At 57.9% G+C, this 56,589-nt stretch carries 54 protein-coding genes (1 of these 54 only partly in view); 36 read left to right on the top strand and 18 right to left on the bottom strand.

What is annotated here, in order from left to right:
* The 5 genes from QMZ18_RS29795 to QMZ18_RS29775 form a co-directional block, all read right to left on the bottom strand.
* A protein-coding gene (locus QMZ18_RS29795) for an L-fucose/L-arabinose isomerase family protein (protein WP_282610054.1) crosses the window boundary here: on the bottom strand, window positions 1–1,008 show its 5' portion. Its footprint begins 351 nt before the window's first position; 1,008 of the gene's 1,359 nt are visible here — the first part of the coding sequence; the start codon lies at window positions 1,006–1,008; its stop codon lies beyond the left edge, outside the window.
* Window positions 1,005–2,051 carry a tagatose 1,6-diphosphate aldolase gene (locus QMZ18_RS29790; RefSeq protein ID WP_282610053.1) on the bottom strand — a complete coding sequence of 349 codons (1,047 nt, stop codon included), beginning with the start codon at window positions 2,049–2,051 and terminating at the stop codon, window positions 1,005–1,007. The genes QMZ18_RS29795 and QMZ18_RS29790 overlap by 4 nt, the downstream gene beginning before the upstream one ends.
* Window positions 2,052–2,407: 356 nt before the next feature.
* Window positions 2,408–3,175 (bottom strand): DeoR/GlpR family DNA-binding transcription regulator, encoded by a 768-nt coding sequence (locus QMZ18_RS29785; RefSeq protein ID WP_282610052.1) that lies wholly within the window; start codon window positions 3,173–3,175, stop codon window positions 2,408–2,410.
* Window positions 3,165–4,106: a sugar kinase gene (locus tag QMZ18_RS29780; protein ID WP_282610051.1), complete on the bottom strand. Its 942-nt coding sequence runs from the start codon at window positions 4,104–4,106 to the stop codon at window positions 3,165–3,167. The genes QMZ18_RS29785 and QMZ18_RS29780 overlap by 11 nt, the downstream gene beginning before the upstream one ends.
* Before the next feature lie 160 nt (window positions 4,107–4,266).
* On the bottom strand, window positions 4,267–5,475 hold the full coding sequence (locus tag QMZ18_RS29775) for a zinc ABC transporter substrate-binding protein (protein ID WP_282610050.1): 1,209 nt from the start codon (window positions 5,473–5,475) through the stop codon (window positions 4,267–4,269).
* A gap of 171 nt (window positions 5,476–5,646) precedes the next feature.
* On the opposite strand from QMZ18_RS29775, the gene QMZ18_RS29770 reads away from it, so the two are divergent.
* From QMZ18_RS29770 to QMZ18_RS29755, 4 genes are read left to right on the top strand one after another with little or no spacing between them, the layout of a single operon-like run.
* Window positions 5,647–6,582: a metal ABC transporter ATP-binding protein gene (locus tag QMZ18_RS29770; RefSeq protein ID WP_282610049.1), complete on the top strand. Its 936-nt coding sequence runs from the start codon at window positions 5,647–5,649 to the stop codon at window positions 6,580–6,582.
* A complete protein-coding gene (locus QMZ18_RS29765) occupies window positions 6,572–7,396 on the top strand; it encodes a metal ABC transporter permease (protein WP_282610048.1) in 825 nt (274 codons plus the stop codon). Before QMZ18_RS29770 ends, QMZ18_RS29765 begins: the two co-directional genes overlap by 11 nt.
* Window positions 7,393–7,788 carry a Fur family transcriptional regulator gene (locus tag QMZ18_RS29760; RefSeq protein WP_282610047.1) on the top strand — a complete coding sequence of 132 codons (396 nt, stop codon included), beginning with the start codon at window positions 7,393–7,395 and terminating at the stop codon, window positions 7,786–7,788. Before QMZ18_RS29765 ends, QMZ18_RS29760 begins: the two co-directional genes overlap by 4 nt.
* Window positions 7,789–7,795: 7 nt before the next feature.
* A complete protein-coding gene (locus QMZ18_RS29755; protein ID WP_282610046.1) occupies window positions 7,796–8,902 on the top strand; it encodes a GTP-binding protein in 1,107 nt (368 codons plus the stop codon).
* Here the strand turns inward: QMZ18_RS29755 and QMZ18_RS29750 are convergent.
* Window positions 8,889–9,197 carry a non-heme iron oxygenase ferredoxin subunit gene (locus tag QMZ18_RS29750; protein ID WP_282610045.1) on the bottom strand — a complete coding sequence of 103 codons (309 nt, stop codon included), beginning with the start codon at window positions 9,195–9,197 and terminating at the stop codon, window positions 8,889–8,891. The genes QMZ18_RS29755 and QMZ18_RS29750 overlap by 14 nt on opposite strands.
* The gene (locus QMZ18_RS29745) at window positions 9,194–10,222 is read right to left on the bottom strand and encodes a fatty acid desaturase (RefSeq protein WP_282610044.1); all 1,029 of its coding nucleotides are present in this window, start codon (window positions 10,220–10,222) and stop codon (window positions 9,194–9,196) included. The genes QMZ18_RS29750 and QMZ18_RS29745 overlap by 4 nt, the downstream gene beginning before the upstream one ends.
* A 121-nt stretch (window positions 10,223–10,343) precedes the next feature.
* Here QMZ18_RS29745 and QMZ18_RS29740 point away from each other — a divergent pair, with 121 nt between their 5' ends.
* The gene (locus QMZ18_RS29740; RefSeq protein ID WP_282610043.1) at window positions 10,344–11,246 is read left to right on the top strand and encodes a LysR family transcriptional regulator; all 903 of its coding nucleotides are present in this window, start codon (window positions 10,344–10,346) and stop codon (window positions 11,244–11,246) included.
* Between the two features lie 55 nt (window positions 11,247–11,301).
* On the opposite strand, the gene QMZ18_RS29735 is transcribed toward QMZ18_RS29740, so the two are convergent.
* Both QMZ18_RS29735 and QMZ18_RS29730 read right to left on the bottom strand, forming a co-directional pair.
* Window positions 11,302–12,822, bottom strand: a complete 1,521-nt coding sequence (locus QMZ18_RS29735) for an aldehyde dehydrogenase (protein WP_282610042.1) — start codon at window positions 12,820–12,822, stop codon at window positions 11,302–11,304.
* Window positions 12,823–12,826: 4 nt separating this feature from the next.
* Window positions 12,827–13,735: a dihydrodipicolinate synthase family protein gene (locus tag QMZ18_RS29730; protein ID WP_282610041.1), complete on the bottom strand. Its 909-nt coding sequence runs from the start codon at window positions 13,733–13,735 to the stop codon at window positions 12,827–12,829.
* Window positions 13,736–13,977: 242 nt separating this feature from the next.
* Between QMZ18_RS29730 and QMZ18_RS29725 the strand changes: the two genes are divergently transcribed.
* Window positions 13,978–14,697 carry a GntR family transcriptional regulator gene (locus tag QMZ18_RS29725; RefSeq protein WP_282610040.1) on the top strand — a complete coding sequence of 240 codons (720 nt, stop codon included), beginning with the start codon at window positions 13,978–13,980 and terminating at the stop codon, window positions 14,695–14,697.
* An 89-nt stretch (window positions 14,698–14,786) separates the two neighbouring features.
* Here QMZ18_RS29725 and QMZ18_RS29720 read toward each other — a convergent pair whose 3' ends face one another.
* The 3 genes from QMZ18_RS29720 to QMZ18_RS29710 form a co-directional block, all read right to left on the bottom strand.
* On the bottom strand, window positions 14,787–15,614 hold the full coding sequence (locus QMZ18_RS29720) for a hypothetical protein (protein ID WP_282610039.1): 828 nt from the start codon (window positions 15,612–15,614) through the stop codon (window positions 14,787–14,789).
* Window positions 15,615–15,815: 201 nt separating this feature from the next.
* A complete protein-coding gene (locus QMZ18_RS29715; RefSeq protein WP_282610038.1) occupies window positions 15,816–17,090 on the bottom strand; it encodes an FAD-binding oxidoreductase in 1,275 nt (424 codons plus the stop codon).
* Between the two features lie 2 nt (window positions 17,091–17,092).
* Window positions 17,093–18,127, bottom strand: coding sequence for a proline racemase family protein (locus tag QMZ18_RS29710; protein ID WP_282610037.1), 1,035 nt, complete (start codon window positions 18,125–18,127; stop codon window positions 17,093–17,095).
* Window positions 18,128–18,292: 165 nt separating this feature from the next.
* Here QMZ18_RS29710 and QMZ18_RS29705 point away from each other — a divergent pair, with 165 nt between their 5' ends.
* The 6 genes from QMZ18_RS29705 (at window position 18,293) to QMZ18_RS29680 (ending at window position 22,936) form a co-directional block, all read left to right on the top strand.
* Entirely contained in the window at window positions 18,293–19,108 is an 816-nt protein-coding gene (locus QMZ18_RS29705) for a transporter substrate-binding domain-containing protein (RefSeq protein ID WP_282610036.1), read from the top strand.
* Window positions 19,109–19,183: 75 nt separating this feature from the next.
* On the top strand, window positions 19,184–19,843 hold the full coding sequence (locus QMZ18_RS29700; protein ID WP_282610035.1) for an amino acid ABC transporter permease: 660 nt from the start codon (window positions 19,184–19,186) through the stop codon (window positions 19,841–19,843).
* A 12-nt stretch (window positions 19,844–19,855) separates the two neighbouring features.
* Window positions 19,856–20,518, top strand: a complete 663-nt coding sequence (locus tag QMZ18_RS29695) for an amino acid ABC transporter permease (protein WP_282610034.1) — start codon at window positions 19,856–19,858, stop codon at window positions 20,516–20,518.
* Entirely contained in the window at window positions 20,515–21,237 is a 723-nt protein-coding gene (locus QMZ18_RS29690; protein ID WP_282610033.1) for an amino acid ABC transporter ATP-binding protein, read from the top strand. The genes QMZ18_RS29695 and QMZ18_RS29690 overlap by 4 nt, the downstream gene beginning before the upstream one ends.
* Window positions 21,238–21,291: 54 nt before the next feature.
* Entirely contained in the window at window positions 21,292–22,032 is a 741-nt protein-coding gene (locus QMZ18_RS29685) for an SDR family oxidoreductase (RefSeq protein WP_282610032.1), read from the top strand.
* A 28-nt stretch (window positions 22,033–22,060) separates the two neighbouring features.
* Window positions 22,061–22,936: an NAD(P)-dependent oxidoreductase gene (locus tag QMZ18_RS29680; RefSeq protein ID WP_282610031.1), complete on the top strand. Its 876-nt coding sequence runs from the start codon at window positions 22,061–22,063 to the stop codon at window positions 22,934–22,936.
* Between the two features lie 21 nt (window positions 22,937–22,957).
* Here QMZ18_RS29680 and QMZ18_RS29675 read toward each other — a convergent pair whose 3' ends face one another.
* From QMZ18_RS29675 to iolD, 4 genes are read right to left on the bottom strand one after another with little or no spacing between them, the layout of a single operon-like run.
* Complete coding sequence (locus tag QMZ18_RS29675; RefSeq protein WP_282610030.1) at window positions 22,958–23,794, bottom strand: class II fructose-bisphosphate aldolase; 837 nt, start codon at window positions 23,792–23,794, stop codon at window positions 22,958–22,960.
* Complete coding sequence (locus QMZ18_RS29670) at window positions 23,791–24,633, bottom strand: 5-deoxy-glucuronate isomerase (RefSeq protein WP_282610029.1); 843 nt, start codon at window positions 24,631–24,633, stop codon at window positions 23,791–23,793. The genes QMZ18_RS29675 and QMZ18_RS29670 overlap by 4 nt, the downstream gene beginning before the upstream one ends.
* The gene (gene iolC / locus QMZ18_RS29665; protein WP_282610028.1) at window positions 24,614–25,654 is read right to left on the bottom strand and encodes a 5-dehydro-2-deoxygluconokinase; all 1,041 of its coding nucleotides are present in this window, start codon (window positions 25,652–25,654) and stop codon (window positions 24,614–24,616) included. Before iolC ends, QMZ18_RS29670 begins: the two co-directional genes overlap by 20 nt.
* A 5-nt stretch (window positions 25,655–25,659) precedes the next feature.
* On the bottom strand, window positions 25,660–27,531 hold the full coding sequence (gene iolD, locus QMZ18_RS29660; RefSeq protein ID WP_282610027.1) for a 3D-(3,5/4)-trihydroxycyclohexane-1,2-dione acylhydrolase (decyclizing): 1,872 nt from the start codon (window positions 27,529–27,531) through the stop codon (window positions 25,660–25,662).
* Window positions 27,532–27,635: 104 nt separating this feature from the next.
* Between iolD and QMZ18_RS29655 the strand changes: the two genes are divergently transcribed.
* Genes QMZ18_RS29655 through QMZ18_RS29645 form a run of 3 tightly spaced genes read left to right on the top strand, consistent with a single transcriptional unit; the run spans window position 27,636 to window position 30,864 of the window.
* Window positions 27,636–28,754: a Gfo/Idh/MocA family protein gene (locus tag QMZ18_RS29655; RefSeq protein ID WP_282610026.1), complete on the top strand. Its 1,119-nt coding sequence runs from the start codon at window positions 27,636–27,638 to the stop codon at window positions 28,752–28,754.
* Between the two features lie 44 nt (window positions 28,755–28,798).
* Window positions 28,799–29,692, top strand: coding sequence for a TIM barrel protein (locus tag QMZ18_RS29650; protein WP_282610025.1), 894 nt, complete (start codon window positions 28,799–28,801; stop codon window positions 29,690–29,692).
* 14 nt (window positions 29,693–29,706) lie between these two features.
* Window positions 29,707–30,864: a Gfo/Idh/MocA family protein gene (locus QMZ18_RS29645; protein ID WP_282610024.1), complete on the top strand. Its 1,158-nt coding sequence runs from the start codon at window positions 29,707–29,709 to the stop codon at window positions 30,862–30,864.
* 8 nt (window positions 30,865–30,872) lie between these two features.
* Here the strand turns inward: QMZ18_RS29645 and QMZ18_RS29640 are convergent, their stop codons facing one another.
* The gene (locus QMZ18_RS29640) at window positions 30,873–31,874 is read right to left on the bottom strand and encodes a LacI family DNA-binding transcriptional regulator (RefSeq protein ID WP_282610023.1); all 1,002 of its coding nucleotides are present in this window, start codon (window positions 31,872–31,874) and stop codon (window positions 30,873–30,875) included.
* Window positions 31,875–32,071: 197 nt separating this feature from the next.
* On the opposite strand from QMZ18_RS29640, the gene QMZ18_RS29635 reads away from it, so the two are divergent.
* The 3 genes from QMZ18_RS29635 to QMZ18_RS29625 all read left to right on the top strand — a co-directional run bounded on the left by QMZ18_RS29635 (window position 32,072) and on the right by QMZ18_RS29625 (window position 35,121).
* Complete coding sequence (locus QMZ18_RS29635) at window positions 32,072–33,013, top strand: sugar ABC transporter substrate-binding protein (RefSeq protein ID WP_282610022.1); 942 nt, start codon at window positions 32,072–32,074, stop codon at window positions 33,011–33,013.
* A gap of 199 nt (window positions 33,014–33,212) precedes the next feature.
* Window positions 33,213–34,340, top strand: coding sequence for an ABC transporter permease (locus QMZ18_RS29630; RefSeq protein ID WP_282610021.1), 1,128 nt, complete (start codon window positions 33,213–33,215; stop codon window positions 34,338–34,340).
* A gap of 1 nt (window position 34,341) precedes the next feature.
* Window positions 34,342–35,121 (top strand): ATP-binding cassette domain-containing protein, encoded by a 780-nt coding sequence (locus tag QMZ18_RS29625; RefSeq protein ID WP_282610020.1) that lies wholly within the window; start codon window positions 34,342–34,344, stop codon window positions 35,119–35,121.
* Window positions 35,122–35,143: 22 nt separating this feature from the next.
* Here QMZ18_RS29625 and QMZ18_RS29620 read toward each other — a convergent pair whose 3' ends face one another.
* Complete coding sequence (locus QMZ18_RS29620) at window positions 35,144–36,133, bottom strand: sugar-binding transcriptional regulator (RefSeq protein ID WP_282610019.1); 990 nt, start codon at window positions 36,131–36,133, stop codon at window positions 35,144–35,146.
* A gap of 374 nt (window positions 36,134–36,507) precedes the next feature.
* On the opposite strand from QMZ18_RS29620, the gene QMZ18_RS29615 reads away from it, so the two are divergent.
* The 18 genes from QMZ18_RS29615 to QMZ18_RS29530 all read left to right on the top strand — a co-directional run bounded on the left by QMZ18_RS29615 (window position 36,508) and on the right by QMZ18_RS29530 (window position 56,394).
* Window positions 36,508–37,398 carry a carbohydrate ABC transporter permease gene (locus QMZ18_RS29615; protein ID WP_282610018.1) on the top strand — a complete coding sequence of 297 codons (891 nt, stop codon included), beginning with the start codon at window positions 36,508–36,510 and terminating at the stop codon, window positions 37,396–37,398.
* A 3-nt stretch (window positions 37,399–37,401) separates the two neighbouring features.
* The gene (locus QMZ18_RS29610) at window positions 37,402–38,277 is read left to right on the top strand and encodes a carbohydrate ABC transporter permease (protein ID WP_282610017.1); all 876 of its coding nucleotides are present in this window, start codon (window positions 37,402–37,404) and stop codon (window positions 38,275–38,277) included.
* A gap of 97 nt (window positions 38,278–38,374) precedes the next feature.
* Window positions 38,375–39,889: an ABC transporter substrate-binding protein gene (locus QMZ18_RS29605; protein WP_282610016.1), complete on the top strand. Its 1,515-nt coding sequence runs from the start codon at window positions 38,375–38,377 to the stop codon at window positions 39,887–39,889.
* 201 nt (window positions 39,890–40,090) lie between these two features.
* Window positions 40,091–40,813 (top strand): SDR family oxidoreductase, encoded by a 723-nt coding sequence (locus QMZ18_RS29600; protein WP_282610015.1) that lies wholly within the window; start codon window positions 40,091–40,093, stop codon window positions 40,811–40,813.
* A gap of 4 nt (window positions 40,814–40,817) precedes the next feature.
* A complete protein-coding gene (locus tag QMZ18_RS29595; protein ID WP_282610014.1) occupies window positions 40,818–42,356 on the top strand; it encodes an FGGY-family carbohydrate kinase in 1,539 nt (512 codons plus the stop codon).
* 17 nt (window positions 42,357–42,373) lie between these two features.
* Window positions 42,374–43,702, top strand: a complete 1,329-nt coding sequence (locus QMZ18_RS29590; RefSeq protein WP_282610013.1) for an iron-containing alcohol dehydrogenase — start codon at window positions 42,374–42,376, stop codon at window positions 43,700–43,702.
* Window positions 43,703–43,743: 41 nt separating this feature from the next.
* Window positions 43,744–44,811 (top strand): ABC transporter ATP-binding protein, encoded by a 1,068-nt coding sequence (locus QMZ18_RS29585; RefSeq protein ID WP_282610012.1) that lies wholly within the window; start codon window positions 43,744–43,746, stop codon window positions 44,809–44,811.
* Window positions 44,811–45,893, top strand: a complete 1,083-nt coding sequence (locus QMZ18_RS29580) for a glycerol-3-phosphate dehydrogenase (protein ID WP_282610011.1) — start codon at window positions 44,811–44,813, stop codon at window positions 45,891–45,893. The genes QMZ18_RS29585 and QMZ18_RS29580 overlap by 1 nt, the downstream gene beginning before the upstream one ends.
* Window positions 45,890–46,357, top strand: a complete 468-nt coding sequence (locus QMZ18_RS29575; protein WP_282610010.1) for an RpiB/LacA/LacB family sugar-phosphate isomerase — start codon at window positions 45,890–45,892, stop codon at window positions 46,355–46,357. The genes QMZ18_RS29580 and QMZ18_RS29575 overlap by 4 nt, the downstream gene beginning before the upstream one ends.
* A gap of 350 nt (window positions 46,358–46,707) precedes the next feature.
* The gene (locus QMZ18_RS29570; protein WP_282610009.1) at window positions 46,708–47,496 is read left to right on the top strand and encodes a ferredoxin--NADP reductase; all 789 of its coding nucleotides are present in this window, start codon (window positions 46,708–46,710) and stop codon (window positions 47,494–47,496) included.
* Window positions 47,497–47,594: 98 nt separating this feature from the next.
* Window positions 47,595–48,203, top strand: coding sequence for a nitroreductase (locus QMZ18_RS29565; RefSeq protein WP_322097412.1), 609 nt, complete (start codon window positions 47,595–47,597; stop codon window positions 48,201–48,203).
* Window positions 48,204–48,566: 363 nt separating this feature from the next.
* Entirely contained in the window at window positions 48,567–49,229 is a 663-nt protein-coding gene (locus QMZ18_RS29560) for a sigma-70 family RNA polymerase sigma factor (protein WP_282610008.1), read from the top strand.
* An 8-nt stretch (window positions 49,230–49,237) separates the two neighbouring features.
* Window positions 49,238–50,191 (top strand): anti-sigma factor, encoded by a 954-nt coding sequence (locus tag QMZ18_RS29555; RefSeq protein ID WP_282610007.1) that lies wholly within the window; start codon window positions 49,238–49,240, stop codon window positions 50,189–50,191.
* Window positions 50,192–50,415: 224 nt separating this feature from the next.
* Window positions 50,416–51,012: an arsenate reductase (azurin) small subunit gene (locus tag QMZ18_RS29550; protein WP_282610006.1), complete on the top strand. Its 597-nt coding sequence runs from the start codon at window positions 50,416–50,418 to the stop codon at window positions 51,010–51,012.
* Window positions 51,013–51,022: 10 nt separating this feature from the next.
* Window positions 51,023–53,650 (top strand): arsenate reductase (azurin) large subunit, encoded by a 2,628-nt coding sequence (locus QMZ18_RS29545; RefSeq protein WP_282610005.1) that lies wholly within the window; start codon window positions 51,023–51,025, stop codon window positions 53,648–53,650.
* A gap of 13 nt (window positions 53,651–53,663) precedes the next feature.
* Window positions 53,664–54,440: a cytochrome c gene (locus QMZ18_RS29540; protein WP_282610004.1), complete on the top strand. Its 777-nt coding sequence runs from the start codon at window positions 53,664–53,666 to the stop codon at window positions 54,438–54,440.
* Window positions 54,437–55,198 carry a carboxypeptidase regulatory-like domain-containing protein gene (locus QMZ18_RS29535; protein WP_282610003.1) on the top strand — a complete coding sequence of 254 codons (762 nt, stop codon included), beginning with the start codon at window positions 54,437–54,439 and terminating at the stop codon, window positions 55,196–55,198. The genes QMZ18_RS29540 and QMZ18_RS29535 overlap by 4 nt, the downstream gene beginning before the upstream one ends.
* An 11-nt stretch (window positions 55,199–55,209) precedes the next feature.
* On the top strand, window positions 55,210–56,394 hold the full coding sequence (locus QMZ18_RS29530; protein ID WP_282610002.1) for a cytochrome-c peroxidase: 1,185 nt from the start codon (window positions 55,210–55,212) through the stop codon (window positions 56,392–56,394).
* Window positions 56,395–56,589: the final 195 nt, after the last annotated feature.

The raw sequence follows: 56,589 nt of genomic DNA, 5'->3' as shown, positions 1-56,589 counted from the left end.
AGGGGCCTGTCCGCAGTGCCAGAAAACAACCGTATCGTCATCGACGTTGACGTCGACCAGGTCGGTGTTGAAAGCGGGTTCCCCGGAGGTCCACTGCAGGACGAGCGAACTCAGCGTGCCGAAGACATCTGCCTCGCAGCCGCAAGGTGTGCCGTCCTGGTTCATGAATGCCATGGGGCCACAGGCGGCGCAGCCGAAATCCGTGAAAAACTCGGGCCAGCAGCGCACTGCCATGGCCTGCAGATTTTCTTCGTCGGCCAGGCGCCGCAGGGCGACATAGACCTTCATGCTCTTGTGGAGAGATTCCTGATCCAGGTCGTCGAGCGATCCCAGATCTCCAACCGCGCGAGCGCGAACGGCCACGGCATCGGCGTCATCGACGGCGGCAGCCGACGCGATGAAGTCGCCGATGGGAAGGGTCTGGATTTCGACACCGAAGCGGGCTTTCAACTCATCGGTATCATAGGAGCAAGTGTCGAAGCCGGCGGGATGTTCGCCAATGACGCCCACATTGGTCTGCGAGAGACGGCGTTTGACATAGCCCGCGCGTGTAAGCGCCATGACCTCGTCCAGCGCATCGGGCGAGCCGGCTTCGCGGTGAATGTATTCAAATGCCTGGCCGGCCTTGCCCAGCGCATGGGCGGCCAGGTTGATACCGCAGAAGCCATTCAGCCGCAGGCGCCCGCCACTGCGTGGTTCGGGGAAGGACCAGAGCGCCAGAGGGGCGTCGACCGACTTTGCCAATTCGACTGTCATGGTGGCGTCGGTAAAGGTCACCTGCAGAATCAGCAGCAGGTCCAAAGGCTGAGATGTCAATGTCGAGAGGTTGCTGCGTACGGTCTCGGCGTCGAACTGCAGTTCCGGCGACCCGACGATCTCTGCGTCCAGGTCGTTCAAGCCTTCTAACGCCGTTGCCAGCAGGGATTCGGCAAAGGGGACGTCGAAAGTCGGTCGCCCAACAGCAACGATACCGATGCGCAACCGGTCCTGAGGCAGCAGAGCCGTCATGCCGCGGTTCCGTCGCCGTAGAACTTTGGAAACTGAGGTCCGGCGCCCGCAATATCATAGCCCGAAGCGAAGGATGGGTGGTCCTGCCAGGCCGTGGCCTGCTCGTCGGTCAAGCGGTTGATCTCCTGCATGTAGGTGGTGCTGTCTCCGGCCAGAGCTGACTCCACGGCGCCCATGTCAGGATAGCGCTGCATGGCCTGCCACCAGATCGCACGGCCGGCGAGAAAACCACTGGCGCCGGCGCGATAGGCATAGCTCAGCACATTTTTGAAGGATGACTGATCCGCACCAGCACTCAGCATAACCCAGGGACGGCCGGCGGCTTCGCCCAATTCGTCAAACCATTTTTGACAGGAGGCGGCTTCAGCCGAATTGGGGTCGGGCACTTCGCTTGCGGGGATCGGGCTCTCCAGCTTGAATATATCGACTCCATATTTGGGGTCGGCAAAGGTGCGAACCGAGTCGATCACGTTCTGCGGACGTTTGACTTTGTGTTCACGGTAGTCCCGGGTCTGGTCGCCTTCACCCGACAAGGGGTAGACGAGCAACTCGAAGAGAAAACAGATGTCGTGACGGGCGCAGGCCTGTCCGATTTCTTCGACATAAGCCTGCTGGTGCGCGCAGATTTCCGGGTCGGCATCGGGCCGGTACCAGGCCAGGACCTTGACTGCGTCAGCGCCCATGCGCTTGATCTTTTCGACGCTCCAGTCCGTGATGCTGGCCGATTTTCGCCCGCCGATTGTCTCTTCGAACCGATGGTCTTCGAGGGTGACGATCAGACCCTGTCCGGGGTGAACATGCCGCACGGCGTCAGAATAGGCCCAGATGGGATCCAGCAACATCGCAGAGGCCTGAGGTGCAAGGCTGCGTGTCAGGGTTTCCTTGATGGCGGAAACGTCCTTGTCAGGCGCGGTTTCCACGCCCTTTTCGGAGGCGATGAGGTTCATAATAGGTGGGCGTTGGTCGACGGCCACCATCTTGAAGCGCCCCTGCGCGTCTGCGAGACGGCGAAGGGACCAGAGCTTTCCTGCGGAGATTTCCATTATTACCTGTCGCGGCTCCCACGGCGCTATCACTGGTTTTCCAGCCTTGATTCACTACGCGCATATCTCCGCCGTTGCCGTTTGATCTGGCGTTGGCGGTTGAGTTTCGAAATATGCTGGTACGTTAGACTATATTGCGCGAATTTTAACAAAGATATCCAGAATAATTTTCATATTTTTACATTTTTGAAAATTCCGCAGCGAATTGAGGCGATTTTGCAACAATCTCCTGACGCGTAGATGCGGGCAGGCAAGGGCCACGCGTTCCAATGATCTGGTGAACGGCAATCGCACCCCAACCATATGATTCGGAGGTCAATTCGCGCATTTCACTCGACAGTTAAAACGATCGGTCTCTAGTGATCTTGGCTCAGCATGATTTCCACACTGCAGTCGGCGAGGACGTTCTGCATTGCGGGCGCAGGCATACTGTCGGTGAAGATGGCGGTTACGTCCGACATGTTGCCGATCTTAACCGAAGCCGTGCGGCCGAACTTGGTATGATCCGCTGCCACGACGACACGGCGCGCGTTGCGCATCATGGTCTGGGCAACCATGGTCTCGTTGTAGTCGTAATCGAGCAGTGTCCCGTCGATGTCGATTGCGCCGACGCCGACAATTGCGAAATCGGCACGGAACTGTTCAACGAAATCGAGCGCTGCCGTTCCTACGATGCCGCCGTTATGGTGACGTATGTTGCCGCCGGCGACCAGCGTGTCGATGTTTGGCCGGGTATGAAGCACGGTTGCTGCGTGGAGATTGTTGGTGATGACGCGCAGGCCGTCGCGGTCGACCAGTTTGCGGGCAACCACCTCCATCGTCGTGCCGATTGTCATGAAGACCGAACTGTTGTCGGGAAGATACTCTGCCACCGCACGTCCGATGGCTTCTTTCTCCTCGAGGTGGGAAATTTTACGTAAAGCGTAGTCGGTGTTGATGACGCTGGATGGCAAGCCGACTCCGCCGTGATGCCGGACCAATAGCTCTGCCTCACAGAGCTCAGCGATATCCCGCCGCACTGTCTGAGTCGAAACATCGAACTCCTTGGCCAGAGTTTCCACGACCCCGACACCGCGCCGGCGCACGTGGTCCAGGATCGCTTCGCGGCGTTCGCTACTTTTCATCGGCCATTCTCGTTGTGTGGTTCATTTTGTGGTTTTTCTGCAGAAAAGCTTCCAGTTCCGTACGTTCCGGCGTGCCGGCGCGGCCACCGAATCTGCCGCATTTGAGTGCCGCTGCCGCTGAAGCGAAGTGCACAGACTCGTGGAAGGGCTGCTGTTCTGCGAGCGCAACCGCCAGCGCGCCATGGAAGACATCGCCCGCCCCCAGAGTATCGATGACATCGACGTGAAAGGCCGGACAGTGTCCGGGTCTGCCGTCTTCGTCGATCCAATGGCATCCTTGTTCGCCCGCGGTGACCGCAACGATGCCGCTGGTGTTGCCGCGCACGGCCAGTAAGGCGTCCAGCAGATCCTCGATGCCGGTAAAAGACCGCAGTCCCTGCGCTGAGAAAGCGACGTGGCTGGCGCTCTCGACGAGAGGCACAAGCGCTTCGGGCTCGGAGGTGAGATCGGCATCAAGCACGGACGGGATGCCATAGCGCCGGGCGGCTTCGAGCAGCGAATAGGCACCCTCGGGCCAGCGTGCATCGGTCAGGACAATCTGTGTCGAAGCGACCTTTTCGATAGGCAGCCAGGTGGGATCCTTCTCCAGCAAGGGGTCGCCAGGTGTCACGATCATGCGCTCGCCCTCGGCGTCCACCAGGACCACGGCCAAGCCTGAGCGCTTTTCCTTGAAACTGCGAACATCTGTCGTATCGACGCCATAGGTCTCAAGGTCGGCAGTGATCCGACGGCCGATGTCGTCGTCACCGACCCGGCTCCAGAGTGCGACTTCGGCGCCAAGACGGGCCGCCGTTGCCGCGGCGGTCGCTGCAGGGCCGCCGCCCACTTCTATGAAAGATTTTGAAAAATTCTTGCCACCGCCCTGCGGCAGACGATCAACCGTAAAGATCTGGTCCCAGACCGCCAGCCCAAGGCAAATTACGTTGGTCATTTGGCCATCTGTCCGGCTCAGCCCTCAGCAGTCGATGCAGAAGCGCCGTTCGGTCGATCCATTCAGTGGCGCTGATACACAGAATTGCCAATTTTGAGCGAATTGCAACAAATGATGTGTAAAAGGCAACAGAATGACGCTGCTGCCGGGCGGACGCCGCTTATGAGTTCCCGGACAGACAATCCTTAATCGAACTCGACATCGTGCGGATAAGCTGGAAATAGTGTCCCGGACCTTCGTCCAGCCCAGTGCCGAGAGGGTCGAGAACGCCTGAGCGGGCGGTCGTTCCTTCGGTCACGACCTGGACGAGCTTGGGCTCGAACTGCGGTTCCGCGAAGACGCAGGTGCCGCCGAGTTCCTTCACTCGCGACTGAATCTCAGCCACCCGCTGCACACCCGGAATCACGTCGGGGTCGACCGTGATGGAGCCGGCGGCGGTGACATCGAAACGCCGCTCAAAGTACTGATAGGCATCGTGAAACACGATGAAGGGCCGGTTGTGGAGCGGCGCCAGTTCGGCCTTAACCTCCTCGATCAGCCCATCCAGCTGCTGAGAGAGGCGTTTCGCGTTGGATTCGTATGTTGCGGCATTTGCGGGATCGACGGCGACCAGAGCTTCCTCGATCTCGTGCAGCATGGCCTTGGCGTTTTGCGGGTCGAGCCATAAGTGCATATCGAATTCGCCATGGGCATGTTCGTCGGCATGTGCTTCTTCGCCGTGACCATGCTCATCCTCATGGCCATGCTCGTCATGATCGTGCTCGTCATGACCATGTTTGGCATGGTCGCTTTCGTCGTGCTTGTCGTGATCGTGATCCTCGTGAGCTTCCGACTCTTTGTGATGCTCAGCTTCTTCGTGATGCCCGTGCTCATCCTTATGGCCATGCTCGTCTTCGTGCGCATGCTCATCTTTGTGGCCGTGCTCGTCGTGATGCCCGTCCTCGTGCCCTTCTTCATCATGGTCGTGTTTTTCGAAAGGACCGCCCTCGCGGAATGGAAGTTTCACCAGGTCATGCGCGTCACTCAGGGTGACAAGCTTGGCGTTCTCGCCCAGGCTTTCCAAAGGCTTTGTAAGGAAGGTTTCGAGACCTTCTCCGATCCAAAAGATTACTTTCGCCTCTTGCAGCTTGCCAGCATCGGAAGGGCGAAGGCTGTAGGTGTGGGGCGAAGCGCTGCCCCGAACGATAAGATGCGGCTTGCCGACGCCCTCCATGACCCCGGAAACCAGGGAATGAACCGGTTTGATGGAGGTGACAACCGTGCCGTCGTCAAGTGCCTGGGCATCTGGCGCGTAAAGCGTGGCACCCGCCGAAGCTGCGGCTCCTGCAAGGGCAAAGAGGGAAACCATCCGTCGGCGCAAGCGCTTCATCTTTTTTCCTCATCGGCTATCCGAACCGCCCCCGCCTCGAAACGTCAAAGATGTGGCGGTCGGTTCTGTGAATTTGATCGTTTACATCGATATGTTATGACATTACGTGTTTGTTGCGCAACGCTATAACCTATGCGATACAGGATCGCAAGAGGCGGAGTAATTGCAGTTATGATAAAGCCTTCGGGCGCAGCGGAAGCCCTTGTGGAAGCAACAGGCGTCGGATTGCGTCGGGCCGGACGCTGGCTGGTCAGCGGGGTGGACCTGACAGTCAATCCCGGCGAGATCGTGACTCTGATCGGACCGAACGGCTCCGGGAAGAGCACAACGGCTAAGATAGCAGTCGGTATTCAAAAACCGGATATCGGCGACGTGCGGCGGAGGCCGGGCCTGCGCATTGGCTACGTTCCGCAAAAGCTGACCATTGATTGGACGTTGCCCTTAACCGTGGAGCGTCTGATGACGCTGACCGGCCGCTACGGCGCCGCCGAAATCACGCGCGCGCTTGAGGAAGTCGGCATCGCGAACTTTGCCAAAGCCGAAGTCCAGCATTTGTCGGGCGGTGAATTCCAGCGCGCGCTTCTCGCGCGGGCCATGATCGGGACACCTGATTTGCTTGTGCTGGATGAACCGGTGCAAGGGGTCGATTTCGCCGGCGAGGTGGCACTCTACAATCTCATCAGGGAGATCCGCGACCGGACCGGCTGCGGTATTCTGCTGATTTCCCACGACCTGCATGTCGTGATGGCTGAGACCGATACGGTGGTCTGTTTGAACGGCCACGTATGCTGTCGAGGCACGCCGGATTCCGTTGTTTCGAGTCCCGAGTATCTGGAGCTCTTCGGCAGCCGCGCCGCGGAAACCCTGGCGATTTACCGCCATAACCATGACCACACTCATCTGCCTGACGGCCGCATTCAGCATCCCGACGGCTCAATCCACGGCGGCGGTCATGTGCATGGCGATCATGCGCATTGCGATCATTCAAGTCCGCAGCACGATGGTGCCGATCCGGGGAATGGCGACATCGTCCAGCTAGCGGATCAAAAGACCCGTCAGACAGGGAATTCGCCTGACAAGGATTCGGAAGCCGCCAATGCTCGATGACTTCTTCGTCAGGGCACTTGTTGCCGGTGTCGGGCTTGCGATCATCGTGGGGCCGCTGGGTTGTTTCATCGTCTGGCGGCGCATGGCTTACTTCGGCGACACCATGGCGCACTCGGCGCTGCTCGGAGTTGCCTTGGCCTATCTGTTCGATATCAATCTCATCGTCGGCGTTTTCCTGGTGGCGGCGCTGGTTTCTCTGGCGCTTCTTCTGCTGCAAAAGCGGGGCGCTCTTTCAACCGATGCGCTGCTGGGGATCCTCTCGCATTCCACCTTGGCGCTGGGATTGGTGATGGTCGCCTTTATGACCTGGGTGCGGATCGATCTAATGGGCTTCCTGTTCGGCGACATCCTGGCGGTGTCCCGTCAGGACATTGTCTTTATCTATCTGGGCGGGGCCTTGATCCTGGGACTCCTGATTTGGCTCTGGCGGCCTTTGCTGGCGGCGACGGTCAATGCCGAAATCGCCGAGGCAGAGGGACTGCGTCCCGAACTCTCGCGGCTGATATTCATGCTCCTGATGGCGAGCGTCATCGCCATTGCCATGAAGATCGTCGGTATCCTGCTGATCACGGCGCTGCTCATTATTCCGGCGGCCACGGCAAGACGCTTCGCGATGACTCCTGAACAGATGGCCATGATGGCGTCGGCCATCGGAGCGCTTTCGGTCATTGGCGGGCTCTTCGGCTCGCTCAGGTTCGACACGCCGTCGGGCCCGTCCATCGTGGTCGCGGCTCTCGTGTTCTTCCTTCTCAGCCTTCTGCACGTTCGCGGCTTGAAAAAGCACGCCCCTTCAAATGACGGGAAAACAACATGACCTTATCTCTTCCCGATCTTACGAAGAACCAATCTCTTGTGTTCGAGACCTTATCGCAGGCCGAAGCACCGCTCAGCGCTTACACCATCCTGGACCAGCTTCGTAGTGAGGGATTCCGTGCTCCCCTGCAAGTCTACCGGGCGCTGGACAAGTTGCTGGAACATGGACTGATTCACCGGCTTGAAAGCCTTAATGCCTTTGTCGCATGCCGGCACAGCCACAAACATCAGGGAACAACGGTCTTCGTGATCTGCGGTCGTTGCGGGGATGTGGACGAACTGACCGATCAGGTTGTCAACGACCAACTCATGCAGCGCGCGGTCGAACGCGACTTCACCGTCGAAAGCGCCATGGTGGAGCTGCGTGGCTGTTGTGGTAGCTGCAGCCAGTAGCGCTGAAATGTCGACTATTCCCGTTACACTGCTTACCGGTTTTCTGGGCAGCGGCAAGACCACGTTTCTGTCGGAGATCCTGAGCGATCCCCACTTCGCCAATACCGCAGTTATCGTCAACGAATTCGGGGAACTCGGACTCGACAACCTTCTCGTCGAGTGCAGTTCTGCTGAGTGGTCCGATGATGAAATGCTGGAAATGACCTCAGGCTGCCTTTGCTGCACGATTCGGGGCGATATCCGAGAAAGCCTGCGGCGGCTGCAGGAACGCCGTCTCGCTGGTGAGATTCCCGCCTTCGAACGGCTGGTGATCGAGACCACCGGGCTGGCTGATCCCGCGCCGGTGATCCATACGCTCATGGCTGAACGCCATTTCACGCTGGTCGGTGTCGTGACTCTGGTTGATTGCGTTAATGCCAGCAGGACTCTCGCTGGGCAGCCCGAAGCGATGAAGCAGATCGCCATGGCCGATGTGCTGCTGGTAAGTAAGAGTGACCTTGCAAAGGATCTTGCCTCCCGCAACGACCTCTCGCGGCTCATGACCTCCTTGCGCCACCTCAACCCGGGCGCAGCGATTTATGACCGGAACGATAGCGCCTTTGATTTAATAAAACTCTTCGGCGCCAACCGCTACGATCCGGCCGGCAAGGGCGCCGAGGTCGTGGACTGGCTTAAGGTCGAGGCCTATCGCGCTGCCGAAACACAAGGTCACGACCACGACCATGCGCACGGCCACGACCACGAACACGACGTCAACCGCCACGGCGAGGAGATCCAGGCTTTTGCTCTGATCTTCGATGCGCCGCTGGAGCGTATGGCCTTTACCTTCGCCCTAAAGTTCCTGGTCGCGAACCAGGGTGCTGATCTGTTGCGGGTTAAAGGGATCGTCGCTTTCAAGGACGCGCCTGGCCGGCCTGTCGTGATTCATGGCGTTCAGCACATCTATCACGACCCGCGGGAACTGACCTCCTGGCCTGACGAAGACCGGCGCAGCAAGCTGGTCTTCATCACGCGCGGCATCTCGAGGGCGACTATTGAGGCGTTTTTTTCGGCATGGCAGGAACTGGAGGAAGAACCGGTGCGGCCGGTCTCCGCCGGATTCAAAGCCGAATGAATATGTCGCCGTCTTCCAGCTTGATTGGATAGGTCTGTAGATCAACGCAGACAGGTGCAGAGAGCGCCTTGCCTGTTGTGATCTCGAAGCGGCCCTGATGCAGCGGGCATTCGATGACAGTTCCCATGACCAAGCCGTCTTCCAAATGCTGTGCCTCGTGGCTGCAGTAACCGTCCGTCGCGAAAAAGCCCTTTTCGGTGTTGTAGACGGCGAAGCTGCACCCGCCATGATCGAAGCGTATGAGATCTTCTTCGTCGATCTCCTCGGCTGCGCAGACCCGGACCCACTCGCTCATGACATACTTGCTTTCGAGAGCCGATCGAAACCGCCGGCGGTGATCATGTTGGGCGCCTGGCGCAGGCTAGGTGCCTTGGTCGAACGACCGAGCGAGCGGTGGAGCACCACCTGAAATACCTCCCAATTTGTGCGAAAGAAACCTGGATCCGGTTCGGGTAATTGATCCGCTATCGCTTTGCTAAGTGCTGGGAGCCCGTGAAAGGGTACCAGCGGATAGAGGTGATGTTCGACGTGGTTGTTCATGTTCATGTAGAGGAAGCGCCCGATGCAGCCGGTTCGGAATGAACGCGTGGACTCCAGGATCGAGGGTGAGTTTTCCTGCAGCTCAACGTGTTGAATTAATGTGAAGAGCAGCATCACCGGCCCACCCAGCAGGCGCGGCAACAGGATGAAGTAAAGTGGCCAGACACTGCCCGATGCGACCAGCGCTGTGAGCAGGGCATAGACCGCCAAACAAGCCCTTGCGCCCCATTTGAGTTTCGGTAGTTCGGATACTGGGGTAAAGGTGCGGGTCTCATCGCTGAAACGCCCAAGTGCGTTAAGCGCAAAGACTCTGATTTCGTAGCTGAACAATGCGATGCCGGTAGTCTCCAACAGCCAGCCACGAAAGGTCATGGGCGTGTCGAAGGGCATTTGGCTGTCTTTGCCCACGTGCCAAGTGTAGGTGTGATGGCGGGTGTGCGAATAACGCCGGTGATGGGGCTCTTCGAAATAAATCAGGGAGCCGAGCCAGAGGCAGGCTTCGTTTAGCCAGCGGGTCCGGAAGGCGGTGCCGTGGGCGCATTCGTGACTGAGAGCGTAGGCGGGCACGGTCAGGACGGTGCCATAGACCATCATCGCAGGGAGTAGCCACCAGCTGCCGAGGGTCAGATAGACGATCCAGCCCGTGACGGTCAGTAGGACTACCCATTGCGCCAGCCAGATCAGTCCCGGGCGATCGCTGCGTTTGGCCAAGGCTTTTAGCTTCTTCCGGTCAAATACTATGCCTGATGAGGCTGCGTTCGTTGCGATGTTGCCTGTCATCCGCAGTTTTCTCAAATCCTACGACGCGTGGTTCGATGTTGTTAGGAGCTTGCAAATCGCCAGAACTCTTTACCAACGAATAAAGCTTCGCCATATAATCAGTTTGACTTATGGATCACTTATGAGTGTGGCTGTGGTGAACAAAAGCCTTCCTCCGCTCAACTGGCTCCGGGCCTTCGAGGCTTCGGCACGGCATCTCAGTTTTACCCATGCCGCGCAGGAACTGCATATGACTCAGTCGGCGGTCAGCCAGCAGATTAAGAGTCTCGAAAACTTTTTGGGTAAACCGCTGTTTCATCGCCGAACCCGTGCCTTGGAACTGACAGAAGCAGCCATGACCTATCTGCCGACGGTTCAGGAAGCCTTTGCTGCGCTCCTCGTGGGCACCCGGGCGCTGGTGGGCGTCGACCGGGATCAGGTTCTGGAAGTTCAATCTAATCTTGCCTTCTCGGTTTTTTGGTTGGCGCCTCGTCTCGGGCGGCTTTTCGAACGGCATCCATGGATCAATGTGAATGTCACGACCGCACTTTGGGCACCCGAGCGTACGGCGGCAGCGGCGGACATCGAAATCCGCTTTGGCAGAAGCGAGTGGGATGGCGCCAAGGGCGAGCGCTTGTTACAGGGCAACTTCTTTCCGGTTTGCGCGCCAGGAGTCGAAGCCGAGCTTAAAGATATCGATGCCGTATTGGAAAAGCGTCTTTTCGACTGCAGTGGTTTGTCATGTAACTGGGAGCGCTGGCTGAGCGGGCAGAACCGCTCGCTTCCCAACGGAAAGGTCGTCAACTGGGCAAGTACTTTTGTGGTGTCGCTGGCGGCGGCACAAGCGGGAATCGGCGTTGCAATGGCACATGAGGCGGTGGCGGACGATCTTCTGAAACGCGGCCTGCTCAAGCGGCCATTCGACTTCGCTTTGCCGATGGAGGAGGCCTATTACCTCATCACACCGCCATCAAAGTCCGCCAGTCCGGCCGTCGCGGCATTTGCTGAATGGATCAAGGAAGAAAGCCGGGCGGATCCAGGCTGAAACACGGAGATGGGAACTTCGGCAATTTTCACCTCCGTGATCTGATGCCGGTCCGTTAAACCGTGTCGTCGATGGGATCGTCGCTCGTGTCGATCCAGATGGTCTTGGTTTCGGTGTACTGGTCATGTGCCATGAGAGAGTTGTCTCGGCCGCCGAAGCCGGAAAGCTTGTAGCCGCCGAAGGGCGTTGTGATATCTCCCTCACCATAGCAGTTGACCGAGACGGTGCCGGCCTGCAGGGCGCGCGCGTAGCGATGTGCTTTGCGAACGTTTGCCGTGTAAAGCGAGGCCTGCAGACCGTAACAGGTGTCGTTCGCGACCTGGATGGCTTCTGCATCCGATGCGACGGACATGATGGCCAGGACCGGACCGAAGATTTCCTCTTTGGCGATGGTCATATCCGGGGTGATCTTGTCGAAGACCGTTGGCTCGATGAAGAGACCTTTACCCTTGCGGGCCTTACCGCCGCAAAGGATCTCACCGCCCTCTTTCTTGCCGGTCGCGATGTAGCCCAGGATCTTGTCGTATTGCTCCCGGCTGATGATTGCGCCCAGCTGGTTCGTCGGGTCAAGGGGATCACCGGTTTTCCAATTGGTGAGCTGCTGCTCTATGCAGGTCAGCAATGTATCTTTGACCTTCTCATGCACGATCAGGCGCGAGTTGGCAGTGCAGTTCTGCCCCATGTTCCAGAGAGCGGAGAAGACCGCGTGCCTGGCAACCGAATCCAGATTATCTGCATCGGAGAGGACGACTGCCGGGTTTTTTCCGCCGCACTCCAGTACGATCTTTTTGAGATTGCTTTGGGCCGAAAACTCGAGAAAGCGGCGGCCGATTTCGGTCGACCCAGTGAAGGATATTGCCTCGACACCTTCATGCCGGCCGAGCGGCTCGCCTACGTCCGGTCCCAGACCCGGCAGCACGTTTAAGACACCTGCTGGAACGCCAGCCTCCAATGCTAACTCAGCCAGACGCAGCGTGGTCATGCTGGTCTGTTCGGCTGGCTTGACGATGACGCTGTTGCCCGTTGCCAGAGCCGGTCCGATCTTCCAGGCGACCATCATGAGCGGGAAGTTCCAGGGCAGCACACAGCCAACCACGCCGAGAGGTTCGCGCACGATCATTCCCACTGCGTCGTCCGAGGCAGGAGCCATCTGGTCATAAAGCTTGTCGGTGGCTTCGGCGTGCCAGGCGATGCAACTGGCGGTCTCGGGGACATCGGTCAACTGACATTCGCTGATGGGTTTTCCGCTCTCCAAACTTTCCAGAACAGCGAGTTCGTGACGGTGCCGATTGATCAGCTTTACCAGCTTGATCAGAACCTCCTTGCGGGCCGCAGGGGCAGCCTTAGACCAGACGCCGCTGTCGAAAGCCTCGCGCGCCTTTCTGACTGCGAAGTCGACATCTTCGGAATTGCAGGCGGCAATCTGCGCGAGAATTTCACCCGTCGCGGGATTGATGGTTTCCAGAGTCTGGCCAGAACGCGGTGACTGGAACTTGCCGTGGATGAAGGCATTGACCGGAAAAGTGAGACCGGCAGCGATGGCTTTGTATTCGTCGTAGGTGAGGAGGTCTGACATGATCTCACTCCTTTTCGTCGATGATGGCGTTGACGGTGGTGCGGGCGGTCCGGATGATTTCTTCCATCTCGCGCCTGAGTTCCTTCTTCATGGGCGAAAGCGGGGGACGGACCATGCCGCCTGGATGGCCCTGCAGTTCGGCACCGTATTTGATGCACTGCAAAAACTTGCCGCCTTGTTCCAGGGCATGCATCAGCGGCAGAAATGCAGACATGATCCGGCGGCCGCGATCGAAGTCACCGCCCATTGCACAGATGTTGTGGAAGGCTTTGCACTCGCGCGGGAAAATGTTCGCGCTGGCGCAGACCCAGGCTTTCGCGCCCCAGGCATAGAATTCGAGCACCTGGTCTTCGCCGCCGGCGATCAACTGGATTTGCGGGTATTCGCGGGCCAGCAGACGGATGCGGCTGTGGTCGCCGCTCGATTCCTTGATGGCGCAAATGTTTGCGCTTTGGCCGACCCGGTCGAGGAAGTCTTCGCCCATCTCGACACCTGTTCTGCCGGGGTAGTTGTAGAGCATGATCGGCAGTCCGGCGACGCGATCGATTTTCAGCAAATGCGTGGCCAGCTCCAGTTCCGACGGCAAGGAATAGGGCGGCGCGGCAACCAGGAGAGCTTCCGCTCCGATATCGCGCGCAGCTGCGGTAATCTCCAGGCATTCATCGACCCGGATGTCGTTGACGCCCGCCATGAAGAGCGCGCGCCCGGCAATCCGTTCCTTGGCGAAGCGAAATTGCTCCAGGCGTTCTTCCTTGGAAAGGGCATAAAACTCTCCAGTTGAGCCGCCGACAATAATACCGTCCACGCCGCTCTCGATCTGCCATTCGATGACTTCAGCGTAAGCATCCCAATTGATGGTGCCATCGTCATGGAATGGGGTCATGATCGGTGTGTAGATTCCCTCGAACCTCATCAGTTCCTCCCGCATGCGGCCAGATTCAACCGCGCTATAACTCTGATTAAGGTCGGCGCACGTACTGATTTTACGTGGATTTTTATTTGCCGACAATTTGAATACAATTTACACACTATAGATATGCTCTCTTGAATGCAAGCTGTGTGCTGCGGTAGTGTCGGCTGATGGATGACAGGGCGGGGGCGCGCGCTGGTGCGTCAATCCAGCGTGTTGAGGCGGGCGGAAAATGGGGTGCGAGAATGGATAAGCAGGTTGAGGCGCCGACGGCTTCAAACGAAAAGCGTGGCCGGGGCTATGGCGCGCTGATGATCTTCGAGAAGCTCCGAGACGAAATTCTGTCCCTGGAGCTCGAACCTGGTCAGCTTATTGACGAAGCCAGTTTGGCGACCCGTTTCGACGTCTCCCGCTCACCGATCCGCGAGGCCTTGGTGCGGCTCGGCTCGGAAGGTCTGATCAAGACTTTACCCAACAAGGGTACGATCGTGGCGCCCCTCAACATTGAGGAATTTCCAATCTTCATTGATGCGCTGGATCTGGTTCAGCGGGCAATCACGCGTCTGGCGGCGGAAAACCGGACCGAGGAGCAGCTTCGAATTATCAAGGAAAAGCAAGAGAGCTTTCGCAAGACCGTCGCCGCCAACGACGTGCTCGGCATGATCGAAGGCAACCGGGATTTCCATCTGGCGATTGCCGAAGCAGGTGGCAACCGGATCTTGACCGACACATATCGCCGGATCCTGGACGAGGGCCGCCGGTCGCTCAGGCTATATTTCCGCTCGTACGGAGACACCTTGCCGAGCGAGCTTACGCATGCCCACGACGACGTTATCGATGCGATTGAACAACATGACGTCGAGGCTGCCGAGCGACTTGCCCGCGAACATGCGGAAGAGGTCCACCAGCAGTTCATCCGCTACATCAGCCGGCGCAGCACCCAGGATATCAAGGTACTTTATTAGGGTCGTTTGATCGGCGTTAACGCCCTGCAACCCTTACGCAAACACACGCGGTCTGTTGCGGGAGAGTGCTTCGGCAAGCCTCCGTTTCATCACTGATCTGCACCGGCGCCGCATCGACGGCGGCGACCATTGTAAATCGGGATATGCGGCCGCAGGAGCATTAGCCCAAGGTTCCAGCCCACGCTCAGAAACAACGCCGAACTCAAGCCGGCTAATGGTCCAGACTGCAGCGTGATCAGGTGTAGCGCGGTCAAGGCAAAGCAGTAGCCGAACATGGCCAGAATGCCGTTCGCGAGAACGGCCACGCAGGCATCTGCTCCCAGTCTGGTGTAGAGGATAATCGTCATACTGATCCAAACAACGGGCACGAGCGCCATAAGCCCAGCTGCTTTCGGTCCGAAGGATTTGCCGACCGTAAGAACCGCCAGGACAACACAAACCACTGCGAATGCGCGTAACGCAATATCAGACGCGCGAAATTTCAGGGCTGGCGGGGCTTTGTGGCTGAGGTAACTGCTGGACAAAAACGCTAAGACAGGAAAGGCAGCGATGTTCAGGACGAAGGAGGTTAAGATGCCCAAGGAGGCCTGCAGAATCAGCAAAGATCCAATGGCCCAAATTGAGAGGGCTATACCGAGTCCCGTGACGATCCCCAATCGCGGGATCAAAACGACGGTTGTACAGAGGAAGAGCGCCATCACTGAGTTGACGCCCACGCCGGTCAATGCACTTTCCGCAAGGAAATCCGTGCCGTGATCCATAGCGATAAAGAGATAAGCCGGCCCGGCAGAGATCGGCAGCGCAGCTATCATTGCGCCAACGAAAGAACTTGTCCTTTCCGCCACCAACGTTGCGATGACCACGACGGTTGCTGTTGCGATCAACTTGATGAGGATGTCAGGCTCGAGTATGTCCATTGGGGCGCTCTGGCGTTTGTTCGATCAGACGTTCGTTGCGTTCTCAACAGGATTAGCAGTTCTTAGCCAAGATTTGTCACCTATTGGCGCATACCTGCCATGAGCAGGCCCAACCGTGCTCAAAGCCTGTCTTTCCAAGTTTCGCGGGAGTGTATTTGGCCTCAAGCCCACCTCTTTCGAAGAACTCTGTAGAGCCAGAGGTTAGGAAAAGCGCCTGATCGAGAAGAGTGCGAGATCGTCGTCGGCTGCTTTGCCGGATATCAGATCTGTGATGAGGTTTGCCGATTTCGCGGCCTGGGTCAGGCCGTAGTGACCGTGGCCGCAGGCGTAAAATATACGTGGGGCACGTGCCGAGCGCGAGAGGACGGGAACTGAATCGGGAAGGGAGGGGCGAGGCCCCATCCATTCGATTCCACTTTTGTCATCGATGCCGGGAAAGAGTGTTCGGCAGATCCGGTGCAGGCGTAGGAAGTAGGTCTGCCCCGCAGGCGCACGCAGGCCGGCGTATTCTGCCCAGCCACCGATGCGCAGGCCGCTTGTGAGTGTGGTCGAGACGATACCCCGGTCGGCGAAAACCAACGGGTGTTCGTTGCGCACGGGGGCATCGGGATAGGTGAGGTTGTAGCCGCGTTCGGCCTCTAGGGGCAGAGCTTCGCCGAGTTGCGCCGCGAAACCGCGCGACCAGACACCGGCAGCAATCAGAACGGCATCGAAACTGCGCGGCTTGCCGTCGATGAAAATCTCCGCACCAGTATCGGACACAGCGATGCGTTCGACTTTCGCGCACTCGAAATTGACGCCCATCCGTTGGGCAGCCTTGGCTAACCCCGTCACGACGTCATAGGGGTCGCTGACCAGAGCCCATTCCTGCGACAGAACACCGTGGCGGAAGAGTGGTGCAAGATCGGGCTCCAGATCGCGGATAGCGGCATCATCGACCGTGATTGAGGCACGTCCGTTGGAGGCTTTCTCTGCCCAATCCGCCTTCGAAGCATCATAGGAGCGATCGCTTTCGTAGAGATAAAGCGCGGCCTTGCGCTGCAGCTTGTCGGCGATGCCGGCTTGCGCGAAGAGCGTCTCGGTGGATTCGACCGCATCAGCGCTGATGGCGGTAAGGGCCCGGATAGATCTTAGGTAGTTGTCACCGCGTCCGGATCGCCAGAAGTTCCAGAGCCAGGGGAGAGATTTCGGCAAGTGAGACGCAGAGAGCTTTAGCGGCCCGTCGCGGTCTGCCAGCATACGAAGTGCGGTCCGCTCAATGCCCGGCTTGCTCAGTGGGAAAATGTCCGAGCCCGCGATATGCCCGGCGTTGCCAAAGGAAGGACCGAAGCGGCCAGGTTGATCTTGATCGAAGAGCGTGACCCGGTAGCCTTGCCGGGACAATTCGAAGGCGCTCGCGACGCCAATGATTCCGGCACCGATGATGCCGACTTCTGCATCCGGTGCAATGCCCTGTGTCGCCGGAACCTCTGCCACTGTTACTTCAGCAAGTCGAAAGCGTCGCCCCAGCAGTCGGCAACCTTGTAACCCTGGGGGTAGGGGTCGGAGGGATCGAGGCCGATCTGGTGAAAACCATGGATCCAACCGCGACCGGTCACGCGAGGCAGAATCGCCTGGCGCCCGGCGACTGTGGTCGTGCCGGTAATCTCGACATCGAAGCGGCTGTCGATGATCGAGCGCGCGGTAAAGTGGTCTCCGACGCCGGCTTCGCCGCGCGCTGCCATGACGGCGAGCCGTGCGGAGTTTCCCGTGCCGCAAGGCGAGCGGTCGATCCGCCCCGGTGGGAGGATTGTCGCGCCCTTGAGCTCGCCCTCAGTATTGTGGCCAACGAACATGACGTAGGAGATACCGTTCAGTCCCGGAATCTCCGGGTGTGAGATCTCAAGTTGGCGGTTAACCGCACGGTGAATCCGACTCCCAATATCGACGAGCCGGCGGGCAGTATCAGGGCCGATTTCCGTGTCGATCGCCGCAGGATCGACTAGGGCGTAGAAGATCCCGCCGAAAGCGATATCGACTGAAATTTCCCCGATGCCTTCCACCTCGACCCGCGCGTCCAACTGGTCGACGAAAGAGGGTGGCATGGCAAGGGATACGCTCTCGCACTTTCCATCGCGGCACTTGGCTGTGGCCGTCACCAGCCCTGCTGCCGTATCGAGGGTGACGATGGTTTCCGGTTCCTGCATTTCCAGAATTCCGGTCTCCAGTAATACCGTAACCACGCAGATGGAGTTGGAGCCGGACATGGCATGGGCCTTGTCGCCCTGCAGGACGATGAAGCCGGCGTCCGCCTCGGGCCGCGTTGGGGCGAACAGCAGATCGGTACTCATCTGCGCGTAACCGCGCGGCTCGAACACCAGAAACTGGCGCAGGGAATCGTCCACTTCGTTCAGGTGCCGCAGCTTGTCCAATATTGTCTCACCCGGCACCTCCAGCACACCGCCGGTCACGACCCGGCCAACCTCGCCCTCCGCATGGGCCTCAACAAGATTAGCTGTTTTTTTCCAGCGCATTGGCTCAGATCCGCATCTCCAATAACAGACGGGATCTTAGAGTGCTCATTTGCTGCATTCAATCTGAATTATTCGTTGTCGACAATTTGAATTCAATTCGATATATTAACTCACCGAGACGCTGATAAGTCTCCAAACAGGTAAAAAAAACTTAGGGAGAAGAATATGCTGAGGGCTCACAAATTGGTCGCCGCGGCTGCGGTGGCCGTGGGAATTGCCGCCTGCGCCACGGGTGCACAAGCCGATAAGGTGGACGATGTCATTGGCGAGGGCGTTCTGCGTTGCGGCGTCGTGCTGGACTTCCCGCCGATCGGGTTTCGCGACGCAAACAACGAACCCGCCGGTTTCGACGTCGAATACTGCAAGGACCTGGCCAAAGCGCTAGAGGTCGATTTCGAGATCCTGCCCGTGACCTGGGCCGAGCGCCTGCCGGTTATCGTGACCAACCGCGCCGACGTGGTGTTCGGCGGCACGTCGGATTCGCTCGCGCGCGCCAAGACAGTTGGTTTCACCATTCCTTACGCAATCTACTACGCGCAGGCCGTGGTCGGTAAGGACAGCGGTATCAAGACCTTCGAGGACATGAAGGGCAAACGGATCGCGGCTGCGATCGGGACCGTGCCGGAGCAGGAGTTTCTGAAGATCGCCAAAGAGTGGGGTACCGAAAACCTCTACCAGGGCTATCAGTCTGAGAACGAGGTGTTCCTTGCCGTGGCACAAGGCAAGGCCGATGCCGGCATTACCACCAATACAGCGGTTAAGCCGATCGCCGCGCAGTACGACACCATCATTGCCGGCCCGCGTATGCCGTGGACCACGGATTACACCTCGGTCGTCGGCCCGCGTAAGGATATTGCCTGGCTGAACTACCTGAACCTATTCGTCACGCATCAAGTGCGTTCCGGACGCTATCAGGAGCTTTGGGGACAGTTCGTCGGCGGCGAAGCGCCGGAACTGCGGATTCCGGGCGTCTTCTACTGATGAAGTCCTGTCGCCGCCCGTAATCGGTAATCCATTTGCCGGTCACGGGCGGCGACGTCATCACGAGAGGGCACGATGGATTATACCTTTCATTGGCGGCCGGTATTTCGCGCATTGCCGGACCTGCTCGACGCAGGTCTTCTGACCATGGAGGTCGCGATCCTGTCGATGGTGATCGGCATCGTGACCGGACTTCTGCTCGCCCTTGCACGCCTGACCGGTGCTGCGCCTCTGCGCTGGTTTGCCACGACCTGGATTGAAGTCGCGCGTAATACGCCGGCGCTGTTTCAGCTGTTCTTCTTCGGCTTCGGATTGGGGGCTTTTGGAATCCACCTCAGCCCCTATTTCATCGTGCTGGTCGGATTGTCGTTTAACAATGCGGGTTATCTCGCGGAGAATTTTCGGGGCGGGTTTCAGGCAGTGCCGCCGACCCAATTGCGCGCCGCCAGATCGCTCGGCATGACCGCCACCCAGGCTTACGTCAGGATCATCATTCCGCAGGTGCTACGGATCGTCTATCACCCCATGACCAATCATATGGTCTGGGCCGTGCTGATGAGTTCGCTCGGCATGCTGGTCGGCTTTCGCGAGCTGTCCGGAGAGACACAGTTCTTTGCATCCAAGACCTTCCGCATCTTCGAATACTTCGCCGTTACAGCGGTCATCTACTATGTCATCGTCAAGGTCATTCTCGCACTGTCGCGTCTGATCGGTTGGCGTCTCTTTCGGTATTGAGGGAGCGATGAGATGAATGCGACGACGTCCTTCTTTACCGGTTTTCAGTTCAGTGACCTGGGGTTTCTAGCCGAGGCGGCGGGCCGGACACTCCTGATTTCCGTAATCTCCGTTGCTGCCGGCACGGTCATGGGCTGCATCTTCGGCTGGGCGCTTCAGGCCGGGCGCTGGTGGATCGAGATTACCCTGGGCCTCGTCCTCGATGCCTTTCGTTCAGTGCCGCTGATTATTCAGCTGATCCTGTTTTTCAATTTCTTCCCGCTGGTTGGGCTGCCACTCAATCCCTTCTTTTCGGGTGCGATCATTCTGAGTTTTTACACTTCCGCCCTGGTTGCCAATGTGGCGCGTGGCGGGATTGAGGCGGTCGGTGTTCCCATGCGCAGAGCGGCGCGTTCTCTGGGTATGACCTACTGGCAGGATATGCGGTACGTGGTCTGGCCGATCGGCCTGCGCGCGGTGTTCCCGTCCTGGGTCGGCGTGGCGCTGAGTGTTGTAAAGGACAGTGCATTGGTTTCGGTTCTGGGTTATGTCGAGTTGCTGCGGGCGTCGCAAATCCTCATTACCCGCACCCAGGAACCCTTCATCATTCTGGCCCTGGCCGGCGCGTTCTATTTCGCGCTTTCCTATCCCTTATCCCAATATAGCGCGCGCCTTGAGAGCAGGTGGAAATCATGATTGAAGTAAAAGATCTGCATAAGTACTTCGGTGCTCTGCACGTGCTCAAGGGGATCGACCTCACGGTTCAAAAAGGCGAAGTGCTGAGCGTGATTGGTGCATCCGGTTCCGGCAAGTCAACCCTGCTGTACTGCATCAATGCGCTTGAGACGATCGAACAGGGCGAAGTGATTGTTGATGGTGTTTCGGTGCATGCCAAAAGCACGGACATCAACAAACTTCGCCAGAATCTGGGCATGGTCTTCCAGCAGTGGAATTCCTTTCCGCATCTCACGGCGACGGAAAACGTTGCGCTGGCACCTAAGATTGTGAGTGGAAAATCCCGGCAGGAAGCGCGGGAAATAGCGGTGAAACAGCTAGAACACGTTGGGTTGGGAGATAAGCTCGACGTCTATCCTTCTGCGCTTTCGGGGGGGCAACAGCAGCGCCTTGCCATTGCTCGTGCACTGGCGATGGAACCGGATTACATGTTGTTTGACGAGGCTACCTCTGCCTTGGATCCGGAACTCGTTGGAGAGGTGCTGGACACCATGCGCCTGTTGGCGGAAGAGGGCATGACGATGATCTGCGTGACCCACGAGATGGGGTTCGCCCGCGATGTTTCCGACCGGGTCGCGTACTTCCATCAGGGTATGATGGAGGAGATCGGCCCGCCGGCGCAGATTTTCGGCGAGGCCCAAAGCGAACAGACCCGCAAGTTCTTGGCGAATGTCCGCTGACGATCCGATAGAGTGGAACAGAACGGATTCGAGTGAGGTCGGTGGAGGCTTTGAATGGGACGTCTTTCAGGTAAGAAGGTAGTAATGACTGCCGCGGGCATGGGAATCGGGAGAGCCTGTGCGATTGCCATGGCCGACGAAGGAGCGACAGTTTACGCCACCGATATCGATCAACCTTCACTTGACAGCCTCTGCGCCGTTAGTGTGAACCTGGAATGTGTGCGGCTCGACGTGACCGATGCGGCGGCGATTATGGCCTTACGCAATGAGGTGCCGACGCCGGATGTGTTGTTCAATTGTGCCGGATATGTGCACGACGGAACCTTGCTAGAGGCCGATGACGAGGCCTGGAACCGCTCGTTTCAGATTAACGTGCGTTCGCATGCCCGTATGATCGAGACCTTCCTGCCTGGCATGATCGAGAACGGCGGCGGCTCAATCATTAATATGGCGACAGTGGCCTCCAGCCTGATGGGGGTTGCCAGCCGATGCGTCTACAGCGCAACGAAGGGCGCGGTTCTGGGCCTGACAAAGTCGATCGCCAAGGACTATGTTCAACAGAAGATCCGCTGCAACGCGGTCTGCCCGGGCACGGTTATGACACCGTCTCTCAAGGCTCGTATGGCGGCACGCGGGAACTACGACAAGGCGTACGAAGAGATGCTGGATCGCCAGCCAACCCGCGAGATGACCCATCCGGAGGATATCGCGCCAATGGTGGTTTATCTCGCTTCGGACGAATCGAAGGTTGCGACCGGTCAGTTCTTTATTGTTGACGGCGGCTGGTCGATTTAGCGCAGCTTCAGTTTGAGGAGGAAGCCCGGTGAGCATTGGGTTTATCGGCTTGGGGGCCATGGGCTATGGCATGGCATCGAACCTCTTGGCTAAGGGTTTCGATCTGCGCGTTATTGCCAACCGTAATCGCCAACCCATTGAGGCTCTTGTTGCCCTGGGGGCTATGGAATGCAAAAGCTATGCGGAGTTGGCTTTGCAGAGCGATGTGCTGCTCCTCTGCTTGCCGGATTCCAATGTAGTGGAACAGGTCGTTGCGGAACTGGAGCCAAATCTTCGCAAGGGTCAGATTCTGGTCGATACCGGTACTTCTTCCCTCTCCTCGACTGCGAAACTTGCCGAACGCATGTCCGCGCTCGGTGTCGAATTTGCCGAAGCACCGCTGACCGGAGGAACCAAGCAGGCCGAAGCAGGTCAACTGGGCGCTCTGGTCGGTGCGGACGACGCACTGTTCGATAGGATCGAACCCATCCTGCGCGGGTTTTGCGTTGCAGTTCAGCATTTTGGCGCGGTCGGCGCCGGTGGGCGGGCGAAGTTTGTGAACAACTATATGGTGTTCGGCATCGCTGCGCTGGTGTTCGAGGCGTTTCACGCCGCCGATGTAGCAGGCTCCGACTGGACAAAGCTCTATGACGTTGTGATTCGGGGATCAGCAGATTCCGGCGTCTTCCGCCGCGTGATCGGTGGCGCGATCGAAGATGATTTCAAGGGTTACGTCTTTACCGTAAAGAGCGCCTATAAGGATATGCGTTACATCACCGAGATGAACGAACAACTTGGGCTAAGCTCGCCTTTGAACAAGGCCGTGCTTGATATCTTCTCTCGTGCTGAAGCGGAAGGTTACGGTGACCTGATGATCAGCGAGTTGCTGCGTGGGGATATCCGTAAGGCACGCGGCGGTGTTTAATCGCCGCCGAGCATTCGGCTCTTATGGTGGCGTTGGTCCGATATTGCGAATGACCTGTAGCGTTGTGTCGCGTACAGCCGGAATTGTCGGCTTTAACAGATCTAAACGGTCGAAAGCCTCGGGGTGACTTTGAAGGTTTTCCTTGAGCGCTTGACCGAAGGCCATGCGCAGCTCGGTGCCGATGTTGAACTTCGAGACCCGGGTTTCTCTCGCCAGTTTTCTGCGAGTTTCGATTGGAATGCCGCTGCCGCCATGCAGGACCAGAGGCAGGGTGGTTGCAGCTTCGATAGATGCCAATACCTTAAAGTCGATGCCTGCAGTTTTCTCAGTCTGGAGATGAACGTTTCCAACGGAGATGGCGAGGGCATCGGCACCGCTTTCGCGTTCGAAACGGGCAGCCTCTCCAGGATCGGTCGTCGCTGACGCTGCACCTTCGGCATAGCCGACGAAACCCACTTCCCCCTCGACAGAGACGCCGGCAGCGCGGGCTTTTTCGACAATGCGTGCCGTGATGTCGACATTTTCGGAGATCGGCAGCTTGGAGCCGTCGAACATGACCGAGGTGAAGCCGTTATCGATGCCCTCCAGGCAATCCTCGAGCGAATATCCGTGGTCAATGTGACAGACCACCGGTACGCCGGCCCGATCCGCAAGATGGCGAAACATCTTGCCCAGAACAGGAACCGGTGTGTGTGCGCGGCAACCTGGGCCGGCCTGCAGGATGATCGGAATACCAGCTTGTTCAGCAGCTTCGACATAGGCGCAAGCGTCTTCCCACCCGAGCACGACCAGTCCTGCGACGGCATAGCCGCCGCCCATCGCTGCCTGCAGAACATCGCTGAGCGATGCCGCCGTCATTTGAACTTTGCAACCATGTCCTTGATGCCGGGGATGGTTTCGACCTGATAGGCGTGCGTCGGGTGGAAATACTGCTTAAGCGACCGCTGACTTAAGCCGCCGAGGATCGTGAAGTAATACATCTCGTAGCCGGGCGCTGCCACGCAGGGGTGATAGCCTTTTTCGATGATGAAGGTCGAACCGTCGACAATGTGGAAGGCTTCACCCACCTCGTTTTCATCTTTCTGCAGCAACTGCATGCCGAAGCCGTGCCCAGGTTTGAAGCGGAAGTTATAAACCTCGTCATGACGGCTTTCGTCCGGCAGCAGATCTGAATCGTGCTTGTGCGATGGGAAGCCGGACCAGCCGCCCTGGCCGACGGTAAAGAGTTCCGATACCAACAAACGGCCCACTTTACCGTGGTACTTGGTGCCAAAGATGTGCTTGATCTTACGATGTGTTTTGGTGTCGTCGGAGCCATACTGAATACGGTCGATATCCTCGGCACGCACGGCAAATGGTTCGAGAACCTTATCGTACTGTGCACCGGCAACGAAGACTTCGGCTTCGTCGGATGCGCAGACAAAGGAGGCCTTGGCGGCGGTCGGCACGTAGACACCTTCCGGCTCTCCATCCCAGACATCCGCGCGGCGCTGGCCGATTCCAGCGTAGGACTCGCCTTCCACCTCGACATCCACGGTCCCTGTGGCGGGCACCACGCAGGTTTCATAACCTGGCGTCTGGTATTCGAAGGCCTGTCCCTTCTTCAGCTTGACGATGTTGAAGTAGGTGAGGGGAACCCGCGAATCTTCGATATCGATGATCGGCTGGTTCTTGTTGTCAAACGGCGCGATATGCATTGGGTGCTCCGGGGGCAGTGGTGTTGAGTGCAGGAGTATCGTCTGTAGATGAGAGGCTGTGATTGGCAATAAAGCTGTCGAGTTCTACGCGGTCTGGCATGGCACTGGAACAGGCGACTTTGGTGACGACGATCGCGGCGGAGGCGGATCCCTGTTCGACTGCGCCTCTGACGGACAGGCCGTTTGCCAGACCCGACAAAAAGCCGCCCATGAAAGCGTCGCCGGCTCCGGTCGGTTTGATGGCTTGGACCGGAAAGATCCCGGTCTCAAAGCTCTCGGAACCGGCAAAGGTCACGGAACCACGCTCGCCCATTTTGTAGATGACCAGCGCGGGTGTCCCGTCAATCAGGGATCTGGCGTGTTCGAAGCCGTCACGTCCGGGCCCCGCCGCAACGTTGAACTCGACGTCGTTGCCGATCACCAGATCACAGCGTTCAATGGCGCGGGTGTAGACCGCGGCGGCTTCTTCTTGCGATGGCCAGGAATATGGGCGGTAGTCCATATCGATGATCACCGGCGTTCCAGCCGCACGTGACAGTTCTATGGCTTGAAAGATGGCGGATCTCGAGGGTTCCGCTGCGAGAGCCGTGCCTGACAGGATAACGCCGCCGGCGCTCTCGTAGTCAGGCGCTTCGATGTCTTCGATACCCATGTCGAAATCCGCGGCTCCGTTTCGGTAGATCACGGATTGGCAGTTATCGAGGCGAGTTTCGACCACTGCGAGGCTGTTACGTGCTTCCCCGCCGATGCTGCGGAAGTGTTTGGTGCCGACACCAAACGAAGCGAGCTTTGCGCTCACAAACCGGCCGACCGCATCGTCCGAGACGCAGGTGACCACCTCGGTCGTGCAGCCGAGCCTGGCGAGAGCTACCGCTGTGTTCGCCGCCGATCCGCCGACATGGGCTGAAAAGCTTTCCGCCTGCTCCATCTCTGTGCCAGGCGGCTCCGCGTAGAAATCCATGCCCGCCCGCCCGATGACGAGGAAACTCTTCTGCTTCAGCTTTTCGATCACTGCGTTCATAACAGTTACACGCCTGGTCTTTGCCGCGTGCGGCTTTCGTCGGCGCCGTCGCGGGCGGCGTTAATCTCGCTGCGGTCCGAGACGGCTGGAATGCCGGTCTCCCACCAGGTGTGGCCCTCCTGGGTCCAGCCGTCGAAAGCGTCGACCTGTAGAGAAAGCACATAGGTGCGGTCCGAGGCTTTGGCGCGCCCAAAGGCTTCTTTCAGGTCGGCAATCGACGCGACCGTCTCGGCGTTGGCACCCATGGCCTTGGCATGGGCCTCAAAGTCGACCGCAAAGGGCTCGGTCGCCAGATTGCAGTCCTTGATCAGATTGTTGAAGGACACGTTGCCGGTGTTGTTTTGCAGCTTGTTGATGACCGCGAAACCTCCATTGTCACAGACAATCACGATCATCTTCTTGCCTGACAGAACAGAGGAATAGATATCGGAATTCAGCATGAGGTAGGAGCCGTCGCCGACGAAGATGATGGTTTCACGTTCCGGCTCGTTCTCCTGCTGTGCAATTCGGGCGCCCCAACCGCCTGAAATCTCGTAGCCCATGCAGGAAAAGCCGAATTCGACATCGACGGACCCTAGTGATTTCGTGCGCCAGTTGGCGGTAACTTCGGCGGGCAGGCCGCCAGCAGCGGCGACCACACGGTCGCGTGCATCGCAAAGCTCATTAATCGCGCCAATGACCTGAGCGTAGGACAGAGGGCGATTCCCTGGGCGGATGTTGTCGTCGACATAGCTGTTCCAGGCTCTCCGTTCTTCAGCAGCGAGATCAGTCCACGCGGACGGCGCGCGATAACTGCCAAGCGCTTCGGTCAACTGAGCGATCGCCAATTTTGCGTCGCCGACAACAGGCTGAGAGAGGTGTTTTCCGGCGTCGTGGCGTCCGACGTTGACACCGATGAATCGGGCGTCATGAGCAAAGGCTGTCCAGGAACCGGTGGTGAAGTCCTGCAGGCGCGTGCCGATTGCGACGACAACGTCGGCCTGTTCAGCCAGACTGTTGGCCGAGTTGGATCCTGTAACACCGACGGGACCACAGTTCAGCGGATGTTCGAACAGCAGGTTTGCACGGCCGGCGATGGTCTCCACGGCGGGGATATTGTGCTGTTCGGCGAAGGCGGTCAGCTCCGCGGTTGCCCGGCTGTACTGCACACCGCCGCCTGCGATGATCAGCGGGCGTTCTGCTGATTCGAGCAAGGTAGCTGCGGCGGCGATATCATCGCTGTCTGAGGATTGCCGGCGGATCCGGTGGATGCGCTCGTCAAAAAAAGACAGAGGATAGTCATAGGCCCAGCCCTGAACGTCTTGCGGCAAACCGAGAAAGGCAGGACCACAGTCGGCAGGGTCCAACATTGTATTGATGGCTGACGGCAGGGATTGGATGATCTGTGCCGGATGTGTGATCCGGTCCCAATAGCGCGACACGGACTTGAAGGCATCGTTCACCGACAGGCTCGGGTCGCCGAAGTGCTCGACCTGCTGCAGGACCGGATCGGGCAGTCGGGTTTGAAAGGCATCGCCTGCAAGCATCAACATCGGCAGCCGGTTGGTGTGCGCAATGCCAGCCGCTGTCAGCATGTTGGTGGTGCCCGGGCCAGCCGATGCGGTTGCAAACATGAAGCGCTGCCGGAGTTTCTGTTTGGCATAGGCGACAGCCGCCATCGCCATGGACTGTTCATTCTGCCCGCGCCAGACCGGCAGCTCTTCGCGATGGTTGTAGAGCGCTTCGCCAAGGCAGGTCACATTGCCATGACCGAAGATTGCAAAACCGCCGCCGCAGAGCCGGACTTTCTCGCCGTCGATCATGATAAACTGGTTCGCAAGGTGACGCACCAGCGCCTGTGCCATGGTCAGCCGGACGGTTTTTCCGTTCCCGGTCATTGAGTTCTCCCGAAGTCCATTTGATGCTTGACGCTCTAAGCTAAAACGAGCTTAGTTGTTTTTGCAACCGGTTGCAAAAAAGAATCTTTCCTTCGGGGGCGATCATGCGAAGTTTGGGTATCGGCATCGTCGGCGGTGGCTACATGGGCAAGGCCCATTCGGTGGCGATGCAGGCCGTGGGCGCGGTCTTTGACACCGGGCTTCGTCCGGTTTGCGAGATGATCTGCACGACCAGCGAAGACGGCGCGCGCGAGAAGGCGCGGGCCTTTGGTTTTCGCCGTTCGACGGCGCATTGGCGGGAGCTGGTCGGCGATCCGGCGGTGGAGGCGGTGGTGATTGCATCACCGCAGACGTTCCATCGGGAGATCGCGCTGGCGGCGTTCGATTTGGGAAAACCCGTCTTCTGTGAGAAGCCGCTCGGGGCGAGTCTGAGCGAGAGCCGGGACATGGTCGCCGCAGCCGAACGATCAGGCTGTCCCAACATGACTGGCTTCAATTACATCCGCACGCCAGCATCCCAACTTGCCCGTCAGATCATCTCTTCGGGGGAGATCGGCGACGTCACTTATTTCCGGGGCGAGCATACAGAGGATTTTTTTGCCGACCCCTCGGCGCCTGCGAGTTGGCGAACCGACGGCCGGGCCAATGGCACCATGGGAGATCTGGCGCCTCATATGATCAACGGTGCGCTGGCGCTGGCAGGCCCGATCGAAAGCCTGATGGCGGATATCGAGACCGTGCACAAGTTCCGGCCCGGCGACGATGGAAAACTGCAAGTCGTAACCAATGACGATCAGGCCCAGTTCCTCTGCCGATTCGAGAGCGGTGCCATGGGCATGCTCTACTTCAGCCGTATCGCCACTGGACGCAAGATGGGTTACGCATACGAAGTCTTCGGCACCAAAGGTGCACTGCGCTTTGATCAGGAAGATCAGAATGCGCTCTGGCTCTACAAGGGTGACGCAGTGACCGACCGTCAAGGCTTCACCAAGATCCTGACCGGTCCAGAGCATCCGGACTACGTCGTATTTTGTCAGGGACCGGGCCACGGTACAGGATATCAAGATCAAATCATTATCGAGGCACGCGACTTCTTGAAAGCGATTGAAACCGGGGAGACGGTTTGGCCAAGCTTTCGCGACGGGATGGAAGTCAACCGGGTCATTGCCGCCGCCTGGGTTTCCCAGGAAGCACGAAGATGGGTGCCGCTCAGCGAGATCTGATCCGTGGCGTCCGACAAGGTAATCTCAAGATAAACAGGAAAAGAATGTCGATCAGAATTGGAAATGCGCCCTGTTCCTGGGGTGTCGAATTTGCCGATGATCCCCGCAACCCATCATGGGCGCGGGTGCTCGATGAATGCAAGGCGGCGGGGTACCGGGGAATCGAGCTGGGACCGGTGGGCTTCATGCCCGAAGATCCCGGGGAGCTCGGTGACGCCTTGGCGGCGCGGGAACTTGAGTTGATCGGCGGCGTTGTGTTCCGGCCATTTCATGATGCTGGTAAGTGGGATCAGGTGCTGGATGGCGCGACCCGAACCTGTGCTGCGCTCAAAGCACATGGCGCAGAGCATCTCGTGCTGATCGATTCGATATCGCCGCGCCGGGCGCCAACAGCGGGCAGGCCGGCCGAGGCGGAGCAGATGGATGCAGCCGAATGGAATGGCTATGTCGAACGCATCCGCAGAATCGCCAAGATGGGGCATGAGGACTATGGCCTAACCGTTTCCATACACCCTCATGCCGCAGGTTTTATGGATTTCGAGCCTGAAGTCGAGCGTCTCTTGTCGGAGATCGATGAAGGCCTCCTGAAGATCTGTCTCGATACCGGGCATGCACAATACGCCGGCTTCGACCCGGTGGCCTTCATGCAACGCCATATGACGCGCATCTCCTATATGCATTTCAAGGATATCGATCCGCGGGTGAAGTCCGACGTCATCGCAAAGCGGACCGATTTTTATGATGCTTGCGGACAGGGCATATTCTGCGCGCTGGGCCGGGGCGAGACGGATTTTCCGGCGGTACAGAAGCTCTTGATGGCGACAGATTTTCAGGGCTGGTGCACTGTCGAACAGGACTGCGATCCCGTGCGCGCTGATTCTGCCATCGACGACGCGCGCTCCAACCGACTATACCTTGAATCCATCGGCTTCTCTTGAGTGGAGACTAATTGGTGACACAGCTTAAGTGGGGCATGATCGGTGGCGGCGAAGGCAGCCAGATTGGACCGGCCCATCGTTTGGGTGCCGGGCTCGATGGGCTCTTTACCCTGACCGCCGGTGCGCTGGATGCGGATGCGGGAAAAGGGCGCGCCTATGCCCAGTCTCTTGGTGTCGCCGCGGACCGCGCCTATGGCGACTGGCGTGAGATGCTGGCGGGTGAAAGCGGGCGCGAGGACCGGATCGATCTCGTGACGGTCGCAACTCCCAACGCAACGCATTTCGAAATCGCCAAAGCCTTTCTTGAGGCCGGGTTCGATGTGTTGTGTGAAAAGCCCATGACCATGACGGTTGAAGAGGGCGAAGTGATCGTCGCGCTCGCTGCGCAGTCGGGGCGGATTTGTGCGGTCAACTACGGCTATAGCGGCTACCCCCTGGTCCGCCACATGCGGGCAATGGTAGCACGCGGCGATCTCGGGCGGGTGCGTCTCGTCAAGGCAGAGTTTGCCCACGGCTTTCACGCCGATGCCGCAGACGCCGACAATCCACGGGTCCGCTGGCGCTACGATCCAGCACAGGCCGGAGTTTCCGCGGTCATGGCCGATTGCGGCATTCATGCTTTGCACATGGCCTGTTTCGTTACCGGACAGGAGGTCACGAGCATCTCCGCCGACTTTGCTTCCTGCATCGAGAGCCGGATGCTTGAAGACGACGGTATGGTCTCGTTCCGCATGACTGAAGGCGTGGTTGGCCGTCTCTGGACCAGCGCGGTTGCGGTCGGCCGCATGCACGGTCTCAACATTCAGGTCTTTGGCGAAAAGGGCGGATTGCGCTGGGCTCAGGAGTGGCCGAACCAGCTCTATTGGACGCCCTTGAACCAATCGACCCGTACGCTCGAGCGCGGCGGGCCGGGGCTTTCGCCCGAAGCAGACCGTGCATCACGTGTGACCATTGGGCATGCGGAAGGCATGCCGCTTGCCTTCGCTAATATCTACTCCGATCTGGCGGAGGTCATTGCCGCACGCAAGGAGGGTCGGGATCCCGACCCAGCAGCGACACATTATCCACACGCGGTTGATGGTTTGAATTCCATGGCAGCGGTATATGCTGCCGTCGAATCAGCGGGAGACGGTAGCCGTTGGACTGATGCGCGACCACCATCGCAGCGGTGAGTACCAAGTCACTTTTTGAGCGGTCTTAATGTGCTTCGTTCGACGATGGAACAGGGAAAGAGCCGCACTTCAGGTGCGCGCCCCGGCGTCTCCAGCATGGAGACGACCAGTTCCACGGAGCTCAGAATGATCTCGTTGGTCGGTTGCCGTATGGTCGTGAGATTATAGGCCTGCCAGGCAGCCATATTCATGTCGTTGAAGCCGATGAAGCCGATGTCTTGTGGGATCGACAGGCCCGCATCCCGTGCGGCGTCCATGGCGCCCATGCAGATCAGATCGTCACCGCAAAAGACCGCTTCAAACTTGCGGTTCTGCAGCAGAGTACCCATAGCACGCTGCCCCGAATCGTAGGCGTAGGCGTCGGCGTACTGGATCTCGGCGATACTCAGATCGATCTCCTTCGCACGCCGGAAAAAGCCGGCCGCTCGATCCTGCGCCGAGGTCGCGCTCTGCGGGCCGCCAAGGAAAGCGACATGCCTGTAGCCGTGTTTGAAAAGTGTTTCGGCGGCCATGGCACCACAGTGCTCGTTGTCGATACCGACGATGTGGATGTCAGGTGTTGAGGCGAATCGCCCGAAGGCATGGACGACCGGGACCTGCGCTTCCTTGAAGGCATGCGCAAACAGAGGAGGCAAGGTTGAAGACGCGACGATCACCCCGTCGACGCTGTACTGCTTTAACAGCTGCACCGAAGCGGAGGGGTCCGTTTGGTCGGTCAGATTGACCAGCAGGGGCCGCAGACTACGTTCCTGCAGCGCGCGTGTGTAGAGGTCAAATACTTCCAGGAAGACCGGATTCTGGAAGTTGTTGGCGATCAGGCCGATCAGCTTGGTGCGGTTGGTGGCAAGGCTGCGGGCAATCAGGCTGGGCGAATAGCCGAGATCGCGTGCAGCTTTCTCCACCTTCTTTCGGGTTTTCGCCGAAACGCTCGCACCCTGGGTGAAGGTGCGGGAGACTGCCGAGCGGGAAACGCCGGCGCGTTCTGCGACTTCTCTGAGTGTTACTGCCATATGGTACACCGCACCAGCGCCTCGGGAATGTGGCGCGTCCCGCTAAGACCTACCCGAGGAAACCGTGCCCTCCTAACGAAATGATGACCTTTTACGGAAAATTTTGCAACCGGTTGCAAAATTAATCATTCTATGTTTTATGATGACTGTGGGTCGTCAGCGCTCGCGTTGGCCCTGAATTACGGGAGGGAAAACTAATGAAGAAGCTATTGTGTGCCGTGGTTGCCGCCGCGGCATTTGTCGGAGCAACTGTTTCCACTGCGTCGGCGGAAGGCGAGAAATTCATTCTCGTAAGTCATGCGCCTGACTCCGACTCCTGGTGGAATACAATCAAGAATGCGATGGCGCTAGCCGGCAAGCAGGTTGGGGCCGACGTGGAGTACCGCAATCCACCGACCGGCGATATCGGCGACATGGCGCGCATCATCTCTCAGGCTGCGGCGTCCAATCCAGACGGTATCATCACGACACTTGCCGACCCGGACGTTCTCAAAGGACCAATCGAGGATGCCGTGGCGAAGGGTATTCCGGTCATTATAATCAATTCAGGGACCCCGGAGCAGGCGGCGGAAGTCGGCGCGCTGATGTACGTCGGACAGCCCGAATACGATGCCGGTCTTGCTGCCGGGCAACGGGCGAAGCGTGACGGCGTTGGTTCGTTCCTGTGCGTGAACCATGTCGTTTCCAACCCGGTGGTCGGTGAGCGCTGCCGCGGCTTCGCCGACGGCCTTGGTGTCGAGCTCGGCAAATCCATGATCGATTCCGGACAGGATCCGGCTGAAATCAAAAACAAGGTGAAGGCGTATCTTTCCGCCAATCCAAACACGGATGCCGTTCTAACGCTCGGCCCGACTTCTGCTGACCCGACGATCGAGGCGCTGAAGGAAAACGGCATGGCCGGCACGATCTATTTCGGTACCTTTGATCTTGGTTCTGAGATCGTGAAAGGTATCAAGGACGGCACCATCAAGTGGGGTATCGACCAGCAGCCTTTCCTGCAGGCCTATATGCCGGTGATCGTTCTTGCCAACTATCAGCGCTTTGGTGTGCTCCCCGGTAACAATATCAATTCCGGTCCGGGCTTTGTCACCAAGGACGGACTTGAGAAAATCGAAAAGTACGCTGGCGAATACCGCTAGGCTTTTCCTGCACCCTCGGACAGATGCTTCTGTTCGAGGGTTGCCTTTAATGAAGTATGGGCAGCCTAAACGCCCGCAAAACGACAATAGCCGACTGAAGTAAGGGCTGCCGATCGCGCCGCTTGATCTTTTGGGGGATGATTCACGGCGTGTCCAAATTCCTTTTTTATGAGACCAACCGGTCGGTGGGGAGGATGATATGACGGCTGATAAAGCGGAACCTGCGCTGGAGAAAGACGAACGGGTCAAGGAAATATCCGGCTTTAGAAAAGCCATGATCCGCCCCGAACTCGGCTCGATCTGCGGCACAATTCTGGTATTCGTTTTCTTCCTTTTGGTGGCCCGCGATTCCGGCATGTTCTCTGCCGAAGGCGCCCTCAACTGGGGGGTCGTATCTGCCCAGTTCGCCATCATCGCGGTCGGCGCCTGTCTCTTGATGATCGCCGGCGAATTCGATCTGTCCGTCGGTTCAATGATCGGGTTCTCCGGCATTGTCATCGCCCTGATGTCGGTCACCTGGGGCTTCCCCATGTGGGTGGCCATCATCACCGCTTTTGTCGTCGCGGTCGGGATCGGCTGGCTGAATGGCTATCTGGTGATTCGCACCGGGCTGCCGTCCTTTATCGTAACGCTGGCGTTTCTTTACATTTTGCGTGGTCTGACGATCTTCGCGGCCATTGCGACGACCAACAAGACCATCATCGGCGGCATTCGTGACAGGGTCGAAGGTGATTGGCTGGCGGCCTTGTTCGGTGGCAAGATTCTGAAGGGCCTCTTCGTCTGGCTCGCTGACGCAGGGCTTATTGGAAAATTCGTCGCCGGTAGCCGCGCCGGACAACCGATCGTCGATGGCGTGCCGATGCTGATCGTATGGGCAATTGTCCTGATCATCTTTGCGCACCTGTTGCTGACGCGGACTCAGTTCGGGAACTGGATCTATGCGGCCGGTGGTGACGCACAGGCGGCCCGCTATACCGGTGTTCCGGTCGAACGCGTGAAAATCCTGATGTTCATGTTCACCGCTTTTTGCGCGACCGTATTCGCTACCTGCCAGGTGATGGAATTCGGGTCTGCCGCCGCGGATCGTGGTTTGCTGAAAGAATTCGAAGCGATCATTTCGGTCGTGATCGGCGGCGCGCTTTTGACCGGCGGCTATGGCTCGGTGATCGGTGCGGCCCTCGGGGCTTTGATCTTCGGTGTCGTGCAGCAGGGTCTATTCTTCGCCGGTGTGGAAAGCTCACTGTTCAGGGTGTTCCTTGGCGGTATTTTGCTGCTTGCGGTCATCCTCAATACCTATATCCGCCGCATCATCACGGGGGAGCGCTGATATGACGACACCCTTGATCGAACTCCGCGATATCGAAAAGCACTTCGGTGCCGTGATTGCCCTGGCCGGTGTTTCTCTATCCGTCCATCCAGGCGAATGCCACTGCCTGCTGGGTGACAACGGGGCAGGAAAATCGACCTTCATCAAGACCATGTCCGGTGTTCATTCGCCGACCAAAGGCTCGATCCTGGTGGATGGCGCGGAAACCAGTTTCGCCAGCACGCGTGACGCGATCGACGCGGGTATTGCGACGGTCTATCAGGACCTCGCGATGATTCCTCTGATGTCGGTGACGCGGAATTTCTGGATGGGCCGCGAACCCAAGAAGCGGGTGGGGCCTTTCAATTTCATAGACTTTGGTACCGCGAACCAGGTCACCATGGATGAGATGGCCAAGATGGGTATCCGCCTGCGCGAACCCAATCAGGCTGTCGGGACTCTTTCCGGCGGTGAGCGGCAAACCGTCGCCATTGCCCGGGCCGTTCATTTCGGCGCCAAGGTGCTGATCCTCGACGAGCCGACTTCGGCGCTGGGTGTGCGCCAGACATCCAATGTGCTGGCGACGATCGATAAGGTCCGCAAGAAGGGTATTGGCGTCGTCTTTATCTCGCACAACGTCCGTCATGCGATGGCCGTTGGAGACCGCTTCACGGTTCTCAACCGCGGTCAGACCCTGGGGACGGCAAAGCGTGGAGAGATTTCACCCGAGGAACTGCAGGAATTGATGGCCGGCGGTCAGGAGCTGGCGGAACTGGAAGGCTCGCTCGGCGGCACTGTCTGAATAATACCCTGTCCTGATTAACTTAGCGGCCCGCTGCTTGTTCCAAAAGCGCGCGGGCCGTTTTTTGATCGGTCACCAGGCCAGTGACCAATCCCCGCTCGAGAATCGCGCTGAGAGCGGCAACCTTGTTCTCGCCACCCGAAATCATGATGCGTTGGCGGATCTTGATGAATTCGCGGGGGTGCAGTCCAATAACCCGGCGATTGACCGGATGATCGATGACTTCAGCCTCGCTGCCGATGTAATAGCCCAGGAAATTGCCGATCGCGCCTGCGGCCCGGACGCTCGCAAAGTCGGCATCGTTGACGAAATCGACACGCCGGATGGTCGCGCTGTTCAAACCGCCGACGCTGACGATTGCTAGTTCGGAATTCAGGGCGCGTTTGTAAATTTCCTGCAACAGTGGCTGCTTGAAGAGAATGTCCCGGCCTTCTTCGGTGTCGCAGACGATAGGGCCCGGTAGATAGAGGCATTCTGCGCGCAGCTTGCCGGCAAGTTCGGTGGTGGCTTCGAAGGCGGCAATAGAGGAGCGTCGGGTCAGGGACCCCAGCAGCGGGACCACCGAGACGTCGCGCATGGGCGTTTCCGGCATGGCCTGGGCAAAGGCCTTGAGAGTGACACCCCAACCAAGCCCGATGGTCATACCGTTCTTCAGACGTCTTAGGACAGGTTCGCAGGCGGCGGCGCCAACCAGTCCGGAGAGGTCATCCTCGTCCTCGGTATAAGCCAGGGTGACTTCGGCCAGATCCAGCTTGAAGCGCTCAGCCAGGGCCTCTGCCAGCTCGACATTTTCCGTCAGTTTGGAGTTGATCGAAATGCTGACGACGCCCCGGCGCCGCGCTTCCGCCAGCAGGCGGATAACGCGGGTTCGGTTGACTCCGACCCGGGTCGCGATTTCCTGCTGGGTCATCCCCAGGACGTAATAGCACCAGGCAATCCGGACAGCGAGTTGCTCCGGCCAGTCCTGCGGGTCGCTACTCTCCCGCGTATCACTGTTGCTGATAGAAACCATTTGTCTGCCGTACGACTCTCTCTTCCAGACATTTTCAGGATCGATAAATTCAAACCAACAATGAACCAGCGTCAGATCCACTCTTTCCGTGAGATCACCATTGCTGATTTGGTCTCTGCCATCCCCTGATCTCACATAGAGATAACACCCCATCCGCAATTGCTAAAGCCGCGAAACACTGTTTTGGACCACCTTTCACAGGGGCTTTGGTTTGAAGTTGAACAAATGTTATTGCATATGAACATTTGTTATGTCACGCTGAATGATAAGGAAAAAACACCGGGGTTCCTTTGAGAAGTTCGGTAAAAAGTGCTGGGAGGTTCATTCGTGCGTGTTAGGCATTTTTCATGCTTGGCTGAGCCGCGGTCGTCGCAATGACGTCGTTACCCCTTAGGGCGCCCCGCATTTTCATTTCCGACCGTCCATTGCCGTGGCTGATTCCGCTGATTGCAATCCTGGTCGTCTTCGCGCTCTATCCGTTTTTCTACAATATTTACCTGAGCCTGCATGAGTTCGTGCCGCGCAAGCGGGAGCTGATCTTCGTCGGTATCGAAAATTGGGAGCGTCTATTCGAAGACAGCCGGATGTGGGGCGCGCTCTGGATCACCCTGCTTTACACGGGCATCTGCCTGGCGATTCAGCTTGTTCTGGGAATGGTAATCGCACTGCTGATCGATTCCGATGACCCCGGTTTCGGCATTCTGCGCGGCCTTCTGACCCTGACACTGGTCATCCCGCCTGCAATCACAGGCATGATGTTTCTTCTGATGGAAGACGCCCAGTTCGGGGTCATCACCTATTTCCTGCAGTCCATGGGATTTTTGACGGGCGGCTCTATTCTTGCGAACAACACCAGTGCGTTGGTCGGGGTCATGCTTGCCGACATTTGGCAATGGACGCCCTTCATGGTCCTGATTTTCGTTGCCGGTCTGCGGGCATTGCCGACCGATCCTTTCGAATCGGCAATGATCGACGGCGCCTCAAGCTGGCAGATCTTCCGACGCCTGACGCTGCCGATGATGAGCAAAGTCATTGCCATCGCGGTCCTGATCCGGGGTATCGACCTCTTTCGGACCTTCGACTACGTCTATGTTATGACGTCCGGCGGACCAGGCACCTCGACCTACACCCTGAGTCTTTATGCCTGGCAGCAAACCTTCAGTTTCATCAAGTGGGGTTACGGCGCGACCATCAGCCTCTTTGCACTCTTCGTGATCCTGATTGCTGCCAACATCTTTGTCAGTTTAACGAAGACGAGGTGGTAGACGATGCTTCTTAGTCCCACCCAACGACTGCTGCGCGCCTTCGCCGCTTGGGCCGTTGTCGCACTGTTTGTTTTCCCTATCTATTACTGGATCACCGTCGCCTTCAAAGTTGAACGTGAGATCTTTTCCCTGCCTCCAAAGGTTTTTCAGTTCACTCCTAGCTGGAAATCTTTTGAGGAGGTCTTTGGCGTTTCTTTGGGGTTTGAGAACGGCCTGGAAGTGATTCCGGGCGGCGGTAATTTTTACATGACTCCGCGTTTGGTCGACAGCATCGTTGTCGCGTTTTTCTCGACCATCCTTGCGGTCGCTATTGCGGTGCTCGCTGCCTATGCCCTTTCGCGCATGCGCATCAAAGGGCAGCATCACTTCGTCTTCTGGATTTTATCGACACGCATGATGCCGCCGGTTGCCGTCGCGATTCCCATGTTCTTCATTTATAAGAACTTCGGTCTGCTCGACACGCACATCGGCATCATCCTGATCCATGCACTAATGAACATGCCGTTGGCAGTTCTGCTGCTGAAGAGCTTCTTCGACGACATTCCGACAGAGATCGATGAAGCCGCGCTGATCGACGGCGCCTCGCGCTTTTTGATCTTCCGCAAGATCGTATTGCCGATGGCGATGGGTGGAATCGCCGCGACGGCGGTGTTGTGTTTCATCTTCAGCTGGACCGAGTTTCTCTTCGTCCTGACTCTGACGCAGACATCACTCAAGACTGTACCGGTGGTCTCCTCGACCTTCGTGACCTCGACCGGCACGGCCTGGGGCAACATGGCGGCGCTGGGAACAGCGGCCATGCTGCCGGCATTTATTTTTGTCCTACTCGTTCAAAAGAATCTCGTGCGCGGCCTCACCTTGGGATCATTGAAGCAATGACCGGAGCAATTCACATCTTGGCGACGACCATGCCGCGTAGAGGAGCCAAGACCCAGAAAGTTCCGGCAAATAAGCCATTACTTGGGAGGAAAACAGCATGAATCCGATTGATAGAAAATTATATCTGGCGTCAATTACGGACCGTTACGTGAAGGGTAAGATGGACCGGCGTAGCTTCCTGCGTGCAGCCGGCAAGCTTGGACTGGGCGCTGGCGTCCTGGGCCTGAGTTCGATGATGCCCTTCGGCGGACGCGGCGGATTTATTTCACCGGCAGCCGCAGCAGAAATCGAGCCGGACGCGGAGATGATGGCCTGGCTCAAAGAGACTGCCAAACCCTTCGCAGGGCAGACGGTTCGTCTGGCGACGGAATCCACGCCGCCTTCAAACGCAATCAACTCGGCGCTCAAACCTTTCTTTGAAGCCGCGACGGGCATCAAAGTCGAGATCGAAGTCCTGCCGCTGGAACAGGTGCTTCAGAAACTGACCCTGGATGTCGCATCCGGATTGGGAACGTACGATCTCTACTATATCGATCAAAGCTGGATGGCGAGTTTCTCCGGCGATGTTATCGACCCGCGTGAGAAGTATGCGGCGAGCACTGATCTGGCCATGCCGAACTACAACATGGACGACTTCCTGCCGGCGTTGGTCGATGGTATCTCCATGTACGAGGACACCATGGTCGGCGTGCCTTACGATATTCCGATCTTCATCACCATGTACCGGGCCGACATCTACGAGGAACTGGGACTGAAAGTTCCAACCACGATGGATGAATACATGGCCAACGCCGTTGCGATCCAACAGGCGAAGCAGCCTGAAATCTACGGTACCAATGGGCAGATGAAGTCCGGTCACTACAGCCTTGAGTGCGATTGGACTGCTTGGCTCTGGGCACATGGTGGCTCGATCTTCGGTCCTGACGGTAAGTTCACCGGTAACGACGAGGCCGGACTCGCAGCCATGGAGTACTGGATCAAACTGAAAGAGAACATGCCGGAAGGTGTCACTACCTGGACCTGGGATGGTCAGGGCCAGTCCATGGCCCAAGGTATCATTGGTCAGGCTCTGAGTTGGGGTGAGTTCTTCCCCTTCTGGGATAACCCTGAAGCCTCTAAGGTCTCAGGTCTGATGGAAGCTGCCGTTCCGCCGGCACCGAAGGCGCCGCTCCGCACTACAGCTCAGACGGGTTACGGTGAAATTCCGGGTGTCGGCCATCAGGGCGGTTCGTCCCTGGCTGTTTCCAAGTACTCGAAGAACGAAGATGCGGCCTGGCTGTTTGCACAGTGGGCAACGTCATTCGATACCCAGGTCTATATCACGACCCTGGGCGGCGGAACCGGCCCAACCCGTAAGAGCGTCTACGACGATCCGCGGATCAAAGCCAATTCCAAGAAGGGTATCGGCGGCACGACGCGCCATCTTGATGCGGTCCGCGATACCATCGCGAACCATATGGGGTCCGAGCCGGATCTGCCGCAGTGGGCAGAGTTGTCCAACGACACCATTCCGGTCGAATTGGGTCGCTTCTGGGCGGGGGACTATGATTCGCCGAAGGCCGCCATGGATTCGATTGCGGAGAAAGTCGACAGCATCGTTGCTCGCGGCTGACTCGAGGGAGAGGTCGTAACGGGGCGGCGCATAGGTGCCGCCCCGAGAGGCTGATCGTTTTCGCCGAGTCAATGTAAACGAGGTTCAGTCTCTAATTCATATAGTTGGAGATGGCTCACGTTCTTGATGGCGTTCCTCAAGAAGGGTCATGCTCCAGCTGTTTGATCGAAATATCGAAGCTATCAGTCGGAAAGCTGTTCTATGGATAAACCTCTTGTTGTCATTACGGGCGCAAGTTCAGGTATCGGCGAGGCTACGGCCAAGGCCTTCGCAAAAGCGGGACATCCGCTGCTGCTGCTCGCCCGGCGTCTTGAGCGCATGGAGGCGTTGGGGCTCGAAAACTGTCTTTGCCGCAAAGCGGATGTACGGGATCGAGATGCCATCACTGCTGCGGTAAAGGAAGCTGAGGCATTGTATGGTCCGGCTGACTGTCTGTTCAACAACGCCGGGATCGCACGTTTGGCTGACATCGGTGATCAAAACCCGCTTGAATGGGACGAGACAATCGATATCAACACCAAGGGTGTGATGAATGCTCTCCATGCTGTTATGAACGGCATGAAGGAGCGGGGTCATGGCACGATCGTCAATATGAGTTCGATCGCTGGCCGAAAGGTCTATCCCGACCACACGGTTTACTGTGGCACCAAGTTCTTTGTGCATGCGATTTCCGAAAGCATCCGGAGTTATCTTGCGCCGCATAACGTGCGTGTCGTCGTCATCTCACCCGGCATCATCGAAACCGAGGTGCTGGATCATGTCACCGATAAAACCACGCTGAAAAATTACAAGGATAACAAGGTTCGAATTGGCGGCGGCATCTCGGCGAACCATGTGGCGGATATGATTCTCTTCGCGTACCAGATGCCGCAGAACGTGCTGATCCAGGAAATGGTCGTTACGCCAACCCGTCAGGAATTCTGACGTTATGTCTTCCAGCTCCGAAAAGTTGGTTATCGGGCTCGACAGCTCCACGCAGAGCACCAAGGCGATCGCCTGGAATGCGGCCGGTGAAGCGGTGGCTGAAGGGCGCGCGCTGATCCCTCTTTCCAATCCCAGACTCGATTGCTTCGAACAGGACCCCCTGGACTGGTGGACGGCCTGCAGTGAGGCGTTAAACGCCTGTGTGGCACAAGTGGGGCCGGAGCGGATCGACGCAGTCGCAATATCCAACCAGCGCGAAACCATCGCGTTTCTGGACGATCGGGGCGAAGCCACCTATCCAGCTATCACTTGGCTGGACGAGCGCGCCCGGGTGCAGGTTGAGAGCTTTTCCGAGAGCTTCGGGCCGGAGCGGATCCATCGGATCACGGGCCGGCCGGTGGATATCACCCCCTGTCTCTACCGCCTGCTCTGGATGAAGGAGAACGAGCCCGAGGTTTATGCCCGCACGTCCAACTTTGTCGATGTTCAGAGCTATCTGGTCCAACGTCTTGCCGGTGGTCCCTTCAAAACAGGTTGGATTTCGGCTGATCCCATGGGCCTGTTCGACATGGAAGGAAAGTGCTGGTCGCAAGAACTGCTCGCCGCACTTGCGATCGATGCCTCCCAGTTGCCGGAAGCCTGTCCTCCGGGGGCTGAATTGGGTCGAGTGACCTCAGAAGCCGAAACGGAAACGGGACTGAAAGCGGGCACACCGATCTTTGCAGCGGGTGGCGATGGGCAGTGTGCGGGGTTGGGAACGAATTGCGTCCAGCCTGACCGCGCCTACATCAACCTGGGTACCGCCGTCGTGTCGGGCGTCTGGTCGCCGGATTACCGCACCGGGCCCGCCTGGCGCACCGAGATTGCCGCACAGGGGGACGGTTACATCCTGGAGAACTGTCTGCGTTCCGGCACCTTTCTCGTCGACTGGTTCGTCGACCGCTTCATGCCGGGCGGAAGAAGTGATCCTGAGGTCTTTACCCGGCTGGAGGCAGAAGCACTCGAAGTTCCGATCGGATCCAACGGTCTGCTGATACAGCCTTACTGGTCCGGCGTGATGGATCCGTATTGGGATATCTCGGCACGGGGCGCGATTCTTGGCTTGGGCGGCAGTCACGGCGCGGCACATATTTACCGCGCGATCCTGGAAGCCATCACTATCGATCAGGTCATGCGGACAGGCGAGACGGAAACCGCCCTAGGCCATCCCATTTCCCATTACGTCGCGATCGGAGGCGGAGCGGCTAGCCCGCTCTGGCGGCAGATGTTGGCCGATGCGTCGGGCAAGCAGGTGCTGATCAGCGATACGGTCGAAGCCTCGGCTCTGGGCGCCGGAATGATCGCCGCCTTTGGTGCTGGCTGGTATCCCTCCATCGTGGCCGCCGCCGCCGCCATGTCCGGACGCACTCAGGCAATCGAACCCGATGCCGGGAAGGGTGAGCGCTATCGCGCGCTGCTCGAAATCTATCGCGATCTTTATCAAGCCACATCAAGCATCAACAAGCGGTTGGTGCGCTTTGCCGCGGAAGGAACACCTGCGTGACTGTAGGAACGGAGACCATGTCCACTGCAACCGAAGCTATCGACAGCTATGGCGGCGTTCTGGACGAACTGGTTGCCGGCAACTGGGTGAATCCTAAGACCGGAGAACAGCATTCCATCCCGCCCGAAGCCATGGTCATTGCTGCATCGTTGGATGGTGCCGAGGCCGATCTGATCAGCGCGCGCCACCATGGCAAGTCGATGGTCGTGGTCTGTGACGCCTTTACCCGGGAAGCCCTGGGCAAGCGCGTTTACGAAGCACTCAAGCCCTTGGGTGGTGTCACGGAATACGTCTGGCAGAAACCGAGCTGTTCTGAAGAGGGCGTAAAGGCTTTGCAGGAAGCGACCCGCGGCACCGAGGTTCTGATTGCTGTGGGTTCGGGAACGGTCAACGATAGCGTCAAGTATGCCACCTATTTGGACGGGCGCGACTATTCGGTCTTCGCGACTTCGCCTATGAACGCCTATTCGACCTCGACGGCATCGGTTTCATTTGGCGGTTTCAAAAAATCAATCCCCTGCCACGGAGCCAAGGGGATCTATTACGACTTGGGCGTTATCGCCAAATGCCCGCCACGGCTGATTTCGGCCGCCTTCGCCGATGTCATCTGCCGGACGACGGCGCAGGTTGACTGGCTGATGTCCCACCTCCTCTTTGATACACCCTATTCCGACACGCCGTATGTACTGCTCAATTACGATGAAGGCGACATGATTTCCAACGCGGATCAGATGTTGTCCGGCAGTGTCGAATCCTTAGCCATGTTGACGCGAATCTCGGCGATCATGGGGCTGGGCACATCCTTCACCGGCACAACCCACTGCGGCAGCATGGCCGAACATATGATTTCCCACTACATTGATATGTTCGCTGGCGAAGCCCATCCGCGTACTTCGCACGGCGAGCAGGTCGGTGTCGCTACGCTGACCATGTCACGCCTGCAGAACATGCTGCTGAATGCGGATGGACCGCCCGAAATGCGTCCGACGGTCATTCCCGAAGCCGATCTTCACAGTAAGTTCGGCAGCGACTACGCCACCATGATGATTGAGCAGACGAAGCTGAAAGCCCTGGATCGGAGCGCGGCAGACCGTCTGAACCAACGCTTTGCAGACGACTGGCAGGGCTTTGCCGACCAACTGCGCGCCGTCATGCTGCCTTACGCGCAGGTAAAGACGGCCATGGATGCTGCGCACTGCCAGACAACGGGAGAGGAACTGGGGCTACCGCCTGGATTTTATTCTGATGCGGTGCGCTATGCTCGTTTCATCAGAGAGCGTTTCAGCGCCTTGGACCTGGCCGCCGACAGCGGGCAATTGGAAAGCTACGCGGAAGGCAGTGTCTAAGCGTTCTGGGAAGAAGAGTTCAGGATTGGGGAAGTACAGGTATGGCGACCGTTGAATACGACGGGATTGGAAAAAACTTCGGGCCGGTAACGGTCATGGAGAATATTTCTTTCGCGATCGACGCACAGAAATTCGTCGTGCTGCTAGGTCCGTCTGGCTGTGGCAAGACCACACTGCTGCGAATGACCGCAGGCCTGGAGACTATCTCGGCGGGTGAGATTCGCATGGGTGGTAAGCGGATGAACGAAATCCATCCACGCGACCGCGATATTGCGATGGTGTTCCAGACCTATGCGCTCTATCCGCAGATGACGGTGTTCGACAACATCGCTTTCAGTCTGCAGGTCCGCAAGATCGCTGCTGAGGAGATAAAAAGGCAGGTCGAAGAGGCCGCTGAAATCCTAGACCTCACCGACTATCTGAAGCGGTATCCCAGGGCCCTTTCCGGAGGTCAACGGCAGCGTGTTGCTATGGGCCGTGCTTTGGTCCGGCATCCTCAGGTGTTTCTCTTCGATGAGCCGCTTTCCAACCTCGATGCCAAGCTGCGCGGGCAAATGCGTCTTGAAATCCGGCGTATCCATGACCGGCTGAACACCACCACCATTTACGTCACTCACGATCAGATCGAAGCCATGACCATGGCCGACGAAATTGTGGTGATGAACGGCGGCAACATCGAACAGATCGGTTCACCGGAAGAGATCTATGACCGGCCGGCGAATTGCTTTGTAGCCGATTTTATCGGCTCGCCCTCCATCAATCTCCTGAAGGGTGTTGTCGAAAATCAGGACGGCAAACCGGCGATGCGAATTGGCGACAACAGCTTACGCCTGCCGGATTCCACCTCGGCTGCGGCGGGACAGTCGATTGTCTATGGCATACGGCCGTTGGATATCGAAGTCGGCATTGATGGCGAGGCCTCAGGTACGGTCGAGTTTGTTGAGAACACCGGTGCCGAAACGCATCTGCACATTCGCTTCGATGGGCATGATATCCGCGCAGTCGCGCCTGGAAGATTGCGTGTCAATCATGGTGACAGATTGAATTTCACGATCAATCCGGACAAAGTTCACGTTTTCGATCAAAGCAGCGAAATGCGGGTCGACTGATGGCAAAGATTCTTATCCTCGGCGCTGGTGTGATGGGGAGCTCTCTGGCTGTTCCAGCCCTTGATAACGGTCATGAGGTTCTGCTGGCCGGGACGCATTTGGATGTTGGCATCATAGAAGCCCTTAAGGCGGATCGATCGAAGCATCCGACATTGCGGGCGCCTCTGCCTGACGCACTCACGCCAATGCAGATCAGCGAGGTCAACCCATCTCACGGTGCCGAAGCGGATGTCCTTGTCGTTGGTGTCAGCAGCCCCGGCATCGGCTGGGTGATTGAGCAACTGCTTCGTCTGATGGACCGGCCGAAGCCGGTCGCCTTGGTGACCAAGGGTTTGGCCGAAACCGGACAAGATAAACCCAGCGCCTTTACCGAGCGAGTCCGTGCTGCGCTCACGGCAACGAACCTGGGCGATACGCCTCTTATTGGCATCGGCGGCCCCTGCATTGCCCGGGAACTTGCGTTGCGCCAGCCGACCTCAGTTGTCTTCGCTTCGGATGATCTTACGGTGGCCGCCGACTTCGCGCGGATCATGCAGACACCACACTACCGCGTCCATACCAGCGATGACCTGATCGGCGTAGAAGCCTGTGCAGCACTCAAAAATTTCTATGCGATCGGCGTCAGCGCGATGACCAGCCACTATCTAAATCCGGATGATAGCGCCGGGAGCCCGGCCAAGAACCCGACTGCGGCTGCCTTCAACCAGGCGATCCGGGAGATGGCCCGTCTGTCGACCTGGATCGGCGGGCGGCCCGACGCCGCATTCGATCTGGCCGGCATGGGAGATCTGCATGTGACTGTCGGTGGTGGGCGCAACAGCAAACTGGGGCATTATCTCGGCAAAGACTTAGCCGTGCGCCAGGTCATGGAGGGACCCCTTAAGGGAGAAACCGTTGAGGGGATCGATACCGGCCGCAGCCTCGCGCCAGGACTTTTTGCTGCCTTTGAGCGCCGCGTTCTCGACCCCGCTGCCTTTCCGCTCGCCTGCAGGCTGCTGGAAGCGATTCTCGACAACAAACTCTTCGCCTTCGACCACGGCGCGCTGGGAACCGCGCTTTATCCATTGGAGAACAACCAATGACGGACAGCGATATCAAAGTCACAAAGCTTGGCATCGGCTGTGATCATCTCGGCCTGACGATGAAGAATGACCTGCGCGACCATCTTGCCTCACAGGGCATCGAAGTCGTTGATCTCGGGGTGCATGACGAGACCCCGGTCGATTACCCGGATATGGGCTCCGGTCTTGCCCGGGAGCTTGCCGATGGCGCGTTCGAGCGTGGGATTCTGATCTGCGGGACGGGTGCAGGTATGGCTATTGCTGCAAACAAAATTCCGGGAGTGCGGGCTGTGTGTGTGACAGATCCCTATACGGCGGAGCGGGCCATTGCGAGCAACGATGCACAGATCGTGACTTTCGGTGCGCAGATCACCGGAATATCCGTTGCAAAGATGCTCGCCGATATCTTTATCCGGAACAGCTTCCAAGGTGGCCGCTCGGCACCCAAGGTAGCCAAACTCGCAGCTCTGGACCAGGTGAGGTAGTGCCTTTAGCTGATCTGCCGACCGGGAAACGTCTGATCGCTCGACCGCAAGGAGATTGATTTTTGTAGATTTGTGTTAATAATGATTATCGTTTGCAATTTTCTTTGATATCCCTATCTTGCAGTCTCTGGCACGACGCCCACTTAAAGCTTTCCGAATAGCCATCCGGGCGACTATTAGAGTGCGCGAAGCGGGCTGGAGTGCAATCGGTCTCGACGGAAACCGTCGAGACCGATTGCACTCTAACTATATGAATGAGCGGCTGATTCAGACTTTTCACTGAGTTAGTGAAAATAGGTCAGTCCTTGAGTGCCATTGAAAACGGAACGAGACTGGAGCTGAGAGTGGGTATGGAAACTGCGAATCTGCCAAAATCGGTGACCGCTGAACGGGTCATCGACGTGCATCATTGGACGGATCGACTCTTTTCTTTCCGGATCACGCGACCGGCGAGCTTTCGCTTCAGATCTGGTGAATTCGTGATGATTGGCTTGATGAACGGCGAAAAACCTCTGCTTCGCGCCTATTCCATCGCCAGTCCGGCGTGGGACGACGCCCTGGACTTTTTCTCGATCAAGGTGCCGGACGGTCCGTTGACCGGCCGCCTGCAGACCATTCAAGCAAACGACAATCTTCTACTGGGTCGGAAACCGACAGGCACGTTGGTTTTGGATGCTCTGAAGCCAGGCAAAAACCTTTATCTCTTGTCGACGGGGACCGGCATTGCGCCCTTTGCCAGTATTATTCGCGATCCCGCAACTTACGAGAATTTTGAACGGGTTATCGTAACCCACACCTGCCGTGAAATTGCCGAACTGGCTTACGGGCAGAGGCTTGTCGATGACGTCAAAAAAGACCCGCTGGTTGGTGAGCAGGCTGTTACGCAGCTTTGCTACTTCGGCAGCGTGACACGCGAAGATTACGTTAATATGGGGCGAATCAATCATCTGATCGAGAATGGGCAGCTGTTTCAAACCGTCGGCACGGAGCCTTTTGATCCGGAGCGTGATCGCGTGATGATCTGTGGCTCGATGGGAATGATCCGGGATATCCGTGCTCTGGTTGAGAATGCTGGCTTTGTCGAAGGGGCGAATTCAAAGCCCGGTGATTTCGTCGTAGAGAAGTCTTTTGTCGATTAGTGACGGAATGATAGATATACGACTTCCGGGATTGTTGGGCTGCGCAAGGCTCAGTTTCGTTTTAGGCGCCATAGTGATAAAAGTGAGTGCTAGACGACATGATGGACACCATAGTTAATTCTTCAGCAAAACAATCCATAGAACTCCTGCGCAGTCGGCGGTCAGTGGTGGCTAAGAATATGAGCGAGCCCGGACCGACCAGCGAAGAGCTTGAGTTAATTCTGGAGGCCGGAATCAGAGTGCCGGATCATGGTAAGATCGGTCCCTGGCGTCTACAGGTTCTCGATAAATCCGCTCAAGCCATGCTCGGTGATGTTCTGGCCAACGAATTCAAGGCGCGTATCCCCGATGCGAACGACGCACAAATTGAGTTTGAGCGCTTACGACCGCAAAGAGCTCCGACTTTGATTGTGGTCAGCAGCAACGTGAACAAAGAGCATTCCGTGCCGGAATTCGAACAATTGCTCTCGTGTGGTGCTGTTTGCATGAACCTACTCAATGCTGCTGCCGCACTTGGCTATGCCGCACAATGGCTGACTGAATGGCCTGCCTACAACAACAACGTGAAGCATGCATTGGGCGTCACCGGCGATCAGCATATTGTCGGCCTGATGTATTTCGGAACAGCCGTCGAGCCGCCGAGTGAGCGTGTACGCCCTGATGCCGGAACGGTCGTAAGTTATCCGGACGCCATCCCCCTTACCTAGGCGAACAAGCATCAGACAATTCGATTTTTCTGCTGGCCCAGTGAGTAACGCTCAGTCTTCAAAGGGGCGCCCAGCATGGGGCGGGTGCAACAGCATAATATCAATGGCCCGCCAACATCCGGCGGGCTTTTTTTGAACTGCGGCGTGGCTTTGATACTGTCACATCCTGAGTCACTGGTGAAGAAGATGTTCGAGATCCAATCAGAGCTTCCCATATGATTCATAAGATCTCGGCGCCCGCGAAAAAACCTGGAACTCTTTTCGTGGAGCCTCGTTATAGGAGGTAAGAAGGTCAAATCAGCCGGGGTGGCGATGACCGGGGTCCGGTTTCTGGATTGAAGGGCCGGAACGAATGGGGTGTCTATGACGTTGCAAACGAGGCAACAGACGTTCGAAGCAAAGACGCGACCGTTGCTCGATAGCCTCTTTCGGACGGCGCTGCGCATGACACAGGAAAAGCAGGCTGCCGAGGATTTGGTTCAGGACACCTGCCTGAAGGCCTTTCGGGCTCTTCATCGTTTCGAAACCGGGACCAATTACCGGGCCTGGATCTTTAAAATCATGACCAACACCTGCATCGACCTCCGGCGGGCGCAGGCGGAGCCGCGGCTGGTGGATCTCGACAGTCTGTGCCACGAGGCCAATGTGGGCGGATCGGCATCCAGGCTGCATCAGGTCGCCACGGTGCTTCCGTTTCGGGGCGTGGGAGACAGCGATCCGGAAATCGATCTTCAACACAAGGATTTCCGCGATGCGGCTGTACGTTCGGTCGGTCGCTTGTCGCCCGATCTGCGCATTGTCGTTGTCCTGGCGATTTTCGAGGAATTTACCTATGCGGAGATCGCCGAAGTCGTCGGCTGTCCGATTGGTACGGTGCGGTCGCGTCTCAGCCGTGGCCGTCAGGTGCTGCAGGAAGATCTTATCCGTTTTGTAAAATCTGATTCCGACCCGGCTCGGCCTGGCGGTGGAGGGACCGGCCCGGCGCGCAAAAGTCAGCGCGACGAACCATCGGTCCAGAGAAAGTGACTGAGAATATGGCGAAGACAAACTGTGAGTTGATGAGACAGGCTTTATCAGCCTATGTGGACGGGGAATTGCCTGCACACGAAGCCCGCATCGTCGAAGGTCATCTGACCTATTGCTCAGGTTGTTCCAAGGCAGTTGAGGAAACAATCGCGATTGAGCGACGGCTGCAACAGACTTGTCGTGATGAACAGGCGCCGGATGGCCTCTGGGGCGATGTTATGCTTTCGATCTCAGATGACCGGCCCGATAGTATGTCCGAAAACACGTTGACGGAAGTGTCCGGCCAGCCTCATCGCGATGACACTCCAGACCAGAATTCAACCCGAGTATCACGGTTTGGCCGGCGGCGTGCCGGGGCGATCGCCGCTGGTTTTCTGCTGGCGCTTGGGGTTGGTTTTTCCTCACCCTATTGGAGCCGCCTTGGTGGGAAAAACCCATTGGTCGTCGAGCCGGTAAACGATTTCATCACCTTCAAGATGAGTGAGCGCTCTCTGGATATGGCGGCGTCGGATCCCGCGAAATTGAAAGAATGGTTTAATGGCAAGGTCGACTTCCGACTGCCATTGGACCGGTCGGAGACGGATGGTTTTCGCCTGGTCGGCAGCCGCCTCTGTTATTTCCTGAACCGGCGGCTTTCCGCCCTGATGTACGAGCGTTCGGGCGACCGCGTTTCGCTTTATGTCATGACGGGGGAGGGCCTTGAGATTCCAGAAGGGACCTGGGAACCGCTGGCAAGTCAGGTCATCTCCAGCTCTGAGGTCAAGGGTTATAGCAATCTGATCTGGCAAAGCGGAGACCTCGTTTACGCCCTGGTTTCGGATCAACCGAAAAACGAGATGCTGCGCTTCATCGGAGGCTTGAAGCTTAAGGCTGCCGCAACCGGCAGTCCAATTTTGGCAGACCGCAGTCGAAAACAGCCAAATCGAACCCGCGCCCAACTGGCCGCAAACCACGAAACCTAGATAGCAAGTTAACCCGCGCCCGCGGCTAGGTTAGCCGCTGGTTTTTTCCAGTCTCTGAATCGAGCCAGCCCAATGTCGTGCATTCGGGCAACGGGAGAACGCGTCATGACGCTCGGTACCAGATCCGTTCGGACCATTCGCATCGAAGGTCGAGCGAGTAACAAGCGCCTGGCTACCGAGGCTCTTACTCATCAGAGGCATCATCAACAAACGAGGGACGCTTCATGACCGACCAAAAGGATTCGGAATTTTGTTTTAGCCGCCGGTTGGCGATGAAGGGTGCAGCTTGTGGTGTGATGGCCGCGAGCTTTGTGCCAAGCGATATTGTCGAAGCAGCCACGGGTGAGGCGGATCTCAGCCGAGATATCTATCCGGAACTCCGGATCGGGAACGCTTCCGCGCTGATCGAGGGCGAGCCCCTCGCTTTTGCCTATCCCCTGAAGCAACAACCCAATCTTCTGGTCAAGCTTGGGACAACTGCACGACGCGGCGTCGGAGTTGACCGGGATATCGTCGCCTACTCGACCCTCTGTCCGCACATGGGCGGTTCCCTGCGCGGGCGCTATCGGCATGACGTGAATGCGCTTGGGCCGTGCCCCTTTCACTTCTCGACCTTCGATCTCACCAAAGGCGGAATCCCCGTTCATGCGCAGGCGACACAGAACCTGCCTCAGATCGTTTTGCGCCTGGATGGCGACGAGATCGTCGCCGTCGGCGTGATCGGTCTGATTTACGGTCAACGGAACAATCTCGAAGGCGGTGACTTTGCCGAGGATGCGCAAAAACCCAGCGGATCCGGCCGACGGCTCATGCGCGGTTGAAGGAAAAAACATGACTGACAAACCCAGAAGATCACTTTTTGATAAATCGCGCCGTGAATTTTTGACCGCGGCCCGCACGCCGTCGCTCGACACCGGCAGCTACGATTTGCCCGTGGACGAAGTCCCGATACCTCCAGCCGATGCGGAGGTCCTGCCGACCGCCTGCGAGTACTGTATCGTCGGCTGCGGCTACAAAGTCTATCGCTGGCCCTATCACAGCGAGGGCGGTGCGAAGCCCGACCACAACGCCTTCAATGAGCAGTTTCCCACCGGGCCTGTTTCGGGCAAGTGGGTCAGCCCGAATATGCACAATGTGGTGCGCCACAACGGCGAACCCCATCACGTCGTCATCCTGCCGGACGGCGAAACGGCGGTGAACCGGAAAGGTAACCATTCAGTCCGCGGCGGAACCCTAGGGCTCAAGCCTTACAATCCGAAACGCCCCACTGCCGAACGCCTGCAAACCCCGATGGTCCGTTCACGCGGCATGCTGCATGCCATCTCCTGGGAGGACGCGACCACGATCGCCGCCGAACTTGGCCGCTATGCCATCGACAAGTGGGGGGAAGAGGCCTGGGGGATCAAATACTACTCCTACCAGTTCTGGGAGAACACCTATGCGCTGACCAAGTGGGCCTATGGTGCCGTTGGGACTCCCGCAGGTGCGGAGCACGATAAAAACACCGCCGCCAATGACGCCACCGGCGTGGACGATGCGGGTGTCGACGGATTCTCCTATGGCTATCCTGACGTCATGGAGGCCGATGTCATCGTGATTTCGGGCTCTGACCCTTACGAAAATCACACCATTCTTTTCACCGAATGGATGGCGCCGGGCGGGGCCAAGATCATTCAGATCAATCCCCGAAAAAGCCCGACGGCAGCCTATGCGGAACGCACGGGCGGACTGCATCTGCAACTGACGCCCGGCACCGACAGCGTGCTCAACAATGCGATCGCCCGCTACATCCTGGAGCAGGGCTGGGAAGACAGCGATTTCATCACCAATTACACGGTTTCCAGCGAGGACATGATGAAGGAAACCTCCTGGCGGCGAAAACGCTTTGGAGGGCCTTTCGAAGACTACAAAGCCTTCATCCTCTCAGACGACGCTTATCGAATCGAAAATGCCGCCGAGATTACCGGCGTTCCGGCAGAGAAGCTGATCCTCGCAGCGAAGATGCTGGCCAAGCCCCGTGGCACCCTGAGGCCGAAGGCGTCTTTCTTCCTGGAGAAGGGCAATTACTGGTCCTTCAATTTCCCCAACACGAGTTCTTTCTCTGGTCTTGCGCTGCTGAACGGCGCGTCGGGCCGTCCCGGCCGGATCCTCGGGCGCCTCGGCGGGCACCAGCGTGGAATGATGAAAGGCGCGGGCTATCCGCTGAAAAAATCGGGCGACCTCTTTGTCCATCCGGTTACCGGCGAGAAGACCGAGGACAAACTGCCGCTTCATTTCGACCGCCATGCCATGGAGGGCAATCTCCGCTACTGCCATGTCATCGGACACACCTGGGTGACCTCCATGTCGGCAGGGCAGGCCTTGCGCGAGAAGATCCACAGCTTCACGCGGGGACATGAAAAGCAGGTCGACAGCCTGGACCGCGACGAAATCATTGCTCAGCTCAAGGCGCGTATGGATGCTGGCGGCATGGCGCTGGTCGTGCAGGAAATCTATCCAAACGATCTAACCGAATATGTCGATCTGGTGCTTCCCGCCGCGACCTGGGGCGAAACCGACCTCACTCGAGCCCAGGGCGAGCGCCGCCTGCGGATCTATTCCAAATTCTACGATGCTCCTGGATCTGCGAAACCCGACTGGTGGATTGTCGGACAGATCGCCACAAAGATGGGCTACGAGGGCTTCGCCTGGAAGGATGGCAACGCGGTCTTTGAAGAGGCCGCCGCCCGCTCCAAAGGCGGGCACTATGACTACACCCAGGTCATCGAATTTGCCCGCTCAAATGGTCTCTCCGGCCATGAACAGCTTCGTGCCCTCTCGACCACGGGTATTCAACTGCCGGCGCGGGTCGTCGATGGCAAGCTCACCGGCACGGTCCGTCTGCATGACAAGGCCATTACCGACCCCGAGAACCATAACTGGAATGTCACCAAGCATAAGACGAAATCCGGTAAAGCGATTTTCATGCGCGGCGACTGGCGGATGGCAGAGCCGATCTTCGAAGAGTTTAAGCCCAAGGATGACGAGCTTTGGGTTCTGAATGGCCGGATTAATCACATCTGGCAAACTATGTACGACGACCTGCGCAAACCTTATATCCGCGAACGCTGGCCGATGAACTGGCTCTTCATCAACTTTGAAGATGCGAAGGCCCGCGGGATCGAGAGCGGGGATCTGGTTCATGTCACCAACGACCAGGTCCGCGATCAACTCGGGCGCATGACCAAGGGCGTGTTGTCGCTGGTTGCGTATCTCACGGACGAAGTCGCGCCGGGGGTCACCTACACCTACGCCTTCTACCCCGGACAGAATTCCAACACCGTCGTACCGGCGGTCGTTGATCCTGTCACCGCTGTCTACAACTACAAAATCGGGAAAGGACGGGTGGAGAAGGCCGGTGAAACGCCGCTGAAAAGCGTCGATTCCGCCATGTCTTTCATTCCCCGCAGCATCGGATGACGGGAGCTCCGAAATGAAACTTGCATCACTTCTTTTCACTGGCCTGGCTCTGATTTTCGCTGCTTTGGTCCAGTTCGCGCTCACCAAACATGCCGTAGCGCAGTATGTCTCGCCCGATCCGCAAGCTCTCGCCCACGGGCAGGAACTTTACGCGCGGGAATGTTCCGCCTGCCATGGGGCCGAGGGCGAGGGAGATGGACCCGGCGCAAAGTACCTTTCGCAACGTCCTCGTAATCTCACGCTCGGGGTCTTCAAGATCCGCTCGACTCCGACCGGCGAATTTCCAACGGCGCAAGATCTTTTCGACAGTATTACCCATGGTCTTGCCGGATCGAACGGAGCGCAGATGCCAAGCTTTGCGTCCCTATCGGAAGCAGACCGCTGGGCTCTCGTCGAGGTCGTACGCACCTTTGCCTGGATGGACAAGGAGGGGGCGCCCGTCACGGTTCCACCGAGGCCGGAGACGGTCAATCTGGAATTGGGACGGCAGGTCTACGAGCGACTGCAGTGTGCGGCCTGCCATGGCGATGAAGGCGACGGGGACGGGGCCTCGTCCCTGACTCTCAAAGACGACGACAGGCGCCGCATCTTTGCCGCCAGCCTGGTGAGTGGAAGTTACAAGGGTGGTGATGCACCGGAAGAGGTTTGGACGCGTTTCTACACGGGCCTGGACGGCTCACCGATGCCCTCTTACGCGGGCCGGGCCTCCCATGAAGAACTCTGGGCCCTCACTGAATATCTTTTGACCCTTAGAGCCGAAGCAGGGGCTTCGCAGGAGGAGAAACAATGATCAAGTCTATAAGCAGGCGTCGGGCGCTCGTCGCCGGTGGCGCGACCCTTGCTCTGGGGGGAATCGGCTGGTCGCAGATCGGCAGGGCCTATGCACAAGGTGACGTAAAGGACGGCGGGCGCCTTAAAGGTGTCCTACGTTTCACCGGAGCAGCGCCTGCGGAAGATTCTGTTTCAATTTCCAAGGACTCGCACATTTGCGGGGTAGGTGAGGTCAATCCCAACCCTCTGACTATCGGCGCCGATGGCGCTTTGAAAGACGGGGTCGTTGCTCTGCGCAAGGTTGAGGCCGGCAAGCCCTGGCCTGCTGCGATGACGCAACCAAAGATCGATCAGAAGCGTTGTCTCTTCGAACCGTTCGTTCAGGTGGCGCCAAAAGGCGCAGAGCTCACCATCGTCAATCATGATCCGCTTTTGCACAACATTCACACCTACGAACAGATCGGTAGGGCCCGGCGCACGCTTTTCAACATCGCTCAACCGATGGCCGGGCAAACCGACATCGCGCCTCTGAAGGTGCGAAGGGGGTTCGTGGTGGAGATCGACTGTGACGCGCACAACTGGATGTCGGCCTGGATCTATACCGCCGATCATCCCTATGTCGCGGCAACGGATGCTGACGGTCTGTTCGATATCACTGATGTTCCGCCGGGAAATCATGAGCTCGTGATGTGGCATCCGATCCTGGGCGAGGTAACCCGCGAGATCACGCTTGCCGCAGGCGAAACCCTTGATCTTTCCCTCGATATGAAAGCGTGAGGAGCAGGTGTATGACTTTCAGACCCATAACTTCCAGACCCATGATTTCCAGGCTACGCAACAAACTCCTGAGCGCGATTGCTTTCACGGCCTTCGCCGCCCTTGCCTTCACCCATTTCGCCGAAGCACAGAGTGAGGTGAACGAACCGCTCGGCGTCCTGCCGCCCATGCCGGTGCCCGAAGATAACCCGATGACCGAAGCGAACATCGCCCTGGGTAAGCATCTTTTCTTCGACGCGCGTCTGTCCGGTGACGGCTCGATTGGCTGTGTCGATTGCCATGATCCGAAACTCGGTTGGGGTGACGGTGCGGATCTTTCTCGCGGTTATCCAGGCACCATGCACTGGCGTAACTCTCAAACCGTGGTCAATTCGGCTTTTCTGACCAAGGGATGGTTCTGGACGTCCTCCGCAGACACTCTGGAAGCGCAGGCCCATTCGGCTATTTCCGGCGCACTGGCAGGCAATCTGAAAAAGATTCTCGCGGAGGAGCGCATGAAGCAGATTCCGGAGTACGTTCGTTTGTTTGAGGAAGTCTGGGGCGACGCTCCGACTTACGACAAAGCGCTTGCGTCGATCGCTGCTTATGAACGCACGGTTATTTCTGATGACAGCGCGTTCGACCGTTACATGGGCGGTGAAGAGGGCGCGCTGTCAGAAGGGGCGCTGCGCGGTAAGGGGCTGTTTGAGGGGAAGGCTGGCTGCATTGCCTGCCATGAAGGGCCGTTGATGACCGACCAGGCCTTCTACAACATCGGTTTGCCGACCAACCCTGCATTTATCGAAAACCTTCAGCGCCAGATCGCCTTCCGCGAACGCATGCGCTCCTCGGGATTCGAGGAGAAAGACTTTCTGCATCTGGACCGTGACCCGGGCCGATACCGGAAGACCAAGGACATTGCCGACATCGGTAAGTTCCGCACCCCACCGCTACGTTATTTGGCCTACACAGCGCCTTACATGCACAACGGTGTCTTTTTCGATCTTCGTGAGGTCGTTGAGTTTTATAATAAGGGCGGTGAGGCCGAGCCTTTCGGCAATAAGACCGACAAGATTAAACCCTTGGGCTTAAGTGATGCCGAGATAGACGATCTCGTTGCCTTCCTCGACAGTCTTTCCGGTTCGGAAGTTCTCGTTGAACGGCCTAAGTCGCCACCCTACGGCGTGCTCGATTTTCCGATGGAGAATCAATGGTGACGTTCTCATCATCGTGAGTCGATGATCAAAGTGTCTACAGGAAAGCACGAAGGCGGGATTTCTCCCGCCTTCGTTTTGTCGTCTCTGCGGTGAGCCTTAGAGGCTTGGCCCGGTTTACAGAGAAGGCTGTGGCCGCATGTCGTTGGGGTCGATGCCTGCGACGGCGACAGGTTTCTTCATGGCGTCGCGGCGGAA

The organism is Pelagibius sp. Alg239-R121 (assembly GCF_947331435.1).
GTDB lineage: Bacteria > Pseudomonadota > Alphaproteobacteria > Kiloniellales > Kiloniellaceae > Denitrobaculum.
Note: the sequence above shows the minus strand (reverse complement) of the source record. Positions and strands in the feature narration are given on the sequence as shown.

Coding starts and splice junctions, on each gene's coding strand:
- QMZ18_RS29675 (WP_282610030.1), bottom strand. CDS start 23,794: ATGACGGCGGCATCGCTCAGCGATGTTCTGCAGGCAGCGATGGGCGGC.
- QMZ18_RS29635 (WP_282610022.1), top strand. CDS start 32,072: ATGAAGAAGCTATTGTGTGCCGTGGTTGCCGCCGCGGCATTTGTCGGA.
- QMZ18_RS29590 (WP_282610013.1), top strand. CDS start 42,374: ATGTCCACTGCAACCGAAGCTATCGACAGCTATGGCGGCGTTCTGGAC.
- QMZ18_RS29725 (WP_282610040.1), top strand. CDS start 13,978: ATGGATAAGCAGGTTGAGGCGCCGACGGCTTCAAACGAAAAGCGTGGC.
- QMZ18_RS29535 (WP_282610003.1), top strand. CDS start 54,437: ATGATCAAGTCTATAAGCAGGCGTCGGGCGCTCGTCGCCGGTGGCGCG.
- QMZ18_RS29755 (WP_282610046.1), top strand. CDS start 7,796: ATGTCGACTATTCCCGTTACACTGCTTACCGGTTTTCTGGGCAGCGGC.
- QMZ18_RS29775 (WP_282610050.1), bottom strand. CDS start 5,475: ATGAAGCGCTTGCGCCGACGGATGGTTTCCCTCTTTGCCCTTGCAGGA.
- QMZ18_RS29655 (WP_282610026.1), top strand. CDS start 27,636: ATGCGAAGTTTGGGTATCGGCATCGTCGGCGGTGGCTACATGGGCAAG.
- QMZ18_RS29615 (WP_282610018.1), top strand. CDS start 36,508: ATGACGTCGTTACCCCTTAGGGCGCCCCGCATTTTCATTTCCGACCGT.
- QMZ18_RS29780 (WP_282610051.1), bottom strand. CDS start 4,106: ATGACCAACGTAATTTGCCTTGGGCTGGCGGTCTGGGACCAGATCTTT.
- QMZ18_RS29585 (WP_282610012.1), top strand. CDS start 43,744: ATGGCGACCGTTGAATACGACGGGATTGGAAAAAACTTCGGGCCGGTA.
- QMZ18_RS29575 (WP_282610010.1), top strand. CDS start 45,890: ATGACGGACAGCGATATCAAAGTCACAAAGCTTGGCATCGGCTGTGAT.
- QMZ18_RS29560 (WP_282610008.1), top strand. CDS start 48,567: ATGACGTTGCAAACGAGGCAACAGACGTTCGAAGCAAAGACGCGACCG.
- QMZ18_RS29600 (WP_282610015.1), top strand. CDS start 40,091: ATGGATAAACCTCTTGTTGTCATTACGGGCGCAAGTTCAGGTATCGGC.
- QMZ18_RS29710 (WP_282610037.1), bottom strand. CDS start 18,127: ATGCGCTGGAAAAAAACAGCTAATCTTGTTGAGGCCCATGCGGAGGGC.
- QMZ18_RS29580 (WP_282610011.1), top strand. CDS start 44,811: ATGGCAAAGATTCTTATCCTCGGCGCTGGTGTGATGGGGAGCTCTCTG.
- QMZ18_RS29730 (WP_282610041.1), bottom strand. CDS start 13,735: ATGAGGTTCGAGGGAATCTACACACCGATCATGACCCCATTCCATGAC.
- QMZ18_RS29620 (WP_282610019.1), bottom strand. CDS start 36,133: ATGGTTTCTATCAGCAACAGTGATACGCGGGAGAGTAGCGACCCGCAG.
- QMZ18_RS29705 (WP_282610036.1), top strand. CDS start 18,293: ATGCTGAGGGCTCACAAATTGGTCGCCGCGGCTGCGGTGGCCGTGGGA.
- QMZ18_RS29690 (WP_282610033.1), top strand. CDS start 20,515: ATGATTGAAGTAAAAGATCTGCATAAGTACTTCGGTGCTCTGCACGTG.
- QMZ18_RS29700 (WP_282610035.1), top strand. CDS start 19,184: ATGGATTATACCTTTCATTGGCGGCCGGTATTTCGCGCATTGCCGGAC.
- QMZ18_RS29735 (WP_282610042.1), bottom strand. CDS start 12,822: ATGTCAGACCTCCTCACCTACGACGAATACAAAGCCATCGCTGCCGGT.
- QMZ18_RS29595 (WP_282610014.1), top strand. CDS start 40,818: ATGTCTTCCAGCTCCGAAAAGTTGGTTATCGGGCTCGACAGCTCCACG.
- iolC (WP_282610028.1), bottom strand. CDS start 25,654: ATGAACGCAGTGATCGAAAAGCTGAAGCAGAAGAGTTTCCTCGTCATC.
- QMZ18_RS29630 (WP_282610021.1), top strand. CDS start 33,213: ATGACGGCTGATAAAGCGGAACCTGCGCTGGAGAAAGACGAACGGGTC.
- iolD (WP_282610027.1), bottom strand. CDS start 27,531: ATGACCGGGAACGGAAAAACCGTCCGGCTGACCATGGCACAGGCGCTG.
- QMZ18_RS29790 (WP_282610053.1), bottom strand. CDS start 2,051: ATGGAAATCTCCGCAGGAAAGCTCTGGTCCCTTCGCCGTCTCGCAGAC.
- QMZ18_RS29740 (WP_282610043.1), top strand. CDS start 10,344: ATGAGTGTGGCTGTGGTGAACAAAAGCCTTCCTCCGCTCAACTGGCTC.
- QMZ18_RS29785 (WP_282610052.1), bottom strand. CDS start 3,175: ATGAAAAGTAGCGAACGCCGCGAAGCGATCCTGGACCACGTGCGCCGG.
- QMZ18_RS29550 (WP_282610006.1), top strand. CDS start 50,416: ATGACCGACCAAAAGGATTCGGAATTTTGTTTTAGCCGCCGGTTGGCG.
- QMZ18_RS29610 (WP_282610017.1), top strand. CDS start 37,402: ATGCTTCTTAGTCCCACCCAACGACTGCTGCGCGCCTTCGCCGCTTGG.
- QMZ18_RS29540 (WP_282610004.1), top strand. CDS start 53,664: ATGAAACTTGCATCACTTCTTTTCACTGGCCTGGCTCTGATTTTCGCT.
- QMZ18_RS29625 (WP_282610020.1), top strand. CDS start 34,342: ATGACGACACCCTTGATCGAACTCCGCGATATCGAAAAGCACTTCGGT.
- QMZ18_RS29545 (WP_282610005.1), top strand. CDS start 51,023: ATGACTGACAAACCCAGAAGATCACTTTTTGATAAATCGCGCCGTGAA.
- QMZ18_RS29605 (WP_282610016.1), top strand. CDS start 38,375: ATGAATCCGATTGATAGAAAATTATATCTGGCGTCAATTACGGACCGT.
- QMZ18_RS29695 (WP_282610034.1), top strand. CDS start 19,856: ATGAATGCGACGACGTCCTTCTTTACCGGTTTTCAGTTCAGTGACCTG.
- QMZ18_RS29745 (WP_282610044.1), bottom strand. CDS start 10,222: ATGACAGGCAACATCGCAACGAACGCAGCCTCATCAGGCATAGTATTT.
- QMZ18_RS29570 (WP_282610009.1), top strand. CDS start 46,708: ATGGAAACTGCGAATCTGCCAAAATCGGTGACCGCTGAACGGGTCATC.
- QMZ18_RS29650 (WP_282610025.1), top strand. CDS start 28,799: ATGTCGATCAGAATTGGAAATGCGCCCTGTTCCTGGGGTGTCGAATTT.
- QMZ18_RS29750 (WP_282610045.1), bottom strand. CDS start 9,197: ATGAGCGAGTGGGTCCGGGTCTGCGCAGCCGAGGAGATCGACGAAGAA.
- QMZ18_RS29685 (WP_282610032.1), top strand. CDS start 21,292: ATGGGACGTCTTTCAGGTAAGAAGGTAGTAATGACTGCCGCGGGCATG.
- QMZ18_RS29555 (WP_282610007.1), top strand. CDS start 49,238: ATGGCGAAGACAAACTGTGAGTTGATGAGACAGGCTTTATCAGCCTAT.
- QMZ18_RS29640 (WP_282610023.1), bottom strand. CDS start 31,874: ATGGCAGTAACACTCAGAGAAGTCGCAGAACGCGCCGGCGTTTCCCGC.
- QMZ18_RS29670 (WP_282610029.1), bottom strand. CDS start 24,633: ATGCATATCGCGCCGTTTGACAACAAGAACCAGCCGATCATCGATATC.
- QMZ18_RS29770 (WP_282610049.1), top strand. CDS start 5,647: ATGATAAAGCCTTCGGGCGCAGCGGAAGCCCTTGTGGAAGCAACAGGC.
- QMZ18_RS29760 (WP_282610047.1), top strand. CDS start 7,393: ATGACCTTATCTCTTCCCGATCTTACGAAGAACCAATCTCTTGTGTTC.
- QMZ18_RS29565 (WP_322097412.1), top strand. CDS start 47,595: ATGATGGACACCATAGTTAATTCTTCAGCAAAACAATCCATAGAACTC.
- QMZ18_RS29720 (WP_282610039.1), bottom strand. CDS start 15,614: ATGGACATACTCGAGCCTGACATCCTCATCAAGTTGATCGCAACAGCA.
- QMZ18_RS29765 (WP_282610048.1), top strand. CDS start 6,572: ATGCTCGATGACTTCTTCGTCAGGGCACTTGTTGCCGGTGTCGGGCTT.
- QMZ18_RS29530 (WP_282610002.1), top strand. CDS start 55,210: ATGACTTTCAGACCCATAACTTCCAGACCCATGATTTCCAGGCTACGC.